Annotated in this window: 39 protein-coding genes and 1 pseudogene (1 of these 40 running past the window's edge); 5 read left to right on the top strand and 35 right to left on the bottom strand. The window is 33.5% G+C overall.

Annotation, left to right across the window (positions count from 1 at the left end):
* Nucleotides 1-866 carry the 5' portion of an acyltransferase family protein gene (locus ATO12_RS18190; protein ID WP_034244672.1) on the bottom strand. 169 nt of this gene lie to the left of the window's left edge, so 866 of the gene's 1035 nt are visible here — the first part of the coding sequence; it begins with the start codon at nucleotides 864-866; its stop codon lies off the left edge, out of view.
* An 80-nt stretch (nucleotides 867-946) separates the two neighbouring features.
* Here ATO12_RS18190 and ATO12_RS18185 point away from each other — a divergent pair, with 80 nt between their 5' ends.
* Nucleotides 947-1699 carry a methyltransferase domain-containing protein gene (locus ATO12_RS18185; protein ID WP_034244670.1) on the top strand — a complete coding sequence of 251 codons (753 nt, stop codon included), beginning with the start codon at nucleotides 947-949 and terminating at the stop codon, nucleotides 1697-1699.
* Between the two features lie 12 nt (nucleotides 1700-1711).
* On the opposite strand, the gene ATO12_RS18180 is transcribed toward ATO12_RS18185, so the two are convergent.
* The 26 genes from ATO12_RS18180 to ATO12_RS18055 all read right to left on the bottom strand — a co-directional run bounded on the left by ATO12_RS18180 (nucleotide 1712) and on the right by ATO12_RS18055 (nucleotide 28417).
* Nucleotides 1712-3085, bottom strand: coding sequence for a hypothetical protein (locus tag ATO12_RS18180; RefSeq protein ID WP_034244668.1), 1374 nt, complete (start codon nucleotides 3083-3085; stop codon nucleotides 1712-1714).
* Nucleotides 3086-3098: 13 nt separating this feature from the next.
* A complete protein-coding gene (locus tag ATO12_RS18175; RefSeq protein ID WP_051575934.1) occupies nucleotides 3099-4406 on the bottom strand; it encodes a lipopolysaccharide biosynthesis protein in 1308 nt (435 codons plus the stop codon).
* Nucleotides 4399-5637 (bottom strand): O-antigen ligase family protein, encoded by a 1239-nt coding sequence (locus tag ATO12_RS18170; protein WP_034244665.1) that lies wholly within the window; start codon nucleotides 5635-5637, stop codon nucleotides 4399-4401. The genes ATO12_RS18175 and ATO12_RS18170 overlap by 8 nt, the downstream gene beginning before the upstream one ends.
* Before the next feature lie 3 nt (nucleotides 5638-5640).
* Entirely contained in the window at nucleotides 5641-6180 is a 540-nt protein-coding gene (locus ATO12_RS18165; protein ID WP_034244664.1) for a GNAT family N-acetyltransferase, read from the bottom strand.
* Nucleotides 6177-7241: an N-acetylneuraminate synthase family protein gene (locus ATO12_RS18160; protein ID WP_034244663.1), complete on the bottom strand. Its 1065-nt coding sequence runs from the start codon at nucleotides 7239-7241 to the stop codon at nucleotides 6177-6179. Before ATO12_RS18160 ends, ATO12_RS18165 begins: the two co-directional genes overlap by 4 nt.
* Nucleotides 7234-8118 (bottom strand): SDR family oxidoreductase, encoded by an 885-nt coding sequence (locus ATO12_RS18155; RefSeq protein ID WP_034244662.1) that lies wholly within the window; start codon nucleotides 8116-8118, stop codon nucleotides 7234-7236. Before ATO12_RS18155 ends, ATO12_RS18160 begins: the two co-directional genes overlap by 8 nt.
* Nucleotides 8119-8126: 8 nt before the next feature.
* Complete coding sequence (locus ATO12_RS18150) at nucleotides 8127-9305, bottom strand: DegT/DnrJ/EryC1/StrS family aminotransferase (RefSeq protein WP_034244660.1); 1179 nt, start codon at nucleotides 9303-9305, stop codon at nucleotides 8127-8129.
* 9 nt (nucleotides 9306-9314) lie between these two features.
* On the bottom strand, nucleotides 9315-10046 hold the full coding sequence (locus tag ATO12_RS18145; protein ID WP_034244658.1) for a cytidylyltransferase domain-containing protein: 732 nt from the start codon (nucleotides 10044-10046) through the stop codon (nucleotides 9315-9317).
* A 2-nt stretch (nucleotides 10047-10048) separates the two neighbouring features.
* Nucleotides 10049-10927, bottom strand: a complete 879-nt coding sequence (locus ATO12_RS18140; RefSeq protein WP_034244655.1) for an aldo/keto reductase — start codon at nucleotides 10925-10927, stop codon at nucleotides 10049-10051.
* A gap of 3 nt (nucleotides 10928-10930) precedes the next feature.
* Entirely contained in the window at nucleotides 10931-11944 is a 1014-nt protein-coding gene (pseB, locus tag ATO12_RS18135) for a UDP-N-acetylglucosamine 4,6-dehydratase (inverting) (RefSeq protein WP_034244653.1), read from the bottom strand.
* Between the two features lie 83 nt (nucleotides 11945-12027).
* The gene (locus ATO12_RS18130; protein WP_034244651.1) at nucleotides 12028-12963 is read right to left on the bottom strand and encodes a Gfo/Idh/MocA family protein; all 936 of its coding nucleotides are present in this window, start codon (nucleotides 12961-12963) and stop codon (nucleotides 12028-12030) included.
* Nucleotides 12960-14054 (bottom strand): DegT/DnrJ/EryC1/StrS family aminotransferase, encoded by a 1095-nt coding sequence (locus ATO12_RS18125; RefSeq protein WP_034244644.1) that lies wholly within the window; start codon nucleotides 14052-14054, stop codon nucleotides 12960-12962. The genes ATO12_RS18130 and ATO12_RS18125 overlap by 4 nt, the downstream gene beginning before the upstream one ends.
* A gap of 5 nt (nucleotides 14055-14059) precedes the next feature.
* Nucleotides 14060-14647 carry an acyltransferase gene (locus ATO12_RS18120; protein WP_034244642.1) on the bottom strand — a complete coding sequence of 196 codons (588 nt, stop codon included), beginning with the start codon at nucleotides 14645-14647 and terminating at the stop codon, nucleotides 14060-14062.
* A 3-nt stretch (nucleotides 14648-14650) separates the two neighbouring features.
* Entirely contained in the window at nucleotides 14651-15070 is a 420-nt protein-coding gene (locus ATO12_RS18115; protein WP_034244641.1) for a UDP binding domain-containing protein, read from the bottom strand.
* Entirely contained in the window at nucleotides 15067-16284 is a 1218-nt protein-coding gene (wecC, locus tag ATO12_RS18110; protein WP_034244639.1) for a UDP-N-acetyl-D-mannosamine dehydrogenase, read from the bottom strand. Before wecC ends, ATO12_RS18115 begins: the two co-directional genes overlap by 4 nt.
* On the bottom strand, nucleotides 16277-17410 hold the full coding sequence (gene wecB / locus ATO12_RS18105; RefSeq protein WP_034245191.1) for a non-hydrolyzing UDP-N-acetylglucosamine 2-epimerase: 1134 nt from the start codon (nucleotides 17408-17410) through the stop codon (nucleotides 16277-16279). Before wecB ends, wecC begins: the two co-directional genes overlap by 8 nt.
* Nucleotides 17407-18279 carry a dTDP-4-dehydrorhamnose reductase gene (gene rfbD / locus ATO12_RS18100; protein WP_034244636.1) on the bottom strand — a complete coding sequence of 291 codons (873 nt, stop codon included), beginning with the start codon at nucleotides 18277-18279 and terminating at the stop codon, nucleotides 17407-17409. The genes wecB and rfbD overlap by 4 nt, the downstream gene beginning before the upstream one ends.
* Before the next feature lie 17 nt (nucleotides 18280-18296).
* Nucleotides 18297-19337 (bottom strand): hypothetical protein, encoded by a 1041-nt coding sequence (locus ATO12_RS18095; RefSeq protein ID WP_034244633.1) that lies wholly within the window; start codon nucleotides 19335-19337, stop codon nucleotides 18297-18299.
* 355 nt (nucleotides 19338-19692) lie between these two features.
* Nucleotides 19693-20238 (bottom strand): dTDP-4-dehydrorhamnose 3,5-epimerase, encoded by a 546-nt coding sequence (gene rfbC, locus ATO12_RS18090; RefSeq protein WP_034244631.1) that lies wholly within the window; start codon nucleotides 20236-20238, stop codon nucleotides 19693-19695.
* A 1-nt stretch (nucleotide 20239) separates the two neighbouring features.
* On the bottom strand, nucleotides 20240-21097 hold the full coding sequence (rfbA, locus tag ATO12_RS18085) for a glucose-1-phosphate thymidylyltransferase RfbA (RefSeq protein ID WP_034244629.1): 858 nt from the start codon (nucleotides 21095-21097) through the stop codon (nucleotides 20240-20242).
* Between the two features lie 109 nt (nucleotides 21098-21206).
* Entirely contained in the window at nucleotides 21207-22220 is a 1014-nt protein-coding gene (rfbB, locus tag ATO12_RS18080; RefSeq protein ID WP_034244627.1) for a dTDP-glucose 4,6-dehydratase, read from the bottom strand.
* A 6-nt stretch (nucleotides 22221-22226) separates the two neighbouring features.
* Nucleotides 22227-23195: a type I phosphomannose isomerase catalytic subunit gene (locus tag ATO12_RS18075; protein ID WP_034245188.1), complete on the bottom strand. Its 969-nt coding sequence runs from the start codon at nucleotides 23193-23195 to the stop codon at nucleotides 22227-22229.
* Between the two features lie 89 nt (nucleotides 23196-23284).
* Nucleotides 23285-24283, bottom strand: coding sequence for a hypothetical protein (locus ATO12_RS18070; protein WP_034244625.1), 999 nt, complete (start codon nucleotides 24281-24283; stop codon nucleotides 23285-23287).
* 5 nt (nucleotides 24284-24288) lie between these two features.
* On the bottom strand, nucleotides 24289-25983 hold the full coding sequence (locus ATO12_RS18065) for a DUF6909 family protein (RefSeq protein ID WP_034244623.1): 1695 nt from the start codon (nucleotides 25981-25983) through the stop codon (nucleotides 24289-24291).
* 55 nt (nucleotides 25984-26038) lie between these two features.
* Complete coding sequence (locus ATO12_RS18060; protein ID WP_034244620.1) at nucleotides 26039-27538, bottom strand: GH3 auxin-responsive promoter family protein; 1500 nt, start codon at nucleotides 27536-27538, stop codon at nucleotides 26039-26041.
* Nucleotides 27539-27544: 6 nt separating this feature from the next.
* Nucleotides 27545-28417: a M23 family metallopeptidase gene (locus ATO12_RS18055; RefSeq protein ID WP_034244618.1), complete on the bottom strand. Its 873-nt coding sequence runs from the start codon at nucleotides 28415-28417 to the stop codon at nucleotides 27545-27547.
* A 365-nt stretch (nucleotides 28418-28782) separates the two neighbouring features.
* On the opposite strand from ATO12_RS18055, the gene ATO12_RS18050 reads away from it, so the two are divergent.
* The gene (locus ATO12_RS18050) at nucleotides 28783-28971 is read left to right on the top strand and encodes a Sec-independent protein translocase subunit TatA/TatB (protein WP_034244616.1); all 189 of its coding nucleotides are present in this window, start codon (nucleotides 28783-28785) and stop codon (nucleotides 28969-28971) included.
* A gap of 85 nt (nucleotides 28972-29056) precedes the next feature.
* Here the strand turns inward: ATO12_RS18050 and ATO12_RS18045 are convergent, their stop codons facing one another.
* From ATO12_RS18045 to ATO12_RS18025, 5 genes are all read right to left on the bottom strand, one after another.
* Nucleotides 29057-31513, bottom strand: coding sequence for a glycoside hydrolase family 9 protein (locus tag ATO12_RS18045; protein ID WP_034244613.1), 2457 nt, complete (start codon nucleotides 31511-31513; stop codon nucleotides 29057-29059).
* 330 nt (nucleotides 31514-31843) lie between these two features.
* On the bottom strand, nucleotides 31844-33970 hold the full coding sequence (locus ATO12_RS18040) for a Tex family protein (RefSeq protein ID WP_034244611.1): 2127 nt from the start codon (nucleotides 33968-33970) through the stop codon (nucleotides 31844-31846).
* A gap of 177 nt (nucleotides 33971-34147) precedes the next feature.
* Complete coding sequence (locus ATO12_RS18035) at nucleotides 34148-35146, bottom strand: DUF4837 family protein (RefSeq protein ID WP_034244609.1); 999 nt, start codon at nucleotides 35144-35146, stop codon at nucleotides 34148-34150.
* A 20-nt stretch (nucleotides 35147-35166) separates the two neighbouring features.
* Complete coding sequence (locus ATO12_RS18030; RefSeq protein WP_034244608.1) at nucleotides 35167-36795, bottom strand: LysM peptidoglycan-binding domain-containing protein; 1629 nt, start codon at nucleotides 36793-36795, stop codon at nucleotides 35167-35169.
* Nucleotides 36796-37003: 208 nt separating this feature from the next.
* Nucleotides 37004-38194 (bottom strand): phosphoglycerate kinase, encoded by a 1191-nt coding sequence (locus tag ATO12_RS18025; RefSeq protein WP_034245186.1) that lies wholly within the window; start codon nucleotides 38192-38194, stop codon nucleotides 37004-37006.
* Nucleotides 38195-38534: 340 nt separating this feature from the next.
* Between ATO12_RS18025 and ATO12_RS26155 the strand changes: the two genes are divergently transcribed.
* From ATO12_RS26155 to ATO12_RS18015, 3 genes are all read left to right on the top strand, one after another.
* The gene (locus ATO12_RS26155; protein WP_160112065.1) at nucleotides 38535-38711 is read left to right on the top strand and encodes a hypothetical protein; all 177 of its coding nucleotides are present in this window, start codon (nucleotides 38535-38537) and stop codon (nucleotides 38709-38711) included.
* Nucleotides 38712-38945: 234 nt separating this feature from the next.
* Nucleotides 38946-40100, top strand: a complete 1155-nt coding sequence (locus ATO12_RS18020) for a DNA polymerase III subunit (RefSeq protein ID WP_034244604.1) — start codon at nucleotides 38946-38948, stop codon at nucleotides 40098-40100.
* A 103-nt stretch (nucleotides 40101-40203) separates the two neighbouring features.
* A complete protein-coding gene (locus ATO12_RS18015; RefSeq protein ID WP_051575933.1) occupies nucleotides 40204-40602 on the top strand; it encodes a hypothetical protein in 399 nt (132 codons plus the stop codon).
* Between the two features lie 148 nt (nucleotides 40603-40750).
* On the opposite strand, the gene ATO12_RS18010 is transcribed toward ATO12_RS18015, so the two are convergent.
* From ATO12_RS18010 to ATO12_RS26395, 3 genes and pseudogenes are all read right to left on the bottom strand, one after another.
* On the bottom strand, nucleotides 40751-41707 hold the full coding sequence (locus tag ATO12_RS18010; protein WP_034244602.1) for a PorP/SprF family type IX secretion system membrane protein: 957 nt from the start codon (nucleotides 41705-41707) through the stop codon (nucleotides 40751-40753).
* A 93-nt stretch (nucleotides 41708-41800) separates the two neighbouring features.
* Entirely contained in the window at nucleotides 41801-56470 is a 14670-nt protein-coding gene (locus ATO12_RS18005) for a T9SS type B sorting domain-containing protein (protein WP_165583406.1), read from the bottom strand.
* Nucleotides 56471-56518: 48 nt separating this feature from the next.
* A pseudogene (locus ATO12_RS26395) lies at nucleotides 56519-57671 on the bottom strand (hypothetical protein); the annotation flags it as partial.

Raw genomic sequence — 57671 nt, 5'->3', positions numbered from 1 at the left:
TAAATGATAGGATGTAACAAATATATAGAATAAGAAATATGTCCTAATTTACCCAAAATCAAATCTATCTTTCTTGCAATTTGAAGGCGCATTATTAAAAAAGCGGCTACTATAATGAAAGAACATCCAGATAAAAACAATCTATTCCAATTAGTAACGATATTGATTTGATCTCCAGATAAAGGATAAAATAATAATAGAGTAATAGCTATTACTAATAGAACAATAGCCAATTTATTATTTTTCTCATTATTACCTATTAATTTTGCTAGATAGATGCCTCCTACAAATAAAAATAATTGATTAAAAGGGTTAATATATGTTTTCCATTGATTACCAAGGGTATCATTGCTATTCAATTGAAAGAAAGCAAAATAAATAGCTAATACTAAGGAAACTATAAAAAAAAACTCAACTGCACGTTTGTATTTACTAGAAAATAGAACTATTACAGGGAAAAAACTATAAAAAACTAATTCATTACCTATTGACCATGCTCCAGTAGAGATGTACTGATCTGGAGCAATAAAACCAAATACTCCAGTAATATTTAATATCATTTTCTGAAGAGAATAGTCATTTTCTAGAAGAAAAACTTCTAAAAACACACACAGCCACAGTAATGGATAAATACGAAAGAATCTTTTGATAAAAAAAGATATTAATGTATTAATCATTAATTTTTTTTTGTAAACTACAAATAAAGTAAGCCCACTCAACACATAGAATATTGATACTCCATATATTCCCATAATACCTAATATACTACTACTATCATAGGCTCCGAACGACCATGAAAAATAATGATAAATCATAATTACTACTGCCATCAATCCTCTTAAGTAATCCAATTCTTCTATTCTCATACAGATTTATTATTTTTAGTTTCCAAAAATACTTATATTTAGTTTCAAAATTTAATTGATTTCTCTTAAAAAAAAATGTTTTGGAACAAAGACTTGATGAATGGGTAAAAAATTATAATGATGATTATTTTAATAGACAATTTGAAAACCCTTATCGTTCAACAATAAAATTTTGTGATTGGTTAGAATCACTAGGACTATTTAAAAACGTATCTGAAGCTAAATTCTTAGATATGTGCACAGGAAAAGGCTCTAATGTTTATTATATGTATAAACGATTTCCTAAGTGTAAATTTCTTGGGCTAGATATTAATGATAATTTCATTAAAGAAGGAATGGATTTCTTGGCTCATAAAAATATTAAAAGCTGTAAACTTGAATATGGAGATTTATATAATCTTGATATCAAAAAACACGTTAACCAATTTAAAGGTATTTTAAGTTACCAAACCCTTTCTTGGCTTCCAGAATACGAAACAGCAGTTAATGAAATGATAAAATTAAATCCAAAGTGGATAGCTGTATCATCACTTTTTTATGATGGTTTAGTTGATTGTAAAATCGAAATAAAGGAGTATAATAATAGTATGGATAAAACCAGCTCAAATAATAGTTTTTATAATGTATATTCTATACCAAGGATAAAAAACTTTTTTGCTGAAAGAGGATATACTTTATTCAAATACTGTCCGTTTGAAATAGACATTGATTTACCCAAACCCAAACATTCTCATATGCAAACCTATACTAAAAAACTTGAAGACAATAGCAGAATACAAATATCTGGTCCTTTATTAATGAATTGGTATTTTATTTATGCATCTAAGGAATAATTAACTTATTTTTTATTTATATAAAAATTTTAATGCGGAATCAAGATTTTTAGAATAGTTTGCTTTATAATTAATTGAATTTGAATCAATAATTTTTTGTTTTTCAGGTTTTACAAAATTCTGTACAAACTTGATATATTCATTAACAGATTTTGCAAATTTTGTTGTTTTTGGATTATTCAATAATTCACCATAATAACTACTTGTATTACCATCTTCATCAATTAAAATATTTGGAACTCCTAAGCTTAATGCTTCAAGACTACAAGTAGAAATAGAACATGAATGATAATAACAATGCCTCACTGTTTCTTGAAAAGAAAGCTCTTTTTCTACATATATGTTTTCAAGATTTATAGTATCTAATAGTACTTCAAATGCTTTATATTCTCTTGGAACAATAATAAATATAACATCTGGTAGTTTAGTCGCAGCTTTACTGATAAAAATTAAAATATCTTGTTGTGTAACATGGTCGGTAGGAATACAAATAGATTTATTATATGGTTTTATTAATTTAAGTATTCTACTGTGTTTATCTTTTTTGACAATATATTCAAGATAGAAATTACCTATTGGGATAATATTTTTTTGATCAACGTAATTACCACTTTGAAGGCAGTTTTTATCGTGATCCCCAAATACAAATAAATAATCAGGACAAAAATCAGAATTTAGTTTTTTAACAGGGTGATAATAAGGGTGTACTTTACCAATTACTCCGTGCTGAAATTCTACAACTTTTATTCCTAATTTTTTTGCTGCATAAGTCATAGGATAATACCCGTAATCGGTAATAAATATGCATTTTGGTTTATACATTTTAAAAAATATTTTGAGAACAAATACTTTTGCCTGAAACTCAAAGAATTTTATTTTTAAGTTTGTAGTAATTTCTTCATCACTACTTAGTTTTTCTAGTACATCATATCCTTCAAACTTCCTTCTTATTCTCTTTGTAAAAACACTAACTATACCTATCAAAAAAAGAATAAGATTCCAGGAGCATACTTGCTTATTACCATATTTTTTTTTGTTCAGGTGATTTGAACAATTCTCTATATATAGTACCTTTTTATACCCCAAATTCGTTATGGTTTTTTCTAAAAGCTTATCAATCGTTTTCCCTTCAATTTCTTTTCTTTCAAGCTCATTTGAAAAGGCAATATATTCTACTTTTTTAAACCAATTAGGAAAACCAAAAAAAGCAGATTTAAGCTTAGATAAAACACTTATAGGTTTTGTTAGGATTCCTTTATTTTCTCCATATAAAATTTCATTTAAAATTACCGCACGAAATAGAGGCCAATAGTTAACATCTTTATATTTCAGTTTATCAATGCTATATTTTGCTTCAATATTTCTAATTTTTTCAAAGGGTGTCATAATTAGATTGTGATTAAAATCTTATTTTTTTAAGAATTATTTTAAATGGAGCTAACCATGGCATAGGATAAATTCGATTACTAACAATCCAAACCAAAACAAAGGAAATTATGTATCCAATTGCTGTTGCATATGAAGCTGCTATTGAGCCTAACCTTGGAATTAGTATCCAACTTAATAGAAAATGAATAATTGCTACAAAAAAAGTAATTAGAGATAGATAATAGGTTTTCTTTTTATAATAAATATAATTGACTACACCATAATAAAACCCATCTGCTAAAAAGCCCATCATAATCCAAAACACATATTTATTAGCATCTTGATAATCATCTGATATGAAAACTCTCATAATTACTGGAGTGAGGAAATAAATTAAAAAAGTAAGTATAGTAAGTATCAAAAAATATAGATAGGTGTATTTTACTAAAATTTTATTATTATCAGGGTTTTTTTCGTTTAGTTTTTTGTACAAAAATGGAACAAATGCTCGATTAAATGAACTTGCTATTAACCCAATGACCATGGCAAATTGATAACTTATACTATATATACCATTTTCACTTACACTTACAAAATTGTTAATTAACACTTTATCTAAACCTGTATTAACCCATCCTGCTAAACCGTGTGGTATTAACGGGACACAAAAACGTAATGAAAGCATAACTGATTTAATATTAAAACTTGGGGTAAGATGACGGTTTTTTATCAGAATAAATATGCTTAAAATTCCAAAAATACAAGCCGCAATTGCAATCCCATAAATACGCCCTGACTCACCCATACTTAACATTATTATTAATACCAATGAGACTCCATAATTAATTAATGAATATCCTATTTGATAAAGACCAAAATATGCGGGAAGTTCTTTAAGCTGCCATATTGTTAAGTTCATTTGAGTAACAAACTGGAAAAAAGCAATCATTAACGCAAATAGAATCCACTCATAATCAATTTTAACAATATCTTCTAGCAAATCAGAGAAAAGAATTGATAGTATAGATAAAATTACAAAAATCAAAAAACTTATAGTAAGAGAATTAAAGATGTCTTTAGATAATTCAAACTTACTTTTTTTAAAAAAATTGACAGAAATATACCCTTGTTGTTCTATTCCTACAAGCAACATAAACACTGAAACCAAAACCATAAAAGTAGAAAGAATACCATACTGTTCTGGACTAAGATAATCTGTAAGTATAGGCAATAATAAAAAAGGGATAAGACTATTAATCAATCCTGCTAAAGTATATATTAAAGACCCTTTTACAACAGGGTTTTTAAGCTTGTTACGTAGTTCTTTGAGGTTACTCACTTTTTCTAATAAAATTCAACGCCAATAAAGAATTATAAAAGCCATAAAACAATACGCCTTTATGAATACTAAAGATGTTTTCTGCAATGGCCATAACACTAACGAGTATTAAAAAAGCTAAATAAAGACCATTTTCTGGAGAAATTTGCTTGCTAAAAAAGGGATAAAAAAAGCATAGCAGCATAATAACTAAACCTAGAATCCCCACTTTTAAAAGAGCTGCTAAGTATTCACTGTGACTATTCATATTTCTTACCAATATCCAAGCATATTGTTTCTCTTTATAGCATTCTCTAAGCTTTTCTCTAGAATCCCCAGTTCCATAACCAAAAATCGAATTTGTTCCTGAAAGTACATCTAAAGCGCAATCCCATATTTGTAATCTAAATGAAACAGCCCATGAATTTTGATCATTTGCATCAACTGATTTCCCGTTTTTCAGTGCTTTTAACGGAGCATCGATTAGTCTTTCTTTAAGACTATCGGTCTGACTAATTACCACGATAGATGTAACAAAAGCTGCTATCAGAAACCCTAAAAATATCATAATCCAACGTTTTTTTTTAATTACTACAACAGCATAAACTAAACAGCTAATAAATAATCCAAGAATAGCGCTTTTTGAACTTAAAGCAATAGTAAAGACTACCAAATATGTGAGAATTATAATATTAAAGATAATGATGCTTTTTTGTAATCTGGAAAATATTAAGTTATTAATAATTATAAGGATTGAGAAAACGACAAAAATTGATAAATATGATGGATGGTATTTACTAAGGTTTGAATGGGTGAAAGAACTTATTGAAAGCTCATCTACTTTTAATAATACCGAGCTTATAAGATATAAAGTATATAAGATAACACCGGTCAGAAAACTCTTTAATATTATAGAAACAAGTTCTTTATCAACCGCTTTTCCTGTAAGAATAAGTAACGGAAATACTAAAATAGGTAGTTTTACCTCTAATTGACGAAATCCTACAGACATATCTGTACTGTGGATTAGTCCAACTACATAAATAAAATATAATGAAATAAAAATTATTACATACTTATTTGCTATATTATGTTTAAAATTCTCTTTCCAATTTCCAGTAATAATATGTAATAATAACAACACTATTATTATGTTGCTATTAAGAGGTGAATTTCCTAAAGGCATTACAAAACCTAATGCACAAAGAAGAAATCTATAAATTTTATTAAGCTGTTCCTTTCTTTTAGGCATGTTTTACTTAATTAGATAATCTTCTTTCAATAGAGATATTATTAATGAATCCCAATATTTTCCGCCTTCAAAACAGTTCTGTCGTAATAAACCATCTTTTTTGAAATTGATTTTTTTTGTAAAAAACTCTATTTTTTGGAAATCAAATTCATATAATTCCATCCATATCTTATTTAGATTCAAATTATTAAACCCATAATCAATTAATAGTTTAGCTCCTTCTTCTGCATATCCGTTATCTCCAATATACATTTCTTCTTCACCTATATAAAAAGAAAAGTCTGTTGCTCTATTGACCCAATTTGTATATAATAAACCTGCTGCACCAATAGGTTTATTATCTGAAATCCTAACAATAGTAAACATAAAGTTTATATGCTTTGTGTTTTGTAGACTCTCAAACCATTTTTCTTGATCTGCTAAGGATAATTCTCGTACTTCTCTAAAGTTTCTTCTAAACGAAGGAAGATTCCGCCAATCTCTTAAATATATCAAATCTTCTTTTTCAACCGCTCTTAGACCAACTATTTTACCTTTTATCATGATAATATTTCTTTTGTTAAGTGCTCTCCTGCTTCAATTGTTTCAATAAGTATTCGTCCTATTACCAAATCTTCTTCATAAGGATGAAAACCACCATCTGATATTGGCCTCAAAGACATTAGATCTTCTTTTGTTATTCTGTGGCCTTTTAGTAATGTTTTATTAACCCTTATACATCTTCTTTGCACAATCTGCGATTGTACTTCGTTTGGTTCAATTCGTTTAACACCATCACCTAAAGCAGATAACAATTCGTATGATCTATCTACCATATTTCTCCAGCTAACAGGGTTCATAGCAAAAGCGTGATCTGGCCCTATTTGATTGTTATCATCTGTAAAATGTTTTTCTATTACTCTTGCTCCAAGAGTAATAGCTCCGAGAGTAGTAGCATGCCCTGAAGTATGATCTGATAATCCGAGAATTACATTTGGATAGTTTTTTTTAAATTGTTGCAGTACATTTAAATTACAATATTTAAAATTTTCAGGTGATCCAGTATAATTTGTATTACACTGCATCAAAACTAAATCATTGGTTTTAGCAAGAGCCATATCCATAACTCTTTTAACATCATCTGATGTTGAAGCACCTGTTGCGATTATAACTGGCTTATTTTTATCGAGAATATATTCTATTATTTCCAACCATGAGATATCCCCTGATCCTATTTTATATAAATCAACAAATGGATCCACTAAATCTACAGACTCAAAATCATAAGGGCTTGTGAAATAATCAATTCCTATTTTATCACATTCTGCTTTTAGTATAGGGGTCCAATCTTTTGAAATGCTCGCATCTTGATATATTTCAAAAACAGATTTTTTCCATTTTGATTGATGTGAAAGCTTACCTTTCATATTATCAAACCCTGTCTTACTAACTATTTTATTTGCCTGAAAATTTTGAAATTTAGCGGCATCAGCTCCTGCATCTTTAGCTAAATGAATTAATTCAATTGCCTTTTCTAAAGAACCATTATGATTTGCTCCTATATCAGCAATGAAATAAAGAGATGTATCATCTATGACTTTATTTCCTAGTTTAATTTTATTCATTATAATTTTCTTTTATTGATTTTATCGTATCAGCTAAATCTGGTAACTTTCTACTATATTTTTCTCTATAATGCTTAGTTTCCATTGTCTGATCCGTACATCTTTTCGCTCTATCGCTAAAGTTTAAAATACTACTTTTATTAACAACACTATCGTCAATATTTAGTTCTTTTAATAGTGCTATACCAAAATCATATTTAGTACAACTATTAGTACTTCCTATATGAAGTATCTCAGAATTAACTTGATTATTAGAAATTAGAAAGTTTATTTCATTAGTTAAATCCCAAATGGAAATTGGAGTAAACAGAACATCTTCAAATAAACCTATTTGTTCTTTTTTTAAAGAAGAATTAATAATCCATTCAACAAATCCTTGCTTATCAGAATTAAGATTTAGTCCAACGATAGTGGTTCTAATTATAGTAAATTCTCTATCAGAATTTTTAAGGAAAAACTCCCCTAATTCTTTAGACTTACCATATACATTCTCTGGATTAGCACAATCTTTTTCATTAGCCATGCTTAGGGTAGAAGGAAAAACTGCATCAGTGGATATATATATAATCTTTACATTATCACTTGTCTTATCCAAAAATTTTTTCATTGAAACACCATTAACATCGAATGCTAAACTTGGATTTTGGTTACAAAAATTTCCATTTGTTAAAGCTCCACTATGAATAATAATATCGGGATTGGCCCAATCTATTAGGCTTTCATACGATGGACTGGATAAATCGAATTTCATATAACGCTCAGGCTCTTCCTTAAAAGATGTATTTCCTGTCGCAAAAACATCATAATATTTGCTTAGTTCGTGTACTAAAGTAGCACCAAGCATTCCTGAAGCACCCGTAATAAGAATTCTTTTCATTGATTGATTTATCTTTTAAATTCAGCTAAGGTTTTTTTCAAAATTGCAGCTTGTTCTTTAGCTTCATCCAAATCCCAATAATTAGTTTTTAATTGAATCATTCTTTTCTGAAGAAATTCTGCATTTGGGCAAAGTCCTTCTTCGTATTTCTGTGTAATTCCTTCTTGATTTTGTATTACATCTTTAAATAAAGGTTCTTCATATGTTAATTTCCATGCAGCATAATATCCATCTCCGCCATTTTTTTGAAACAAATCTCTAAATTCATACCAAGATGTTTGCGGTGTATCTGTATTTAATATCATGCTGTAAGCCCAGTATGAGTTTATACAGTACTTTGGGGTATGTTGTTTTGTAACCAATGTACTTCCCTCTATTGCTTCATCAAAAAGTTTTGCAACTTCTAATCTTTGGTTAACCAGTTCTTTAATTCTTTCAAGTTGACCAAGTATAACTGCGGATTGTACTTCTGACATTCGATAATTAAACCCTACAGCAACATGCCTATTATAATTTGGATCTTGAATATCATTTCTTGTGATTTTACCTTGTTTAGCACTAACACCCGCATATCCTAAAGAGGTAAACCTTCGAGCTTTATTTGCATATTCTTCATTATTAGTTGTTAGCATCCCTCCTTCTCCACAACTAATGTGCTTACTAGCCTGAAAACTATAACTAGAAAAATCTCCAAATGTGCCAACAAGTTTGTTTTTATAATATCCTAAAAAACACTCAGCATTATCTTCTATCAAAAATAGGTTGTGTTCTTTACAAATTTGCAATATTTCATCGTATTCTGGAGAAAGACCGTAAAGAGCTACCGTAATAATTGCTTTTGTTTTATCTGTTATCTTTTCTCTAATTGATTTTGGATCTATATTAAAAGTTTCTTTATCTACATCTGCAAAAACTGGTGTTGATCCATTTTGTAATACACATAGAGAAGTGCTTGACATTGTTAAAGGAGGAACAATCACTTCATCTCCTTTATTTACTCCAAGTGCATGAAGAGCTGTATGCATTGTTGCAGTTCCGTTCACATGACTTATACAAAAATCATGTTTGAAAATTTCAGCGAATTTAGACTCCATCTTATTAGTATAAATGCTATTTTTTGATGTTGCAAATTCATTATCCAACGCATCTAAAACATATTTTTTTTCTAAATCTGTTATTCTTTTCATATTTTCTATTTATCTATATAAATCACTTTTTTTTACATCTTTATTGATTTCCAATAACGTTGAATCTGTATCTAATAAATCATAAATATCTTCTGAAAGAAACAGTTCTCCCTCTTTATATAATCTATTATATACTTCGCTTACAAAGATATAATCATCCTTTGTATCTATTGTCCATCTATAGGATGATAAATTTTTAAGATTTCTAATATTAAAAATCTTAAACTTGTCAGGATTTTTATGTATATATTGTGTTACATGTTCACGTTCAAAGTCTGATTCTGTATTTGTATACGAGTTTTCCAATGCAGCTCTGGTTAATACCTCAACATCCAAGCCTTCTGGAAAAGATACAGGGTTGTTATTGCATACAAAGTCATACTTCTCATCAATAAGCTTTTCAATGGCCTTATCTAATATTCTATAGTCTTTAAAAGGGTCATCCGAAGTTATTCTGGCAATAATATCGACATCAAAATGTCTTGCTGCCAAACAATACCTTTCCAAAACATTATCTTCTGAGCCCCTAAAAACACTTACTCCATTTTTATTAGCCCATTTTTCAATACTATCATCATTTTTTGCAATTGTAGTAGCAATAATAATATCATTTAAATATTTAGAATATCTTAATCTATCTATAACATGAGTAATTAGTGGTTTTCCCGCTAAACTCTTAAATATTTTGTTTGGTAATCTCGTAGACCCTGTTCTAGCCTGAATGATTGCTACAATTTTCATTTTTACCAATTTGACGGATTCAACAACTTTTCTTCATTTATCTGAATAGCATCTATGGTATCAAAAACCTTACTCGAAATGGTTTTAGAGACTGAATGTAGATTAGATTTTAATTGTTCTAAATTATCTACACCAATTAATACTTGGTCTATATATTTTTTTGATAATGGATAGTTTAATGCCAATTGTTCCATTTTAAATCCTTTTTCCTTACATACGTTTTGAATGAAATGAAGTGATTCACGTATGGAGTCAAATTTTGATGGTAAGCTATCAAGAGTTTTAAAAAATAATCCTTGTAAAAAGGCTGATCTAGTATGAATTTCTATTCCTTTTTCATGAATACGCTTTAATACTTTTTCCCTTTGAAATGCATTATCAAATAAATTAAAGGGGACTTGAACTAATTGTATAAAATCAAAATCAAGTAGCGTTTCTAATTGTTCATTAGTATATACAGAAACTCCTATTTTTTTTACTAAACCTGTCATTAGTAGCTTTTTTATTTGAATTTCATTCTTGCCTACGTATTCAATAAAATCATGAAAATCATGAAAAAAATATCCTCTAAGTGAATTTATATCTAATACTTTTAAATGGTCCTCAACACGTTTTAGAATATTTTTATCTAACCCTATTATATCTTTTTTATACTTACTAATGATTTCAAATCGGTTTTGATTATTTTTATGATAATCAGCAATAACTTCATGAGCATTTCCATAGGCTTCAGCTGTGTCTAATGTATTTATATTATTTTCAAATGCATAATTTAAAATTTCATAAACCCTTTCTTTACTTGGCTTACCAATCTTATTATTAATTCCGTATTCCAAGCCAAATTGAACAGTTCCTAAAATTAATTTTTGTGTTGATTCCAAAACTTAAACTTTAAAATTAGGATCAACATGTTCCTTAATTAACTGTCTTAGTGTTTCTACAGTTTCCCATTCAGTATTCTCCCCTGAACTATAGCTAAATCCTGATGATACATGTTTAGCATTAAAAGTATCTATAAAATCATTTAAATTCCAATTTGGTGTTGCAGGTAGTATTGTATAATATTTTCCTAAATCATAAGTATAAATACTATCCGAAGGAGTAATCATTTCTTCATGAATCTTTTCTCCCGGTCGAACACCTACTACTGGTTTTTTGCATTCAGGCCCAATTGCTTCGGCAACATCCATTATCTTATATGAAGGAATTTTAGGCACAAACAATTCACCTCCCCATGCATTTTTTAAAGCATGCATTACCATGTCTACCCCACCCTGAAGTGAAATATTAAACCGTGTCATATCCTTAGAAGTAATAGGTAAGATTCCTTCTTTCTTTTTATTAATAAAAAATGGAATAACAGAACCATTAGATCCCATAACGTTACCATATCTAACTACAGAAAATCGAATAGGATTATGACCCTTAATATTATTAGCAGCAATAAAAAGTTTATCTGAAGTAAGCTTGGTCGCTCCATAAAGGTTAATAGGCGCACATGCTTTATCTGTTGATAAAGCTACAACTCTTTCTACATTTGTTGACAAACAGGCGTCAACTACATTTTGAGCACCACCTATATTAGTTTTTATGCATTCTTCTGGATTGTATTCTGCCAAATGTACATGTTTCATTGCTGCAGCATGAATTACATAATCAACTCCTTTGAATGCTCTTATAAGTCTTTCTTTATCTCTAACATCTCCAATAAAAAACCTAATCTGTGGGTATTCATTCATTGGATATTCCTGAGCCATTTGAAATTGTTTCTGCTCATCTCTTGACAAAATAATCAATCTTCTAATTTCAGAATGATTAGATAGAATATGATTTGTTAATGCTTTTCCAAGAGATCCCGTACCTCCTGTTATCAAAAGTGATTTTCCAGTAAAATCCATTATTATATCTTATTTTATTAAAGGTACTATCTTTATTTATAACCCCAAAGAACTATTTGTAAATGACCTTCTGATTTATTAAATTATAAAAAAGGATGATATTCACCCTTTACTCCTATTGGCTCCGTATTTCTTATATTATGAACAATTTCTATTGCTGTTCTAGCTGCACCCAAACCATATCCTTTTCCATCTAAAATATCTTGGTATACCATTGTATGCAGATCAGTAAAGCCTCCACTAAACTCTAATTCTTCTCCATCTATTGTTATCGATCTAAAAGTAGTTTGCTTTTTTTCTTTTACCTCTTTTGGTAGGTATTTTGCATTAATGGATAAAAACCAACGAACTCTTGCATTTTCAAATTCTAGATATCCTGCTGCTCTGTCTTCTTCATGAATATGAACTACATTTTCTTGAATATCTCCAAAAATCCAAGACAGCATATCATAAAAATGAACTCCTATATTTGTAGCAATTCCTCCGGATTTACTTTTATCTCCTTTCCAAGAAGTATGATACCAATTGCCTCTAGAAGTTAAATAAGTTAGATCTACCTCAAATTTGGTGTCTTTTTTAGCATTTTTTACCTTTTCTTTTAAAGCTATTATTGATGGGTGCACCCTAAGTTGGAGAATATTATAAATTCTTCTACCTGTTTTCTCTTCAACCTTTTGAAGCTTATCAATATTCCATGGATTCAAAACCAGTGGTTTTTCACATATTGCATCAGCTCCACTGCGTAATGCAAATCTTATATGCGCATCGTGTAAGTAATTAGGAGAACATATACTCACATAATCCAAAAATAAATTTTGTTCATATTTAAGTTTCTCAATATGCCTATCAAATCTTTCAAACTCGACAAAAAAGTCAGCAGTAGGAAAGTGAGAATCTATAATACCAACACTATCATTTTTATCGTAAGCTGCCAATAATACATTATTAGTATCCTTAATTGCTTTCATATGTCTTGGAGCAATATAACCTGCTGCTCCAATTAGTGCAAAGTTCTTCATAGTAGTTCTTTCAATTCTTTTGTTATGTATTGTATTTCTATATCTGTTAGATAAGGATTCATAGGTAAACTCATAATTTCTTTAGATACATTTTCTGAAACTGGAAAATCCCCCTCTTTATACCCTAAATATTCGAAGCATTCTTGTAAGTGAAGTGGTTTAGGATAATGTACAGCTGTAGGTATTCCTTTTTTCTTCATGGTAGTTTGAATATCTTTTCGATTTTTCACACGAATGGAATATTGAGCCCATACTGAGATGTTATTTTCTTTTATAAACGGAATAGTAGTATCATTGCCAAGGTGCTCATTATATTTTTTTGCAACACTCTGTCTTCTAATAATATCTTTCTCGTAATGTTTTAGTTTTTCTATTAAGATTGCTGCTTGTAATGTATCTAACCGTCCACCAATACCAATATATTTATGAATGTATCGCTCTGTTTGACCATGCACTCGTATACTCTTTATTTTATCTGACAACTCTGCATTGTTTGTGAAAAGAGCTCCTCCATCACCAAAACACCCTAATGGTTTTGCTGGAAAAAAAGAAGTACAACCTATTGTAGAAAGATTACAGCTTTTTTTGCCTTTATAAGTAGCTCCAAAACTCTGTGCTGCATCTTCAATAACTGCTAAGTCATACTTAATAGCTAACGTATTAATTTCATCCATATCGGCTATTTGTCCATAGAGTGAAACAGGCATTATCGCCTTAGTTTTTGATGTTATTTTTTCTTCTATAAGATTGACATCTATGTTATACGTGGCTTCATCGATATCAACAAATACCGGAATGGCTCCTAAAAAAGCAATGGTTTCTGCAGTAGCAATAAATGTAAAAGGAGTTGTGATAATTTCATCTCCCGGCTTAATATCCAATGCCATCATAGCTAGTATAAGTGCGTCTGTTCCTGATGCACATGTAATCGCATGCTTAGAACCTGTATATTGTTGTAATTGCTTTTCTAATTCTCGCACCTCTTCTCCCATTATAAATCTAGAGGAAGAAACCACATTACGCATAGCCTCATCAATAGCTTTTCTATGCTCTAGATAGGCTTTTGTTAAATTAGCAAAATCTATTTTCATTTTAATTATCTAATTCTTTCTACAATATCTCCCTTAGGGTTTAATTTATATTCTTGATTACTTTCTGGGCAAACTGCTTCATTGTTGTCATCAAAAATTAATCGATGCCCGTATTCACTAACCCAACCAATTTGTCTTGCAGGATTACCAACAATTAATGCATAAGGTTTGATTGATTTTGTAACCACTGCACCTGCACCTATCAATGCATATTCACCAATATCATTCCCACAAATAATTGTTGCATTAGCTCCTATTGATGCTCCTTTTTTTACATTTGTTATTGCATATTTTCCTCTTCGGTTAACTGCACTTCTAGGATTGATAACATTGGTAAACACCATTGACGGCCCCAAGAAAACATCATCCTCACATACTACTCCTGTATATATAGAAACATTATTTTGTACTTTTACATTGCTTCCAAGCTTAACTTCTGGAGATACAACCACATTTTGACCAATATTACAAGCTTCGCCAATATCGCAATTAGACATTATATGAGAAAAGTGCCATATTTTTGTGTCTCTTCCGATGATACAATTATCATCAATTACTGCTGTCTCATGAGCATAGTACTTTTTTTTACTCATATCTTAAAGTCTATCTGTTATTAATTCTTTTGGGAAAAAACTTTTTACATCGTAAATCATAACACTGGTGTTGCTTAACTCATTGATATTTAATCTCTTGAGCTCATCATGCCCTACAGTTAAAATAATAGTATCGTATTTTCTTTTTGGTTCATTAATCAAGTCAACGTTATATTCTTTTTTAACTTCTTTATGATCGGCATGTGGGTCATAAATCTCAACTTCAACCCCAAACTCTTTAAGTTCATTAATTACATCAATTACTTTAGAGTTTCTTATATCGGGGCAGTTTTCTTTAGAAGAATTAATGTCATAACCTATAACATTAAAATTATGTTTGCCAAATTCAACTGCAAGAGGCAGACCGACATAGCCTAACCCTATTATAGCAATTTCATTTTCTATTAATTTATTCTCTATCATCTATTCGTAATTCCACAAAAATCCAATACAACCTTGTCTTCTGATATTTCTAGTTTCTTAAATTCTTTATGAGCAACCAAAAATACAATAATATCTCCTTTTTCTGCTGCGTCTTTATAATCGGTAAGCTTAAATACCGTATGAGTTTCTATATTAGGCTCAACAATGTAATACTCTTCATTGTTAGCATTCTGTAATACTTTTTGTGCTATATACTTTGCGGGAGATTCTCTTAAATCATCTATATTGGGTTTAAAAGCAAGTCCCATTAGTGCTATGCTTGGTTTTCTTCCGTGCTTCAGTTCGAACTCAAGTTTTGCATTTTTTACTTTCTCTGCACACCAGAATGATTTATAATTATTTATTTCACGTGCTTTACCAATGATTTGTGACTCCATAGGGTAATCTGCAACAATAAAATACGGATCTACAGCTATACAATGGCCACCAACCCCACATCCAGGTTGTAATATATTTACTCTAGGATGTTTATTTGCCAAATTAATAAGCTCCCAGACATTAATATCTGCTTTATCACAAATAAGAGATAATTCATTTGCGAACGCAATTTGTACATCTCTGGAAGAGTTTTCAACTAACTTACACATCTCAGCCGTTCTGGCATTCGTTTTATGTAAATCTCCTTTAATATACTTTTTATAAAAATCTAAAGCTTTATTGGTAGATTTCTCATCAATACCTCCAATAACTCTATCATTATGAACCAATTCATACATAACATTACCAGGTAAAACTCTCTCTGGACAATACGCAATATTTAATTTTCCTTCTAGCTCTGGTCGTTCTGTATAAATTAAATGCATCATTTTTTCTGTCGTTCCTATTGGAGATGTAGATTCAATAATATATAGATCATCTTCTTTTAGTAAAGGTATTATACCTCTAGTTGCAGATTCTACAAAAGAAATGTCTGGTTCATTTTTACCCTTAAAAGGAGTAGGAACGACAATAAGATACGCATCTGCTTCAACAGGAGTTATTGAGGCTTTTAAGTATCCTTCTTTTACAGCATTTGCAACTGCTTCATCAAGTTCTGGTTCAACAATATGAATTTTACCTGCATTAATTATATCTACAACTTTTGGATTAATATCTACTCCATGAACATGTACTTTATGATCTGCTATTAAGGCAGCCGTTGGGAGTCCAATATATCCTAAACCGATCATTACTACGCTAGGTTTATTATCCATTATAATTTTTTGAAATATATTCTACAATTCGTTTACAAGCCTTTCCATCACCATAAGGATTATGTAGCTCACTCATATTTTCATACGAACTTTTATCTTCTAAAAGTCTCTTTGTTTCTGATATTATTCTATTTTTATCTGTACCCACTAAAATCACCGTTCCTGCTTCAACGGCTTCTGGTCTTTCGGTAGTATCTCTCATCACTAAAACTGGTTTTCCTAAACTTGGAGCTTCCTCTTGTACTCCTCCACTATCAGTTATGATTAAATAGGATTGACTCATTAGCCAGACAAATGCAGGATAAGAAAGAGGTGATATTAATTTAATATTATCAACTTTATCTAAAAGTTCATATACCGGTTTCTGAACATTTGGATTTAAATGTACTGGGTAAATAATTTGTGTGTCTGAATTATCAGTTGCTATTTTTTTTAAAGCTTCACAAATATTAATAAATCCTTGTCCATGATTCTCTCTTCTATGCCCTGTAACAAGTATCAATTTTTTATCTGCCAGAACAATTTTTTTTAATTCTTCTATTTCTTTATCCTTAAACTGATCAGTGTTAACTTTTTCAACACTAAACTGTAGAGCATCAATAACAGTGTTTCCTGTAATTATTATAGAATTAGAATCTTTATTCTCATTAATTAAATTCTGTCTAGAAGTCTCGGTTGGAGAAAAATGAACATCAGAAATTATTCCGGTTACACTTCTATTCATTTCTTCGGGAAATGGAGATTTCATGTTAAATGTTCTTAAGCCCGCCTCAACGTGACAAACTTTAGCTCCAGAATAAAAAGCAGCTATACTAGATGCCATTGTAGTTGTAGTATCCCCATGAACATATACATAATCAGGTTTAAACTCTTCAAAAATTGGCTTTAGACCCACAATAATATCTGCAGTAAGTGTATACAAATTTTGATTGGGTTTCATTAAATTGAGATCATAATTAGGTGTAATTTCGAAAAATGATAGTACTTGATCCAACATTTCTCGATGTTGAGCTGTAATACAAATTCTTGTCTCAAAAATATCTGAATGTTTTTGAAATTCTTTAACTAAAGGTGCCATTTTAATAGCTTCTGGTCTTGTTCCAAAAACAATTAGGTTTTTTTTCATTGAATAATTGAATGTAAATTTTTTAATGAATTTTTCCAATTCAAAATTTTGAAATGAAAAGAATCAATACATTTTTCTTTACTTAAAACACTATACTTAGGTCTTTGTGCAAAAGTAGGGTAATTATCGGTTTTTTTAAGCATTATATAGTCAAGTTTATCTGAAACTCTTAATATTTCATTAGCAAAATCATACCAAGTGGCTTTACCAAGATTACTAAAATGATAAATACCATACTTTCGATAGTTAATTACTATCATATCTAATATAAATTTTGCTAAGTCATTAGCATTTGTAGGGGTGCCTGTTTCTGAGGTTACAATAGTTAGTTCTTGTTCTGTTTTAGATTTTTTCATAATAGTTTTAAAAAAATTATGTCCAAATTCAGAATACAACCATGATGTTCTAATGATAAAATATTTCTCCAGAATTTCCTTAATATATTGCTCTCCGGCTAATTTTGATTTTCCATATTCATTAATGGGATTTGGGTCATCTTCTTCGACATAAGGAGTTTTTTTAGTCCCATCAAAAACATAATCGGTAGATATATGTATAAGTGTGATATTATACTCTTTACAGACTTGTGCCAAATTTAGTACTCCGGTTGCATTAACCAAAAACGCTTTTTCTGGTTCTTTTTCTGCTTGTTCTACGTTGGTATATGCAGCGCAATTCACTACAAAATTGAATGACTTATTCTTAAAAAAATGTTGTACCTCTTCATTTTTTGTGATATCTAAGATTTCAGAACTGGCAAAATGCAATTGTAATCCAGGATAGTTTTTCTTTATTTTTTCTATACATTGTCCTAATTGACCACTTGATCCTGTAATCAAAATATTGTTTTTCTTCGATTGTTTTTCCATCTATTATCTTACCAAATTCATGTATTTAATTTGTCATATTTCATTAAATAGGTATTTAATGAAATAAGAATTAGGATCAAAAATAAGATAGTAACAAATACTATGGGTACCAATACGATTTTTTTATTCATAAAATCATTTACCAAAGCTCCTTTGTTAGGGAATTCTGAAATAATATTAATGGTATTCTTCGTATTTGCTTTTTCATTGTTTAATTCAATTTTTTCGTCTTTTAGTTTCCCTGCCTGATTTAGTAATTCGATCTCTGATACCTGATCCGATTGATTTTCTGCCAAGTTAATATTAGTAATCCCGTCAGGTTTTTGAGCTTCCATGATTTTTATCTTCTTATAAAATGCTTGCAAATCATTAATTTCTTCCTGTTGAATGTCTATAACCGAGTCTTTAAGGGCAATATTACGATCGTTAATTTCTTTCTGAAGTCTAAAGTACTCATTATTCTCTATTGATGTTACAATTGCTTTTTGGCATCGTTTTGCTATTTCTGGAGAGGTTGCTTCTATTTGTATTCTATGAAACTTTGCGTTGATATCATTAAAATTCTTTAAATAATATTCATAATCCACTTGCTTTTGAGAGATAGAATCAAGTCCACTAATGAATTCACTAAACTGTTTTATTCGTTGTGTTTCATCAGAAAATGATTCTATTGTAACTTTTTTAATATATGATGCTTCGTTTTCACTAACTTGTAAAGCCTCGGATAAAGCTTTACTCTCTTGATGCTCTGCTAATTGATTATAAAATTCAATATTGTTATATAGTTGTTGAACACTATTAAAGTTAGGTTCTATAATCATAGAAGATTTATATACCGGTAATGACTTATAATCTAAGTATCCTCCTATTATGGCTCCTATAAATGTCACAGTTACAAATTTTAAAAAGTGAGCCCTTATGAACTTAAGAAAAAGAATAAAAAGATGAAAAAGGTTTTTAAAAATCCCATCAATAAACTTAATACATCTATTAAGAGCATTACCAATCAATCTAAATAACTCTCCCAAGTCAATTTCTTCTGAAGTGTTTTCTTTCATCGTCGTAGGTTAATTTGTTTTAAGGAGCAATCATGCCCAAAAAATTGATAAATTTTAAATAAAACTAAACAACATAATATCGCAGATTCAAAACCTGGAGACATGTATAAAAAGTCTCTTATCTATTAGAATCAATGAAATATTATTATTTTGACGATAGGGTAGGAAAAACGTCAATTATAAAGCACTAGCATTGTGCTTTCCCAAAAAAATCCAGGTTTTTCTTTTAAAATTTTAAAAGAAATTCAGGGCAAAGTAATAAAAAAAACTAAACAAAAATGAGCGTTAACATTTTTTTTAACATCAAGTATTTACTTTAAAAAAACAAGTTTGTTTTTTTATGATTTTTGAGGTATTATAATTTTAAGTCTTTTACAAAAGCTAAATCTTTGTCCTTTTCTGACAATTGAATTTCAGAAGCGTCTAATTTCCAATCAATTGCAAGATCGGGATCATTATATATGATTCCTGATTCTGAAGATTTATGATAATAGTTATCACATTTATAACTAAAAATTGCACTTTCACTCAATGTAATAAACCCATGTGCAAAGCCTCTGGGAACAAATAGCTGAAAATTATTATGATCATTTAACACAATAGAAAAGTGTTCTTTATATGTTTTAGAATTAGGCCTTAGGTCAACAACTACATCTAATACCTCTCCTTTAACTACCCTAACCAATTTTGCCTGCATATAGTCGCCTGTTTGAAAATGCAATCCTCTAACTACTCCTCTCTTAGAAACAGATTGGTTATCCTGTATAAAATCGACCTTTAACCCAGTAATTTCTTCGAATACCTTTTGGTTAAAACTTTCAAAAAAAGAGCCTCTTTTATCATCAAACACTCTAGGTTTAAGGATAAAACATCCGTCAATAAACGTAGATTGAATTTCCATCTTAATCTAGTTGTAATAAATATTTACCATATCCGCTTTTCAATAATGGTTTTGCCAATTCCTGAAGCTGATCTTTATCGATAAAACCTTTTTTATACGCTATTTCTTCTATAGCTCCAATTTTAAGCCCTTGTCGTTCTTCTATAACCTGAACAAATTGACTTGCTTGCATGAGAGAGTTAAACGTTCCTGTATCTAACCAGGCCGTACCTTTATCAAGTATGCTTACTTTTAATTTTCCTTGTTTCAGATATACATTATTTACATCAGTAATTTCTAATTCTCCTCGAGCACTTGGTTTAATAGCTTTAGCAATTTCTACTACTTTATTATCGTAAAAATAAATTCCGGGGACAGCATAATTTGATTTTGGTTGTTTTGGTTTTTCTTCAATCGAAGTAACTTTTCCATTTTTATCAAAATCAACAACTCCATATCGTTCTGGATCTTGAACATGATACGCATATATAATGCCACCATCGGGATCATTATTGTTTTCTAACAGTTTTTCTAATCCGGATCCATAAAAAATGTTATCTCCCAGTATTAAGGCAACTTTATCATCGCCAATAAATTTTTCGCCAATAATAAAAGCTTCTGCTAATCCGTTTGGTTGATCCTGAACAGCATACTCAAACCTACAACCATAAGTTTTGCCATCACCTAATAGTTTTTCGAATAATGGCAAATCTTGAGGAGTAGATATGATTAAAATCTCTCTAATCCCTGCAGAAATTAATGTAGAAAGAGGATAATATATCATTGGTTTGTCATAAACTGGCATTAATTGTTTACTAATCGCCCGTGTAAGTGGATGTAAACGTGTTCCTGATCCCCCTGCTAATATTATTCCTTTCATCTCTTTTTCTCTGATGTCGGATGTTTGAAGTCCGAGGTTTTATCAATTACAAAATTATTTCAAAAACATTTAAAACATATCTAGTCTATACTGAAAATTATAAACGTTCTTAGTTTTTATACTTCTTTAAGTACCAATCTATCGTTTTTTTGATTCCTGTTTCAAAATTTTCTTCTGCACTCCACCCTAATTCATTTTCAATTTTAGAAGCGTCAATAGCATATCTAAAATCATGACCAGGTCTGTCGGTAACATATGTGATAAGATCTTTATATGATTTAGAAGTACTTCTTGGAATTATAGTATCCAAAATTTCACAAATAGTCCTGGCAATATATATGTTTTCTCTTTCATTTTTTCCTCCAATATTATATGTCTCTCCAATTTTTCCAGTACGTAATACTAAATCTATTCCTTTACAATGATCCAGAACATATAACCAATCTCTTATATTTTTGCCATCACCATAAATAGGTATATTTTCTTCATTAATAGCTTTTCTAATAATCGTTGGGATTAGTTTTTCGTTATGCTGTCTAGGACCATAATTATTTGAGCAGTTTGTTGTTACCACTGGTAAGCCATAGGTATGAAAATAACTACGAACTAACATATCAGAAGATGCTTTTGAGGCACTATACGGGCTATTAGGTGCATAAGGTGTTTCCTCTGTAAAAAGGCCTGTCTTTCCTAATGTGCCGTAGACCTCATCTGTAGAAACATGTAAAAATCGAGCGTGTTCAAATTCTAGCTTTGGTTGATTTGGAGCTTTCATCCATGTTTGGTATGCAGCTTGTAGCAAATTAAAAGTTCCAACAATATTGGTTTCAATAAAAGCTTTTGGGCCTTCAATAGAGTTATCGACATGAGATTCTGCAGCAAAATGAACTACGGTATCAATATTATGTTCTACAAAAACTTTTTCAACCACACTCCAATCACAAATATCTCCTTTTATAAAAGTATAGTTTGTGTTATTTTGGACTTCAACATTAGCAAGATCAGCGGCATAGGTTAATGCATCAAGATTGATAATTTTTGAGTCATTATTCTTTGAAATAAGATTCACAAAATTCGACCCTATAAATCCTGCACCTCCTGTTATTAATATGTTTCCCTTCATAATATATTAGATATAAACTTCTAATAATTTCATTCCTTGAGTATTACTTTTAATTTGTAAGTTTTCAATTTTGGCCGGAATCAATATGGTTTCACCAAATGAGATACTTGTAGAATTATTATCAGTTCTTATTTCACCATTTCCTTCAACACACATCAAGATTTTAAACGAATCTAGGTGTTTGTAATCTCTTTTTAAATCATGATCAATTTCAAGTGTATTTGTTGTGAAATATGTGCCAGAAATAAGATTATTAATTTTGTTTTTATCCTTTTCGTATTCTAATTTAAAAGATCTGTCTCCTTTAAAATCTAAAGCATCTAATGCAAGGTCTGTATGCAATTCTCTCTCATTTCCATTACTGTCTTTTCTATCCCAATCGTATACTCTATACGTAATATCTGACGTTTGTTGAATTTCAGCAATCAATGATCCTTTTCCAATGGCGTGTATTCTTCCTGCTTTAATAAAATAACTATCTCCTTTTGAAATGTCTTCAAAATTTAGCAATTCTGTAATTTTCCTCTCTTTCAGGAACGTTTCATATTCATCTTTCGTGGTATCTTTATTAAAACCAACAATTAATTTAGCGTCAGCATCAGCTTGAACAACATACCACATTTCAGTTTTTCCAAAAGAATTATGTCGTTTTTTTGCTAATTCATCATTAGGGTGTAACTGAACAGATAAGTCATCTTTGGCATCGATATATTTAATTAACAAAGGAAACTGATCTCCAAATTGCTGATATACCTTATTACCTAACAAATCTTCTTTATATTCTTTAATTAGATGGTCTAGTTTTTCTCCTTCTAACTTTCCGTTAGATACTACCGAAATATCATCACCCACCGTAGATATTTCCCAACTTTCACCAGTATTCTCATCTATTATAGGTTTATTGAGAATAGTTTTTAATTTATTTCCTCCCCATATTTTTTCTTTTAGAATTGGTCGAAATTTTAATGGATACAGCATAATTATTGCTTTTTATTAGTTCTTTCATAGATTTTGACAAAGTATACTGCCTAAATGAACAAGTATTAAATTGTAAAAACCTATTATTATTCGTCTTTAACAAATTCTTTTATCTCTCTATTCAAATATCTGAGAAAATAGAATAAAGAAAACAGTCCTATAAGAAGTAGTGGGATTAGTATCATCATACGGTTTAGTAATTTCTTACGTTTTGATATAACATCTCCATAGTCGACAAAAGAAAAGATTTCTTTATCAAGAATCAAAGCACGTTCCTGGTCATTAATTAACTCTATTAAAAGTTCTTTTTTTTGTAATAGAGAAGCTATAGAAACCATAGGCAATTCTGATCCTGAGGAAATAATAATGGCTTCGTTTTCTGCCTTTAATGGTGCTTTTTCCAAATTACTTAAATACGCATCAATAAATTGTAATGATTTCTTATTTCTTTCTATATCTATTTTTTTTTGTTTTAGCGTAAGATTTGATATTTTCTGATAATATTTATTTGATTTAATATACCCTAAAATAGACGAAATCATTTTACTATTATACTCACTTGCTTTATTGAAATTAATAGTAAGTTTATGATGTTTATAAAAATCTCTAAACCCTTCTTCTTCTAATTTACCTTCTTCATATGCTGTCATTATGTCTTTAAAGAACTCTCTATTTTTATATCGCTCTTGTAAATTATCTAAAACATCTGTGCCTTTTATTACAGGTTCAATAGAAATTTTTTTTATGTTTTTAGCATGATCCAGGCTAATTCCTAGGTTCTTAAGAAAATTATCATCTTGAAAATTATTTTCCAGCTCTTCTATAAAATCATAAATATACTTTGCACTATTATATTTCGGTTCGATTATAATTTCTTGCACATACTTATCTTTTGTATCTTGATTTTGATCAATAAAATATCCGGTTACTCCACCTACAACAAATAAAATAAAAAATAAAATCCATTTCTTTTTATAGAATACAATTACAGATATAATCGATCTTAAAAAGCTTTTAAAAGTCTTCTTAATCATACCAAAGATCTGCATTAAATCTATTTCGTCATTGTAATTTTCATTACTCATAATTATTATCTTTCTTTAAATATTTGTTCAATTATTTTTTCGGTTATTAGGTATGTTGGTTTTACTCCTGTAGTTCCTAATCCTCCAGAAGCTAATGTACTTCCTGTTTCTAAGGGGTTATCTGAGGCATAATAAGCGTATCGTACTTTTACTTTTGGACTGATACTACCTCTAAGTTTTGAGGCTGATTGTATCGCTTTTTGATAATGTGCTCCTTCCATTTCTAATCCAATTACATTCCAGGTAGAATCATGAAAAAATTTCAGGATATCTCTATTTTGCAAAGACGTTCCGAGAACTGTAATCATTGCGCCATCATAGATATCAATGCCATGTCCTTCTAATTCTTTCTTTTTTAATTGATTTTTAAATGGATAATTATCTGCAGTCCCTTCAAAAACATGAGCAGATGGTATCATTATATCTCCTTTTCCTCCTTCAAGAATACCTGCTTTACCCATAATAGATATAGATTTAACATCTATATGTGTTTTGTTGCCTTGAGAAGTGATATATGGTTTTAATAGTTCATCCATCGTTTCATATGCCTGCTCACCAAACGCATAATCCATAACAATGATTACCGGCTTTTCTTTATCTTCGATATCGGTAATCAGATCTTTATATCCCCCATCGGCATATCGAGCAGTATCAAATATTTGAACATTAATATTTGCACCACTATGATCTTCTATATAAGTCATTCCTTTTTGCAAGGCTAACTTTCGTACTTTTGCTCTTAATTTATCATTTTTATTATCGCTTAATGATTCATAAACATCAAAAGTGCTTTTGTCCTTTAGTTCAGTTTTTAATGCTATCGGGGCGTATAATGCATTCATTACACTATGCATATTAGCACTAATGATGTGAATTGGGCGATCAAGTAAATTTAGTTCTTCTAGTTTATTTTTAATTGTATTTGCCCAAATCTCTCCATGAATATGATGGCCCAGCCTTTCTCTTAATACCGGGCTAAAGGTTACAATTCTCTTTTCATCTTCAATTGATTCTTCTATCGCCAGCTTACCCAACCAATAAATAATATCTAAGAACCGCTCTTTATTTTCTGGGCACGAAAAACTACCATATACAGAAGAAACTTCTTCAAAGGTTCTTCCTAAAATATTAGCTGTATGGGTCAAAGCGACTTCTCTTTCGGCTTTGGTTAAATCTTTTTTAGATGTTACGGCTTTTTCTAATTTTTGCCAATCTCTTGTAACGTTTCCTTGCTCATTAATCACCACTCGATTCATGATCTTATGTGATTCTATAAATAAAAAGGTAAGGTGTGTAAGAATATCGTATATTTCTGATCGCCCTCTGGTAATCTCGATATTCATTTGCTCCTCATCTATACGATAGCAGTTCCTGCGTCTTTTTGGGGGTACTATAGCTTTAAAGTGAGAGTTTTTATATCCTTCGTCACTTGTTAAGTTAATATATCTGCATTCTTCAATACCAAATGGCAAACGATCAATAACATAGAGCAACCCGTTAAGTTCTACTTTTTCTTCTGCAACAGAGCCATAAATCTCTGGGCGAAGTATTAACAATGCCTCTCTAAGGGTATCTCCAGAAACTCCCATGGGTTTATAAAAACCTCTATTAAATAGATGGCGCATAGTTATGTACATGCGTTCAATTGCGCTAGAACTTTCCTGAGCCCTCGTTCTTCCTTGTAATATAAGATTTGCCATAAATTTTTCCTAGCAAATATAAGTATACTAACTGAACATTAAAATTCAATTAGGACTATTTGTCTATTATAGTTGTGAGTACATCTACTATATTTCTATCATTAGAAAGTCTTGGAAGTTTATTTTGCCCTCCTAGTTTACCAACAGATTTCATATAATCTTTAAATCCATCTTTAGGAACAGGAGTTATTTTTAATGTTCTCAATACTTTTCCTTCGATCAAATCATTATAATATGAATTCTGTTTTCGCAACGAATTCTCAATTTCCAAAGCTAATTTTTCGGTATCTTCTGGGGTTTCTAAAAATTCTATAAACCATTCGTGATATGGCAATTCGTCTTGATCTGGATTAACTTGTGGTGCCACAGTAAAATCGTTAATCATTATCCCGGTAGCTTCTATACCATCTTTAATGGCTTGATCAACTTCTTTACCAATCACATGTTCTCCGAATGCCGAAATAAAATGTTTTATTCTACCAGAAACGATTACTCTGTAAGGTGATGTGTTTGTAAACAGTACTGTATCTCCAATATTATATGCCCATAACCCAGCATTAGTAGAAACGAGCATTACATAATTTACTCCTATTTCGACCTCACCAATAGTTAATCTTTTTGGGTTTTCTTCAAAAAATTCATCTGCTTTTACAAACTCATAAAACATCCCAGAATCCAGTTGCAACAACATTCCTTTTTCATTCTGACTATCCTGAAATGCAAAAAATCCTTCTGAAGCCGGATACAATTCGATACCTGCTACTTTTCTGCCAATTAATTTCTCAAATGTAGCTTTATAGGGCTCAAAATTTACACCACCATATATAAATAGCTCGAAGCCTTTAAAAAGTTCTCCTATAGTTTTGTTTGTCTTTTGTTGTAATTTTTCAAAATACATTTGTACCCACGGCGGAATACCACTTATTACGGTCATATTCTGATGTGCTGTCTCTTCAACAATAGCATCAACTTTTTGTTCCCAATCTTCAATACAATTAGTCTCCCAGCTTGGCATTCTGTTTTTTTGAAGATATTTAGGTACGTAATGCGCCACTATTCCCGAAAGTCTTCCTAATAATATCCCGTTCTTTTCACTCATCTCTGGGCTTCCCTGAAGAAATATCATTTTACCATCTACAAAATTTGCTTTTTTGGTTTCTTCAATATAGCATAAAATTGCGTTACGAGCAGCTCTAATATGAGTGGGCATAGAATCTTTGGTAAGAGGAATATATTTTGCTCCACTCGTAGTTCCTGATGTTTTAGCAAAATATAATGGTTTTCCTGGCCAAAGTACATCATTCTCACCAGCCACAACACGATCTACATATGATTTTAATTCTTCATAATCTCGTATGGGGACATTTTGAGTAAAATCTGAATATGTTTTTATATTCTGAAAATTATGATCTTTACCAAAGGATGTGTTTTTTGCTTTTTCTATAAGGTCTGCAAAAACTTGTTCCTGGGTTTTTATTGGGTTAGATGCCCATTTATTAATTTTTTTGCGAATTCGCTTAGCAAATACTTTAGCTCCTAATGTTTTTAAGGACATAGATAATTATTGTTCAAAATCAATAAAGTTAGAAGGATCTGTTGGGTATCCATCTCGCCATAATTCAAAATGTAAATGAGGTCCTGTAGATAACTCTCCCGTCGAACCTGCTGTTGCAATTACTTCTCCGGCCTTAACCTGCTCTCCTTGTTGCTTGGTTAGAGAAGCGTTATGTTTATATACTGTAAGTAAGTTATTACTATGCTTAAGTATAATTACATGACCAGTTTCTGCGGTCCATTCAGAAAAAATTACAGTTCCGGAAGATGCGGCTTTTACCGGAGTATCTTTAGGAACAGCTACATCTATACCATAATGTTTTTCATTTATGTTATAGGTAGAAGTGATATTACCTTTTACCGGAGGAAATAATGAAAAATCAGAGCTTGACTTTTCGCTTTCGAATAAGCTATATTTATCTTCTTTAGATACTTCTTCACGAAGTTTTATATCCTGTTCTGAAGGCTTAAGGTCTACTTCTTCTGGATTTAGCTTTTGGGATTGTATTGCAGAATCAATATCAAACTCTACAGTTTTTACATCTCCTGTAAGTACTTTTCTAATCGATTTATAATATTCCTGATTTATATTAATTACCGACTCCAAAGAATCTGTAGTAGCCACCAATCGGTTAGCTCTCAAATTAAGAGAGGTAGATGAATATCCCGGGATATACTCTCTAAGCGGAGTAAATGCTATTAAAAAAGTGGTTCCTGCTACCAAAACAATTGAGGTAATAGTAACCATTACAAAAACATTAAGCCTGTTTAATTTAAATGATATTCGTTCCTCAAAAGTATCCTCATTAAGGATAACCAGGCGATACTTATTAAGTAGCTTCTTGGTAATTTTTTTTTGTTCTTTGTTCTTTTTTGCCATAGATTACATCTTCAATAAAGAATGTTATCAAATCGGTATCATTAATCGCAAATATACATAATGAACTCATCTTGGGTTTATCTTTTACCTGCGAAATTTACATTTTACCTTCTAATTTTGTTTTTTTATTAAATTACTACATTATTATTTTACTCAAAAACGCTTTTCTTACAAAAAGTTAATCTTGCGAGATGTAAATATGCTGTCAGAGATAAATTCAACTTACTTTATACTAAAACACAACGGTTTTGATATCTAAATCGTCTATTGATTTTGATAAAATTGATATAAAAATCCGTTTTTTAACAGCTAAAAACATATATTTAATCATTTCTTGCTAACTTTGTAATCTAATAGTTAAGATCATGATATTATCTAGTATATTTTTAGGAATGATTGGCCCGTGGCAAATTGCTCTAATCGTAGTAATTGTGTTGCTTTTATTTGGTGGAAAGAAAATCCCTGAGTTAATGAGAGGCCTTGGTAGTGGTATAAAAGAATTTAAAGATGCCTCAAAAGAAGAAGAAGATCCTAAAATTGATGAGAAAAAATAATTTTTGTATTCAAATACATAAAAAACCCAACTTTATAAGAGTTGGGTTTTTTTATTTTTATTTTTTTGAATATACTATCTAGTTATTATTGAACAATAAATTTTTTAACGAGAGTTTCTCCTTTTTTAGATACCGTCAAAAAATACACCCCTTCTGCAAACGAGTGCCTAATAAGATGTTCATTTTGATTCATCATTTCACGATAAATTCTTTTACCAATCATATCTATTATCTCTACTCTGGTTCCTTCTAATTCAGAATAGCTAATATTTATGATATTCTCTGAAGGGTTAGGATAAACAATAAGTTCGTTGTAGGGTTCATTAAAATCATCTACTTGATCTACTTCGTCTACTACTACAGTTTCATCGCTGGAAGCGTCATAGAGAATACCAAACATACATACATTCCAAACCATTGTTTCCCAAGTAGTAAATTCGTTTCCGTTAATAAGAGACCATCCGTCACTCCATCTTCTTAACCCGGGTAAGTCATCCCAAACTGGATAAAGTTTGTCTGTAATAACTCTTTGATATGGTTGCCCGCTTCTGCCCTCGGTACTACCATAGATAACTATACCAGGAACATTTCCGATAATCGATTGTGTACCTCCTCCTGGTAATTCACCGTATTTGGTATAGTAGCTATCGAGGTGTGCCGGACTTATGGGTTGTTTATCCCCCAATCCTGTTACATAACTATGCCCTTGCGGGTTAAGTCCTAAGGAATAATTGGCATAATTGCTTATCTGGTTATAATAATGTTGTTTATCTTCTTCTGAAGTGCTTAATCGCATCATATAACCAAGATCTTCTGTATATCTACCTTGTGCAGTAGAAGCTCCCCATCCATTATATTTTGTAACACCTTGCGCATATGGAAAATCATTTTCATTCCAACCCATATATCCTCCGGTATCAGCCTGAAATTTGAGTGCATTTAACAACCCTTCGTTGATAGTGGGATCTGTATAAATATCACTTACAAGCAAATAACTAATAAACTGAGAAGATTTAATTGTTGCAGACATATTACCTCCTAAGTACTGATCGGGCCATGTCCCTCCGTTAATGATAGTGTTTAATACTTCATCTCTAAATAGTGTATGATACCTATTCTGTGCATCCTCTGTATCATTACCTATAGCAGTAACCAGATACATTTGTAACGCAGCATACAGCATAGCTCCACGATGTGTTCCGGGAACATAATTTTTATCAATGTAAGACCATGCTTGTTCGGCCTTTTCCAACAAATCTGAAGCTCTGTCAGAATCATAAGGTTCGATAATTCTCGAAGCTTGTGCAAACATTCCGGCTGCTTCAAGAGTTGTTTTAATTCCAACTTCAAAAGTACCATATTGGCGATTATCTTCATAATCTGCCCTATGTGCTCCATATGTTGGATGCGCCATTGTTTCTGTTCCTTGCATTACTCCTCCAAAATCATCTGGGTTATCCCAGTTATCCTGATTTAATTGTAAATTTTCCCAAATTAAAACGCCCCATAAAGCTTCATCAAGAAAATCAGGAATTCCATTTCCCGATTCTGGAATATTATATTGCCTATCAATAAAATTTTGAGGAAACGCTTCAAAAGTTGAGAGCATTGTTATGGGAATAACGGTATGATAAGGCCGTCTGTCAAAATCTCCTGCATCATGATATCCACCTATAACAGTATGCATTTCGGTATTGGCAGGCACATCAATAAAACCTAACGCAGACCATGTATTCATGGTAAAAGCACTTTCTTCATGGCATATTTCTCTTTCATATTCTGTATATGGCCTTTTGAGTTCGATACCACAACGTTGATGAAACATCCCCCGGGCATGAACCTCGGCTATTTTACGCAAATAATCATTCCCAACACCAAAGGAGTAGGATCTGCCAATACCATTTACAACAATATGGTATGGTCCTCCTGCCGGAACATTGGATAGGTCTATCCTGTATACGTGTTCGCCAGAAGTTGCCAGTCCTATATCGGTATCATCTCCCCAATAGATCAGCTTTCCAGAAGTAATCACAGTATTACTATCATTAACTACTTGATAGTCTGGTATCACATCAAACATTGTGGAGCCAAGACTACCTCCATAATAGCCAAAGTTGGCATAATTTCCTGTTGCGTTTTCGCTATATCCTTCTTGATTTACTTTTATTGATTCACAAAACACTTCGGTATCAGAAAAAGCTAATGATATAGTACCATAAGGGCTTACTATAGTATAGTTGGTATTATTTACTAAGTTGTGATTTAATTCGAGATATATATTATGTCGTACAACAATCTCATAATATCCCACCGTCCAATCATACTTTTTTTCGTCATAAACACTAGAACCTCTTCCTATAGAAGCAGGTATGGTACCATTTATGGTCCAACCAGAGGTAGAGGGAATTACATCCTGATTTTCTACACTCATTTCTAGAACAACTACAATAACATTTGAGCTAGCCGTATGCACATCGACGATAGATTGTGCCGAAACAATTTTAAAAACAAATATTAAACTTAAATACAAGTATTTTTTCATAATTACTTACCAAAATTCCCCGAGTTTCTTAAAGCTTTAAAAACTAGAGTATTGCTTTCTTTAAGTAGCTATAGTGCTAGAAAAGTTATAGTTCTTAAATCATTAGGAATAAAACAGGTGTTTTTTATTGATTCTTTTGTCTTAAATATTTAGACATTCTTAAAAATCAAACATATGCATATCAAAAAGTAATTATGACATAGAATTGGTAGTTATACAATTTCAGCTAATGAATGTATCTTTTCGATTCATAAATCGACAAATTAACATCTCTGTCAATTTGCGTTTAGTATAAAATAAGAAATTACAATATTTTTTGGGCTGTATATTTTAGTCAATAAGAGAAAGCTGAATTCTTTTTCTGTTTATATCAACATCAATTACCGTTACGATCAAGTGTTGATGTAATTGTACTACAGCATTTACATCACTGATATATTCGTTTGCTAATTTTGAGATATGAATTAATCCACTTTCTTTAATCCCTATATCGACAAAACATCCAAAATTTGTAATATTATTTACAATTCCTGGTAATTTCATTCCTGTTTTTATGTCTTCTATGGTTTTTACATTAGGATCAAACTCAAAGACAGTTACTTTTTTTCTTGGGTCTACACCTGGCTTTTCTAATTCTCTAACAATATCGGTTAATGTAGGAAGTCCTACCTCATCGGTAATATAATTTTGTAGTTTGATTTTTGTAATGGCCTCTCTATTTCCTATTAATTCATTTATAGGAACTCCAGCATCTTTTGCCATTTTCGAAACTAATTTATAACGCTCTGGGTGTACTGCAGAATTATCAAGTGGATTTTTAGGACTGGTAATTCGTAAAAAAGCTGCTGCTTGTTCATAAGCTTTTCCTCCTAATCTCGGTACTTTTTTAAGTTCTTCACGTGATTGTATAGCTCCATTTTCTGATCGATACGCTACAATATTCTCTGCAAGTTTTTCACCTATACCCGAAACATAACTTAATAGCGGAACGCTAGCGGTATTTACATTAATCCCCACACCATTTACACAACTCATTACTACCGTATCCAATTCATTTTTGAGCTTGGTTTGATCTACATCATGTTGATACTGCCCCACTCCTATAGCTTTTGGATCAATTTTTACTAATTCTGCCAAAGGATCGGCTAATCGTCTTCCGATTGATACCGCCCCACGTACAGTTACATCATAAGTTGGAAACTCTGCTCTTGCAATTTTGGACGCCGAGTATACTGAAGCCCCGCTTTCATTTACCATAAACACCTGAACTGGTTTATCAAATGGTATTTTTTTAATAAAAGCCTCTGTTTCTCGAGCAGCGGTACCGTTTCCTATTGCAATAGCTTCAATCTTATATGCATTTGTAAGAGATCGTATTTTTTTAATGGCATCTGTAGTTTCCCGCTGTGGAGGATGAGGATAAATATTCTCGTTATGCAATAAATCACCCTGGTTGTCCAGGCACACCACTTTACATCCTGATTTAAAACCTGGATCCAAAGCCAGGATTCTCTTTTGCCCTAGTGGCGAAGCTAATAGTAATTGTTTTAAGTTTTGTGCAAAAACTTTTATAGCACTATCATCTGCTTTTTCTTTAAATTGATTGAGTATTTCTGTAGAGATTGCTGGCGTTAATAATCGTTTATAAGCATCAGAACCAGCCAAAAACATATGATCTGTACAGGCTTCAACATTTGTTTTGATCATGACATCATCTATGATATCTAATGCATCATCTTCTGGTACTGTAATTTTTACTCTTACTATTTTTTCATTTTCGGCTCTTAAAATTGCCAGTAGTCGATGCGATGGACATTTATGAAGTGGCTCTTCCCAATCAAAATATTGTAAGTATTTCTGAGCAGCTACATCATCCTTTTTTGTTTTAATTATGGTAGAGGCTATAGTAGCTTTGCGTTGATATAATCTTCGTAATCTATTTCTTATTTTTTCATCTTCATTAATCCATTCTGCTATAATATCTCTTGCTCCTTGTAATGCCAGCTCTTCGCTAGTAACAGTATCGTTTAGGTATTGCGAGGCAACAAAAAGAATTTCTTCCTCTTTTTGCTGTAAAATGATCTTTGCCAAAGGTTCTAATCCTAGTTCTTTGGCAACAGAAGCTCTGGTTTTTCTTTTTTTCTTGTATGGCAAATACAAATCCTCTACCTGTGTAAGTGTATCGGCAGCCAGAATTTTTCTCTCTAATTCTGGTGTTAAAGCTCCTTGTTCTTTGATTGTGACTAATACACTTTCTTTTCTTTTTTCTAAAGCTTCAAAAGCTGTTTTATGTTTTACGATCTCACCAATAGCTACCTCATCAAGATCTCCTGTCATCTCTTTACGATATCTAGAGATGAAGGGAATCGTAGCCCCATCATCTAGTAAGGAGATAGTTTTAGCAATTTGTTTTTCTGAAACAGGAATCTGCTTCGCTATAAAGGAAACGATACTCATAAAATCAAGTTTTTGGAATCGCTAAATATAATACCAAAAATGAAAGATTATTTTATACCAAGGAGAAAGTTTTCTACAATTTCTGAAGAAAATTAATTTTAGTGTACATATCTCTATTTGATAGCTATATATCTAAGTATCGAAGCAATATTTTTTTAAGAAAATCAGAAAATTGTGTTATTTGTCAAACGTTATCGATTTTATAATAGCTTCGAGTTCAAACATATTATCTCTTTTACTAACCGAAGGAGCAAACACAAAGCCTTCTAGTACCATTAGTCTATTATTCGCAATGTCTTCTATAGCATAATTAACAAATGGACCCGCCATAAAACGATCTTTGATCTCCCAGGTTCCTTTGGTCTCGAATGTAAATCTATTATCTAATTCAATTTCATAAAGATAAGGTGCATATGCCTCTTCTGTAATAAAATGACCAACCTCTGGGGTAGGAATTTTTACAGTTCCTATAGAGTCTCTCATTTTTATGATACTAGAAACTGTATTAGAATCTTTGGTTACCGTTCCTAATGGTAATTCATAGATCATAAGATTCATACTACCATGTTTAATGTTTTTACGTATCCAAAAAAACTTGTCTTCTTCAATAGCAATACGATATGCCGAAGGAATATTTAAAGTGATTCCTAATTTTTCTTGTAGCTGCGGAATCCTCTCTAACGATTTTTTAATAATAGCTTGTTTCTCTTTGGTTTCTAAAGATTTATATTTTGAAACGATCATTTCATGTTTCTCTCGAATCAAAGAAGTAATGTCATCATCTGTAGCTCCAGAAATTACAGCACCGATTTGAGGATTAGAAAACTTATTTTTTAATAATCCATATTTATTTTCTGCCCCATCTTCTTTTTTGATCCACAAAAAAATACGACTCTGTTTCGTAAGGCCGGTAAAGGCTTCCATTGGTATTTGTCGCAATGTAAATAATGGTTCTTCTTGAGGTAGACCTGGTACTTCGGCTCCAAAGTATTTTCTTATAGTGTCACCAACATTACTGTTCCATAGCTCATTATCTACAACTACAGAAAGGTGATTTATTCTTCCATTAGAGTGTGCCATAGATTCCTGACTCTTCTGGGCTTTTTCTTTTTTAACCTCTTCTGTACAACTAAAAATACAAAGCAGGCAAATAATTGCGAGGGATAATTTTCTCATAAGATAGAAATAGTTAGCGGTTATGATTTTGAAAGTTTCAGTGTCATACCTGGTTTTATACCACTACCACTAATATCGTTCCAATTTTTAAGATTTTCGACAGATATTCCTTTAAATTTTTGTGAAATACTCCATAAAGTGTCTCCTGTCTTAACAGTATATACCTCTGAGCTATTGGCAGCAACCTTAGTTAACGCTTTTTTTGTTGTAGTTTTTTTGGGTTTACTTACTACTGGTCTACGAGGATAAATGGTAAGACGCTGACCAATTCTAAGATTATTACTTCGTAAACCATTCCATTTTTTGATCTGACTTACTCTAACGCCATAGCGTCTTGCAATTTTTCCTAAATAGTCACCGCTACGTACTCGATATCGAATTCGATCATTTGCCTCGAAGTATTTAGGTAATGGTTTTTCGCGCTTATCAAATTCTGCCTTTGCCAATGTATAGATTTGATTTTCATTAGCAACAAAAGGACCTATCTTATCTAGTGGTAACCGCAATACATAATCTTCGTCTTTGATATACGGAATGATATCTAATTTATAAGAAGGGTTTAGAAATTGCAATTCTTCAATATCAATATTCATATATTCTGAAACCTGATCTAATGTAATCATTTGTTTCACTCGTATAGTATCGGTTTCAAAATATGCAAACTCGGGTTTTCTGGGTTTAAAACCATGTTTGTCTGCATACTCAAAAATATACATTGTTGCCAAAAAAGCAGGCAAGTATCCAGCAGTTTCTCTAGGAAGGTTATGTCTGATATTCCAATAGTTTGTATATCCTCCACTACGGCGAATAGCCTTGGTTACATTACCGGGGCCCGAATTATATGAAGCCAAAGCAAGATCCCAATCTCCAAACACTTTATACAAATTAGAAAGATATTTGCAAGCAGCTTTGGTAGACATTATCGGATCCATACGCTCATCTACGTATGAGCTTACTTCTAAACCAAACATTTTACCCGTACCAAACATAAATTGCCACAATCCTGTAGCTCCAACTCTGGATTTTGCTCTAGGTTTTAAAGCAGACTCTACAATAGCAAGGTATTTTATTTCTAAAGGAATGTTCTGGTTGTCTAGTTCCTGTTCAAAAAGAGGAAAATAAAACTCGCTTAGCGCCATTAGGCGCTCTAAATGTTTGTGTCTATTTTTTAAATACCTTTTGATCACACTCTCTAATGAAGGGTTATACTCTACATTAAAAGGTGTACGTGCATTAAGCTCTGCTAATCTTGCTTTTAACGTATCGGTAGGAAGATCAACATATTCTACTGGTTCATATTTCAGTTCGGTAACTGATTTGTATATGGTATCAAAAAGATTAGAGTTATATAATTCTTGTTTCCAGATAGAATCTAACTGTGACATCCTGGGATGGTCACTTGCTACATAAATCACACTATCTTTTACACTTGTCGATGTTATCGTTGTCGTCTGTAGTTCTCCCGTTGTTTTGATGACCTGAGTTGTATCTACAACCCGAACTGTATCTTGTTTTAAATCCTGAGTTTTATTAAGTACAATCTCCTTGGTATTTTTCGAGGTTGATTGTTTCTCTGATGATGTTTCTTGTCCCATTAACGAAACCGAAACTAATAGAAAAGAAAGAAATAATGTGCAATAGTTATTCATCTTACAAATGCATTTGCTTTTAGTTCAACGGAAAATTGGGGCTATTTGCATTGTTTTTAACATGTTATCAACAATACAGCAGCGAAAATCGCACTTTTTTTTCTAAACTGCAAAAAATCAAAGCGTTAAAAACATTAAAAAAACGGTTAAAACGACCATTTTTTCATAATTTTTATAAAAATTAAGTGTTTTCCTACAAAATTACATGCTATTCATTTTCTATTGCAGCTATTCCTGGCAGTGTTTTACCTTCTAGGCTTTCTAGCATAGCTCCTCCTCCTGTAGAAACATAACTTACTTTAGTGCCAAAACCAAATTGTTTTACTGCTGCTACAGAATCTCCTCCTCCTACAAGAGAAAATGCTCCGTTTGCTGTAGCTTCTGCTATAGAGTGTCCTAATGTTATTGTTCCTTTAGCAAAATTTTCCATCTCAAAAACACCTAGTGGCCCATTCCATAATATGGTTTTCGATTTCAAAATTACGTCATGAAAATTTTTCATTGTTTCGGGCCCTACATCAAGTCCTTGCCAACCATCAGGAATTGTATTAACAGCAACAACCTTAGTGCTTGCATTATTATCAAACGCATCTGCTCCCAATACATCGACAGGAAGGTGAACTTCTACTCCTTTTTCTTTAGCTTTTCTTAAAATCTCTAATGCCAACTCTTGTTTATCATCTTCACAAATAGAATCCCCTATTTGACCTCCCAGAGCTTTAATAAAAGTATAGGTCATTCCTCCTCCAATAATCAAGTGATCTATTTTATCCAGGATATTCTCGATTATTGTAATTTTTGAAGATACTTTTGATCCTCCCAAAACGGCAGTAACAGGTTTCTCTCCACTTCTTAATACTTTATCGATACTTTCTATTTCTTTTGCTAATAAGCTACCAAAACATTTTTGCTCAGGAAAAAATTGTGCCACAATAGTAGTAGAAGCATGCGCTCTGTGTGCGGTACCAAATGCATCATTTACATAGATATCTCCCAGTTTTGACAATTGTTCTGCAAAAACAGCATCTCCGCTTGTTTCGTTAGGGTGAAATCTCAAATTTTCTAATAATAAAACTTCACCAGAGTTTAATGCTGACACAGCATCTTCTGCCTCCTGACCAACACAGTTAGCTACATATTTTACTTGCACTCCAAGAATATCTGCAACTTTATCTACGATATGTCTTAATGAAAACTCATCCTGAACACCTTTTGGTCTACCCAAATGAGACATCAAGATTGCACTTCCTCCGTCTTCCAAAACCTTAATTATCGTAGGTTTTGCAGCTTGAATTCTAGTGTCATCTGTTACTTCAAAATTTTCATTTAAAGGAACATTAAAATCTACTCGAATTAATGCTTTTTTATTTTCAAAATTAAAATCGTCAATTGTCTTCATGATACTGAATTGGTTTTTCGCAAACGAAAATAATTCTATTTCATTAAAAACATCAAAATCTGATAGAAAAATTACCTGAAACCCAAGGTAATTTTTCACTTTTATCAAATTTTTATAAAAACCCTTTTTTCAATAAAAGAATCATAGTTAAATAATCGTATTACTATCAAACCAAAAAAGTTTTGATTTTGAAGTTTATTTTAAAATTGGGTGCTGTATTCTATTTTCATACTTATTCATTTAGACACCCAATTTGTATTGGTAAAATATCCAAATAAGATTTCATGTTAAAAATTATTTCTATATTGTATTTACAAAAACACTAAACAACTATCTAATTATGAGTAATTTATCTGCACACACACCAAAAAAAATTACAGTAATCATAAGCATTGTACTTGTTCTTTTAGGTCTTCTAGGCTCACATATTCACCCTGTTCTGGCAGCAAATAGCAATTGGCTTGTGCTTGCAGGATATGTACTTCTGCTACTGGGAGTTTATTTAAAAGGGTTATGATTTTCTGTGAAAATCAACACTAATCTAAATTGTATTTGGCTCTGCTTATTTTATACAACGTATTTTCTAATAAGATATAATAACTAATACTCGTTATAAGTACACATACTGAAGCTAAATAAATACTATATCTTTATAATTACTGTATTGGTAATTTAAAGGGGTGCTCGATTTTTATCAGGTTTTATATCTTATAGATCTGCTTTCTTTTTTAGGTATCCCTTATATTTGCCCATGCTTTTCTCAGAAATATTAGGTTTAAAACATATAAAAAGTTATTTGACCACCAGTGCTGATCGCAAAAGAATACCTCATGCGCAGCTTTTTGTGGGTCCTAATGGTAGTGGGACTTTACCTATGGCCATTGCTTATGCGCAATATGTTTTGTGCCAAAATCAAAATGGAGAAAACACAAATGGTCTTGAGTCATGTAATGTAAAATTTGATCACCTTGCGCACCCTGATTTGCATTTTGTCTATCCTGTTGCTGTAAACGATAAGGTGAAAAAACATCCCACATCGGATCAATTTGCAGAAGAGTGGAGACATTTTGTAAATGAAAATCCATATGGAAGTATTTTTGATTGGTATCTTTCTCTTGGCATCGAAAAAAAACAGGGGCAAATTGGAGTAGATGAAGCTCTTGAAATCGTTAAAAAGCTTTCGCTAAAAAGCTATGAAGGTGGGTATAAAATAATGTTGATCTGGATGGCAGATAAAATGAATATTGCTGCTTCTAATAAGCTTCTTAAATTAATTGAAGAACCTCCTGAGAAAACTATATTTATACTTATTACAGAAGATGAAGAGCAGCTTATACAAACCATTAGATCCAGATGCCAGGTATTACATTTTCCTCCTTTGGGAGAACAGGTAATAAAAGAAGCGCTTCAGAAAAAAGAGAATATTTCTGATAGTGATGCTTTAAAAATAGCACATCAGGCTAATGGTGATTATAGTAAAGCTTTACACCTGCTGCACCATGATGGTGGTGATGATCAATTTGAAGATTGGTTTATACAATGGGTACGTACAGCATTTAAAGCCAAAGGGAATAAGTCTGCTGTAAATGATTTAATCACCTGGAGTGAATCTATTGCTGGGACAGGAAGAGAAACGCAAAAAAAGTTTTTGAAATATTGCCTGGATTTTTTTAGACAAGCAATGTTACTTAATTATGGTGCAGAAGATTTGGTCTTCCTAGAACCAAATACTAATGGTTTTAAATTAAAAAACTTTGCTCCTTTTGTTCACGGTGCTAATATTATGGATATCTGTAACGAACTTCAGGATGCAGCTTATCATATAGAACGAAATGGTAATGCGAAAATAATCCTTACCGATCTATCTATAAAACTTACTCGATTATTACATAAAAAAAGTTCCTAATGTTTAGTTTGCTGCCTATTAATACGTAAGGATAGTAAATTAAAAATCAACATTTTTTAGTCTAAAATCTTATTCTATATTTGATACTCTAAACTAATCTCACATGGATAATTTTATAAACAATATTGTTTCAATAACCATCTTACTATTTCTTCTTATTACTTTTTTGCAATCAGGAATCGATAAAATAATCGATTGGAAAGGAAATCTTGGTTGGCTAAAAGAACATTTTGCTGCTACTTTTATGGGGAATATGGTTCCTCTTCTTTTAACAATTGTTTTAATTATAGAAATGATTACGGCTGTGTGCTGCGTTATTGGTATCTATTATCTTATTGCAGATGATAGTACATGCTATGCTGTTTTGGCGATGTTTTTAGCGTGTATAACGCTTTTAATGTTGCTTTTTGGACAAAGAATAGCAAAAGATTATCAAGGGGCCTTAACGATCACCTGTTACTTTGTAGTGGCTATCTTTGGGTTATATGTGGTTTCTTTATAAGGCATTTTATAATACTAAAGCACATCACATTAGTTTAGATAGAAATGACACTATCTAATAATATTATAAGGTTTTAGAAGTAAATAATTAGGCAAAAAAAATCCTGCTTTGAATAAAGCAGGATTTTAGAATTTCTTTTAAAATCTTATTAATAAGTACATCCACATTTACTTTGTCTACAACCAAAATCAAATCCTAGCGTGATCATATGTGATCCTGCCGCTGTGGTCGGTTGTAAAACTTCATTTACGTTAATCTGATACCCATATGCAACATAAAAATTAGCTTTTTTGATCCCCAACATAGGAGATACAGAAAGTGGTTTGAAATCCTGATCAACCAAAGATCGAAGACTAACCCCTATCCAATAATAATCTTCGCGATGCATTTTACGAACCTTTAGGTTAAGATCTGCTGTAGAACGACCATCTCCCGCAAAGTTTTGATACAGCATAGAAGGCTCTACCTCGATATCACTAAATCTATGGTAGAATGTGTATCCGGTATATACATAATAGTTCTGTATCTGTGACGGTTCGGTTGGATTAAAATCATCAATCTCTTTCTGTAATAAATTTACAGCATTGGCGCTCAAAAAGAATCGACCAATACGATATAACAATCCAATATCAAAATTAGAATCATTTACACTTATATCTGCTAATCCAGGATTTAATGGGTTATCAGGGTCTCCATTATTAAACCTTGAAGTGTCAATACCAAATTGGGTAAACTTATAGCTAATCCCAAATGATAAGTATTGATTATTATATTCACTTAGTGTTAAATGGTGTGCAAAAGATAACTGAATCCCTTTTTGAGTGGTAAATCCATTCTGATCATTAAACAGAATTGCACCTACACCCGAACGGTCAGATATTCTACCATCTATTGATAAGGATTGTGTACCCGGAGAATCCTCTATACTCACCCATTGCTCAAAACCCGAAGCTCTGATCTGCCAACAATCTCCAATACCCGCATAGGCCGAGGATATTAAATATGGGTTATCTGCAATATATTGGTTTTGTACAGGAGCAAAAAACTCCTGAGCAAAAGTACAATAACTTGCAAATAGGCTAAATATGATAATATACTTCTTCATCTAATATTAAAAATTACAGATCATTAACTTTTCTCTTTCTATACCATCTGGCTTTTTACCATATAGTCTTATAACTTACTAAGGCTCTATATATTATCTATATAATGTAAAGTGGCCGGTAAATTCTCTATTGTCTACATCATTCAGAATTATAGAATACCAATAATCTCCCGATGGAAGTTGTTTTCCTTGATATAGACCATCCCATCCTTGTTGATCTCCTTTAAATTCTGCTAACATTCTTCCGTATCGATCAAAGACGATTACTTCCATGTTCTCAAAGAAGAAAGGATCATCTACATTAGGAGTAATCTGTCTAGGATACCAGAAACGATCTTCTGCTGTACTATTAGGACTATCCGGTGTAAAGTAATTCGGGATACGAATATTTATATATGTCAGATTCTGAACCGTAAGTACCTCACAACCATCTGCATCAACAACACGCAATACATAATCTGCAGTTTGTCGTATCACAAAAATATCTCCATCTAATTCTGTATAGTCTGAAGGCTCTAATTGATCCAATGTCATTCCTTCTTCTAACATCGTAAATGAGAATGCATAGAACGGAGTATTTTCAAATGGTCTTCCTCCTGATGCTATGATTCGATATTCATTAGGATCTTGCGGGTTATTTGTCATTTGAGCAACTGGTATTGCCAATGGAGTATACTCAAGAATCTCAATAGTATCTACTGTTCGTGTACATCCCTGGTATTCCATAATACCTTCATACTCTCCTGGAGTAACCTCAAAATTACCTGTCAAATTCGAATTGTTAGGAGGATTTGGTGTTCCGTTTATACCATTTAAAGTATAAATAATACCTAGTCCTTGTGACTCTTCAACAATATCAAAACTTACAAAGTATTGCTCCTCACTGGTCATCACAGGATTCATAGGATCACTATAGTCAAATACAGGACATACTAATTCTGGTACGAGTTCACCAGCAAGGTTAACACCTGGTTCAATATCAATATTAAAGGCTCCCTGACAGTTTGCATTGTTTTGAGAATCTCTAATAAATACTGTAGTTGTACCTCCTGGTAGATTATCTATAAACAAATTCGCAGGATCGGTAACCGGTTGATAAGTTACCCCATCGATACTCCAGAAATAACTAGGATCTGCTGGATTTGCTGGTGGTAATCCTCCTGTAATAGACAAGGTAGCTGTACCATTCATATCTCCCGCACAATCCTCTGGAGTTGTAGCATTTACAGTAGCCAAAATTGGTGCTGGTTCTATAATTATGATATTTGTTTCTTCTACCGGACAACCTTTACCATCTTCTACTTCTACTCGATAGGTATCAGCTGGTAAATCTATAAACGTATGTTCTCCTGATGCCCCATCGATATCATCTTCTAAGAAAACGAATACTGCATTACCTGCACTATCATATAGCGAATAGAAATATGGATTAGTTCCTCCTCTAGGGCCTGATGGAGGTGGAACTCTATTAATTTCTACATGAATACTACCATCGGTCTCTCCATTACAAGAAATTGGAGTAGCAGAAACGGTTATATCAAGTTCTAATGGTTGATCAATATTAAAAGGTGTTACACTATCTACACAATCTCCACTAGTTACCGTATACGTATAACTTCCCGCTCGTAAATCTCCAAAGAAACTAGTAGTTTGAGTATCTGTTGCTAAAGGGCCAGGTAATGTTACAGAGTTTCCTAAGTAATCTGTACCAGTTACTCTATAGCCATAATTACCTAATCCTCCTGTAACACTTGCGTCAATAGAACCTGTTGGCTCACCAAAACAAACAATAGATGTGTTACTTAAGTCCAGCGTTGTCGATAATGGAACAGGGTCACGTACTGGTATCGTATTAGACGCCGGAGAAACACATCCATTTATATCTCTAACATAGAAATTATAATCTCCTGCCGGTAAATTAAATGTATGCGTTGTAGGTGTCGTATTACCAGCAACAAAGGTAGTACCATCACTACTAAACTCGTATCCACCAGGAGTTCCTCCTCCCGCAGTAACTGTTATCGGGTTAGGACTAGGCGTAAGACAACTTATTGGTCCCTGAGCTACATCTATCGTCACAGCTGGTGGAGCATTAATAATTACAGGATCTTGAGCAATTTCACACGCTAAGTTATCGGTAACCGTAACAATATAGTTACCTGGTTTAAGATCATTCCATACATAACGATCTGTAGTACTTGCAATCGCTCCAGATTGTGAACCATCAGGGAATGTTAACATAAAGAGATATGTTCCTGGTCCCTGGCCATCTGTAGCAATAGCAGTAATTGTACCATCCTCACTATCAGAACAATCTAATAGAATTGGTGCAATTGCAGTTAACCCTAAAGCTGTCGGTGGTTGGATATTAATAGTATCTGTTACCTCACAACCTCTAGCATCTCTTACTCTTACTACATAATCTATTCCTGCTGGTGCTGCACCACCATCTAATTGATAGCCTCCAAATCTAGGATCACTACCAAATGGTACTAAAGGTGCTCCTACTGTATCTTCTAATTGGTATTGTAACGCTCCGGTACCTCCACCGGCAACTGCCTCTATTGTGGCATCACCACCTGGATTACAGGTTTCATCTTGTATTTGATTTATAGAAAGGTTAATAACTGGTGGCTGAGTAATGGCAATTGTATTTGTAGGAGTACTACAGAATGGTGTTGCTGTAGCAGTTACTACTACTTGAATATTACCTGCTTCTAATCCAGCTATTGTATGTGTTCCGGTAGCAGTATTTCCTACTCCAGGTGTAACTGTACCTGTAGTCGTATTCGTTGCATTATAGCTATATGCTCCTGTATATCCTGTTACCGTTAATACAACAGAACCATCTGCTGGAACAGTATTGAAACATGTAATATCATTACCTAAAGCAATTGTTGCTTCAATAGTATCGTATACAGGTACGTCATATTGTGGCGTAAGGATAGAACATCCTGTACCAATATCAAAAATTTCAAAAATATAGCTACCTGGTGTTGGTAATCCCGGAAGGGTAAATGTAGTACTGGTAGTAGTAGCTCCTCCCGAACCAACATTATTATCTGGTGGGATAACTCCTGTGGTTTCTACAAAATTAAATGGACCTACACCTCCTGTTATAGTAACTGTAACATCCTGCGTATTCGTATTACAGTCAATCGCAGGTCCAGCATTTACGGTTGGATTACTCATTACCGGGAATGCAGGCTGTATTACATCAAAATTAGCAACAGCACAGTTATTGTTATCAACAACCGAGATCGTATATGTTCCAGCAACTGGTGCTGTAATTCCATATTGAACTCCATTAGCAGGATTACCATCAGAATCTACCACATCTGTTTCTGATCCTGAAGACGAAGGTCCTGTGTAAGACACATCATAAGGAGCTGTTCCTCCTATAATCGTAACTATAATAATAGGAGATACAGGATCATTTGTCGCATTACAAGTATAAGATCCAGGAAGTCCACTTGCATCAAGAATTGCCGTTGGTCCCCCTACTACTACCTGAATTGCTGGTGTATTAGAACATCCTTTATCAGAAGTAACAACAATATCATAAGTTCCTGCTGGTAAGTTCTCAAATAATGGATTTGGTTGAGGTCCTCTTACTACTGGTCCTGCCACAATTTCATATTGATATGACGGATTATCATCTGCCGTTGGATCTAAACTCACTAAAATAGTACCATCAGTTCCATTAAAACAAGAAACCGGTGTAGACGTTCCTGAAGGAATTGGATCTAAGAATGTAGGTACAGTAATATTAAAAGTTGCTGGACAACCGCCAGGGGCTGGTAGAGCTGGTCCTATTGCGCTATCGTTAACTTCTACTCGATAATCTCCCGGGAAAATACCATCTGTCCCTGGAGTAGTGCTACTAAAAGTAATTTGATCTGCTCCTGGTCCCGCGGTTTGTGTTACACCAGGTATAGTTGTGCCTGTCCCAGCATCAACTAAATCGAAGGTAAAGTTACCCGGATTTGCCGTAATATCAGAACCGCCACTAACTGTAGCCACTATTGTAGCATCATTATCTCTACAGGTTGGCTCTGTTAATGTTGCTGTTACCAACAATTCTGGATAAACTGTTATGTCTTGTGAAGCTGATGGACAGCCATTTTCATCATATACAAATACTCTATATGTACCTGGAGCGGTAACCGTAAATTCATGCGTATTATTGTTTACGCTTCCTGGTACCTGTGGACCAACAGTAGCGACAGGGGTAACCATATTTAATTGGTATGTTAAATTTCCTGTTCCTGGTGCGGGTACATTACTCGTTGCAGTAACCGTAAATGTATAATTATTATCAAAATTACATGCATCATCTACAAACAATGGTATAGGGTTTAATGTAGGAGGTGCAGTAACCGCTGGTATAGCTATTTGTGTTGGTACTATACAACCATTAGCATCTCGTACATAAATCACCCAATCTAAACTTATTGTCGGGTCTAAACTAAAAGTATCTGTTAGTGCAAATACTCCAGGAGTTGCTGGTGGTGGACCAGGAACTAATGTTCCTGCTTCAGCCGCAAAGTTATATGGTCCAACTCCTCCTCCAGCTTCCATTGTAACCACTGATAAAGGATTGTTACAATCAGGGGTTGATCTACTTAAAGGATTTAGTGTTAATGGTGCTGGAGCCGAAATTGTAACAATGTTTGAGGTATCATTACATGAAAGTGGCGCCGCTGTAGCTGTTACAACCACAGATATATCTCCTGCTTCCAAATTAGAAATTGTAATTGGGTTTAGCACCGTTGTATCTCCTGTACCATTAGTACTGGTACCTGTAGTGGCATTTGTAACCGTAAAGTCATACGTTCCTGTGTATCCTGTAACAGTTAAAGTAACTTCTCCAGCTGTTAAATCATTTACACACGTTATATTCGTTAAAGGTGCTATAGTAGCCTCAATCGTATCATATTCTGGTACATTAAACGAAGGTGTTTGAATCGTACATCCCGTAGCAGTATCAGTAATTTCGAACACATAGTTACCCACTCCTGGTAAATTAAACGACGCAATAGTTTGAACTCCTGGTGGTGGATCAACATTACCTATTCCGGCAGCAACTGTTACAGGACCTACTGCTCCACTAGTTTCTACAAAATCAAATGGTCCTGTTCCTCCGGTTATAGAAACTGTTACCGGTTGAACATTAGTAGCACAATCTATAGGTGTTCCTGCAGTTACCGTAGGATCGGTCATCACTGGTAATGGAGCAATCGGTACTGGAGGTAGTACAAGTGAACAATTATTCGTATCAAAAACAGTGATGTTATATACGCCATCTACAGGTGCAGCAATAAGCAATGCAGTTGCAGGTGGTGCCGGTATTGGTGTTGGTACTGGTATTCTTGTTCGTACTACTCCATCTGGTTGTGTAACCGTTACAAAGTAATCTGGTCCTGTTCCTGTAGTAGCATCAATAGTAATCGCTATAGTTCCTGCACTTACTGTATTGCCTGCACCACACGTTAATGGATCCTGGGCAGTACCCGTTGCAGTAATTACACTTGGGTTGTCTATGGTATAGTCTCTATCAGCTGTACACAACACAGATAATGCTCCATTGGCTTCTGTAGCAGTTACTCTTACCGTATAAGTGCCCGCACCAAGTCCTGTAAATTGTGGACTTGCTTGTGGTGCAACTACAATAGGTGCAATAATTTCATATTGGTATGTAGCGGTAAGATCTTCTGTTGCCGGATCAAGTACTGCATTAACAACACCATCTGTATCTCCGTTACACGTTACACTTGTATTAGGTTGTGCTAATAATACAGGTAATGTAGGTTCTTCTATACTCACCGGTGCCGTAAACGAACAGAAAGCAGGCCCAGTTCCTCGACCATCATCTGTTATCTCAACAATATAACTACCAGGGGCAACATTTAAAAATATACCATTTGCGACTCCTGATACATTTCCGGTAGGAGTACCACCAGAATCTTGTAATACATATGTTGCTGTTCCCTGTATCGTTCCAGAAGTTGTTGTTGTGGTAATTGTTCCTGTTGGATTCGTACAATCAGGTGCTACTGTAAACGCAGCACTAATCTGTAATGGTCCATACACATCAACAGGAGTAGTTACCGTACAACCTGTCTCATCGGTAACGCCAATAGTATAGGTTCCTGGTGTCGAAACTGTAAATTCATGATTATTGTTATTAATACTTCCAACAACCGCAGTACCACCATCTAGCTGATACGTTAATGTTCCTAACCCACCACCTTCAATACGTATCACGTTACTATTGTCATAAGCACAATCATCTATAAAGTTAGCTGAAACTATTGTAGGAAGTGGATTCGCTACTGTTGTAACGGTAACAGGGCCAAAAGTACATCCATTATCATCTATAACAAATATATGTTGCACCTCTGTATCATTATTACCCAAATCAATTACATTACTAGTCAATGGAAAATCTGCTAACAATGTTGGTGTAGTAACCGGAGCTCCAAAACCATCATCGGCTATTAATGCATATCGATATCCATCTGCAGTTGGAGGAATTGCAAATAGCGTACCTCCATCGGTATCCATAATAACCTGTGCATTAGTACCACAACCATTGGCCGGAGTTTGATTTGTCGCTACTGACGTTAATGGATCTGGCATATCAATAGTAAAATCATGTCTTGCCGGACACATTGTACCGTCTACTTCTCTTACAGTAACATAGAATTGACCTGGTGGTAAACCAGTAATTGAAACAGAAGTATCTGCTCCTGTTAGTCCAGCATTTGATCCTGTATAGGCAGCACCAAGAGATACATTAGTAAATGCATTAAATACTTCCCAGGATATTTCTGTAACTGAAGCATCGTAACCTGATACATCAAAGTTTAATGTTCCATCATCTGGTGAAGGGTTACATGATACATCAGTAACTACATCATTTATTATATTTGGCGAAGATGGTGGAGCAACAGGAGGAACTATCTCCTGATATAAACAGTTTGTTGCATTATCTCTTACTTCTAAGATATAGGTCCTGTTGAAATCTAAAACATCAAAAGCACCTGCATTTGCACCACCATAACGGTGTATTCTAATTGGTGTAGTAGCATCTACTACAGTTGCATTTAAAGGATCATCATTTAAAGGTTGGAAAACACCATTTGGTCCAGTTTCACCAACAATACGTATATCAAATCCAGGTGGAGGGTTTGACCCATCAATACCTGATCCTCCTTGTACGTCTATATCAAAAATTACACCACCCGGACAAGTTGCAGAAATTGTAATATTCTGAACCAAATCGTTTGGTGGAGAAAAGATATCAAATGGTCCAAAAGGAGCATTATCTGTACATCCATTCGCATCGGTTACAAAAATGAAGTATTGACCAAAGTCTAAGCCTTCAAATCTCACAGTAGTTCCTGTGGTCACAGGGTTTGGAGTTGTAGCAGCAGTAGTAGCAGGAACTAATGGTCGTACCGCAAAATTCGCTGCAGTAACCAAGGTATAGGTATAATTTGCTGTACCACCTGCTATTTCAAAATCAATAGCTCCTAGATCTGTTATTATAGGAGAACCTCCACAAGTAACAGGTGTCTCTACTCTGTTTACCTCAGTAATTAGCGCTGGTTGATTTACATCTACACTTCCAGGGTATAGACATCCTCTACTACTTCTAACTGTATAATTATAAGTACTTGTATTTGTTGTTGGATCAGCATCTCCAGCATCCCCAGCTAAATTAGGAAATGAAATTTGAGTACCTGTGATTGTCACAAATCCTGCTCCATTAAAGTCTATTTCATATGGTGTTTCTGTACCTGTAACAGTAATTACGACAGTTCCTGTATCTCCAGCACAAGCAAGGTCTACATCTGGGTCCGCAATTGTTGGTGCAACCGGATCTGTAACCGTAAATGGGTTTGTCGTAAAAGTACAACCTCTAGCATCAGTAACTCTAAACGTATAGTCTCCTGCTCCAGAAGTAGCTGTATAATTTGCAAACGGTGCTGTAGCAGCTGTTAAATGATTTGTAAAAGGACCTGCGTTAAATGAAACATCAATCGTATAAGGAGTATATCCAGGGTTTGATGCCGGTATAGCAAATGAGAATGAAGCGTTTACGGGATTACCTAGTGCATCACAAGTAATATCTGCAACCTGGGTAACTACCAATTCTACTGCTGGTTCAATAGTTTGCGTTGGCAATACTACAGGACAACCATTACTATCTGTAATTGTTATCACATAATCTCCTGGTAAAGTTAATGCCGGAGTTGTTGTGAACGTAGTTAATGCACCAACATTGGTATCTGGTATTACTACCACACCACTTCTAGTTACATTATATGTATAATCTGGGGTACCAGAATCAGTACCATCAATATCGATAGTAAAACTTACTGTTCCATCATCCAAACAGAAGTCAGAACCTGTGTTAACACTTGCATCTAATTGTGGTAATTGGTTGATATCAAATGTTTGTGGTGGAGATGTACACCCTGCACCATCAGTAACAATAATTTCATATCCCGTTGCATTAGGTACATTATTGTAAGGCTGATTAACAGGACGGCTCGCACCTAATGGTGTTCCGCCTGAATCGTTTAATACGTATGTATATCCTGCCCCACTACCTCCTGAAACAGCACTAATAGTAACTGTATTAGTATCGGCAGCACAATCCTGAACAACAGGATCTATTGTAAATGTAATAGGATCTGGTTGGGTAATCGTCACCGTAGTTGTAGCCTGGCAATTTGGTGGAGAACCTCCTGCCAGATTAGAATCTGTTACAGTAATAGTATATACTCCAGCCTCTAAAGAACCAACATTTACTGGGGTAACTCCCACTCCTGCTCCTCCTGGAACCGCAATCGGACCTGTAATAGTATATGTAAAATTAGCACTATTACCAACCGTAAATGAAAGCGCTCCATCACTACCCCCAATACAGGTTGTAGGACTGGTTTCTACCGCATTGGTAATCTGTATTTCAGGAACTAGTTCCTGTCTATAATTTTCACTATAAGAACATTGATTATCTCCTCTTGTCGCAGTAAACGTATATGTTACAGCTCTGTTTAATACAAATACCCCAGTTGTAGCATTACCAGATACTGGCGCAGGAACAACACTATATGTATATGTTGGTCCTACAGGAGCCGCAGTTGCTGTTACCTCAATAGTCTGGGCAGAACAATCTGAATCTCCTGTTACAAAAGTAATATCATCAACTTCTAAACGTGGGTCTATTGTAATTGGGAAAGACTCAACACAATCATCTGTAGCTTGATTTCTAATATATAAAGTATACGTTCCATCTGTAGCAAAATCAATCTCAAAAGGAATGGCTGTAACTGCGGTAAATGGACCTGCAGCATTTAGACTCCATTCATAAGTGCCCGAACCACCTGCAATACCCGTTACCTGGGCCTGAGCACCAGGGGTAGCGGTACAGCTTAACAATCTGAAATCATCATCTATCGTAGCAGAAATTGCTGCCGGAGGAGTTAATGATATCGGACCTAACGGCAATTCACAATTAAATCGATCACGTATTATAACATTATGAGGTACTGTAGGATCAACTCCATTAAATGTATGAGATACATTACTTGTTGGACCGAATGTTATAGCTCCATCCAAAATATAAGTAAACGGACCTTCTCCAGCAGTAGCATTAACTGTTATTTCTCCATTATCTGCCGGACAGGCAGGATCTGTTCCTACAAGGTTTCCTGCTAATGCTTCATATGCGTTAACAGTTATAGTATTTGATAATGCTGTACAGCCTAATCCATCTTCAACTTCTATCTGATAAGTTCCTGGTGTAGTAATTCCTGTTACAGGATTAGCTATTCCTGATTGAGGAGCTGGTCCTACCAAATTAAATGTATACGTTCCATCTCCTCCTGTAGCAGTATATGATATGCTAGCACCAGAATTACAGTCTACATCTTTGTCTAAATTAGCCGTAATTGTTAATTCTGGGTTTATAGTAAAGTTTTCTGTATTAGAAGTACAAGTACTTCCTGTATTAGTGACTGTTACTGTATGTGCTCCTGGGGTAAGATTAGGAATCTCAAAAGTATTCGCCGGAGCAGGACCCGGTAAAAAGACCACAGCAACCGGAGCACCACCATCTAAACTATAGGTAAATGGACCGACAGGTGCTGGAACTCCTAAAGTAATAGTAATTCTTTGTGTAGCTTGATTGGTTGTATCATAACAAACATCTCCTCCTGTAGCCAAAGCAATACTAGGAGCAACTGTAACTGGTACAACTACCTGTTGGTTAATCTCACAAGCCGTTGCAGGGTCACTTCCATCACGTACAAAAACAGTATAAGTACCGTCTGCTAAAGGACCAAATACATTACTTGATTGATACGGTGTAATTATTGCAACACCCGCTGCATCTCGTAATTGATATTCGTAACCTCCTCGTCCTCCTGTAACATTTACAGTAATAAAACCTGTTGGATTACCACAATCAGCTGCATCTATACCAAAAGGATCAAAACTAAGTGGGTCTGTTGGTTCTGTAATATCTACCGTAGTAGTTGTAGAACAATTTACAGATGGTGCAGAAAGGCTTGTATCTGTAACCGTAATCGTATAGGTACCTGCAGATAATGAACCAATTGTTACCGGAGTTACTCCTGCTCCTGCTCCTGCCGGAACAGCCGTAGGACCAGTAACCGTATACGTATATGCAGCACTATTACCAACGGTAAAAGATAATATACCGTCACTGCCTCCTACACAATTTACAGGTTTATCCTGCGAAGCACTTGTAATTTGTATTTCAGGAACTGTAGTTCCTGTAAAACTTTCTGTGTTTACACATTGAGTATCACTTCTTCTGGCCGTAACTGTATATAGTACTCCATTAGTAAACGTATATGCTATAGTAGTACTAAAAGCTGTTGTACCTGTGGCACCAGTTCCTGTAGCAGGATCCGGTGTAATACTATATTCATAAAATGCAGGAGCCGTTAGTGCTGGCAAAGCAGAAACTACAACATCTACAGTTTGATTAGAACAATCCTGATCTCCAGGCGTAATGGTTACACTATCAACCTCTAATCTTGGATCTATAGTAATTGGGAAAGGTGTTAAACAATCATCGGTAGCCTGATTTCTAATATATAATGTATAAGAACCATCAGTAGCAAAATCAATCTCAAAAGGTATTGCTCCTACTGCTGTGAAAGGACCTGCTGGGTTTAAACTCCATTCATATGTTCCTGAACCTCCGTTTATAGCAGTTACCTGGGCTTGAGCCCCTGGAGTTGCCGTACAACTCAACAACCTGAAATCATCATTTATCGTAGCTGTAATACTAGCTGGTGTTGTAAAGGTAACATTTGGAGTAACTGTAAAATCACAACCAAATCCATCTTGTACTGTAACTGTATGCGATACCGATGGATCTACATTATTAAAAGTTTCTGTAGTATTAACAGTAGGCCCGATTGTTACCTCTGAAGCTGTTCCTTGATTAAGAATGTATGTAAAAGGTCCTGTTGCTCCTGCACCAATAGTAACCTGGATAGATCCACTATCCGCATTACAAGCAGGATTAATAGCCGTAGCAGTTGCTGTAATTGCCGTATAAGGGCTTACATCGACACTACCAGCCGCTATAGTACAACTATTATCCAGATCATTAACAAATACCGGATAATTACCCGCAGTAGTTGCTCTAAATTGATAAGTTGTTCCTGTTATCGGTGCTAAGACAGTACCCAAGAAATCTGCCTGGTTATTAAAAGCAAAATTACCCGAACCTCCTGTTACTGTAACTTCATAAATTGCAATAAATTGATCAGGATCATAGTCAGGAAGACTAATATCCGGTTGATAATTTGGATTACAATGTAAATCTTCAACAAGTCTTATCGTAGCCGAAAATGCTGCAGGATCGTTTATAGTTACTGTAAAAGGTTCTGAACAACTACCATCAGCAGATAATACCTGCACATTATAAGTATCGGGGTTAAGCCCCGTAAATGTATGATTAGGAACCGTGGTAGGTCCTTCTGTATCATTAAAAGCTGTTGTAGTACTATTAATGATATAGGTATAATTAATTTGAGAATCTGTTACAGATATTTGAATCTGTCCTTGATCGCCCGGACATGTAGGTGAGGTTGGAGTAACTGTCTCTGTAGCGTCTAATTCGTCTAAAAATACAGTTTCCTGAAAAACACACGCTGTAGGTAAACCTCCTACCTGACGAACATTAACAGTATATGTTCCTACTTCTGTTAATCCTGTAAATTCTGCAGAAGCCTGATATCCAATTACTGTATTCGTTATTGGTGTAATTAATTGGTATTCGTATTGAAGAGAAGAATTCTGAACCCGTATTGTTCCTGGCGTACCACAAATAATTTGTCGTACAACTGTAAGATCAGGATCAAAATTATTCTGGAATACATTAAAGTAAAAAGGTATAGTACAATTACTATCAAAAGTAGCATTCACTCTATATTCTCCCGCTTGTGAAATTGTAAAACTATTAATGTCTGTACTTAAGGTTACCCAATCTCCATCGCATCCTGCATCTGTAGTAGGGCAATTAGGATCTCTTGGTACTGCGGGACAAGCTGCAGGATCTAATCGCTGCCACTCAACTGTAGTTCCAACAGGAAAACCTAAGGTATTTCCTGGCCCTGATGGAAGTGGAATAGTTAAAGTAGTACCTGCACCACATAAAAAGATCTCTGGTAACGGGTCTCCTGTAATCGGACACGTACGAACATTACCATTAACATTAGGGTTCGATGCTAAATTATTTGCTATAGTTTCTAAAGGGTTTGTAACCGTATTAAAAGCATCAACATTAAAAGTTTGTTGCGCATCCTGGCAACCAGGGGCACCTGTTTCGGTTACAATATAGGTTCCTGCGGTTGTAACTACTAAATCTCTATTAGTACCAATAACAACTCCAGGGCTACTTGCATTTACCCACTCATAAGAAGAAAAACCTGCACCTGCTGTAAGCGTTAGAGATCCTGTACATATAAAAGCTGGTTGAGCAGTAGTAAAACAAATACCATCATTAATCAAAACATTCGATGTTCCTATAATATCACGTTTACAAACATCTTGTTCTAAAATACTTTCTTCACCATCTTTGAGGATGCCAGAATCAACTCCGGTATAAGTAGATATAGCAACATTAGTAATTTGATTAGAACACGCATCTCGTAAATCGGCACAGGTGGCTACCACACTTACTCCAAAACGAACAGTATGTTCCCCTCCATTACGAACGACCAACGCATCGTCTATAGTAATATCAATCTGTCGATTTGTACCATTGGGAGTAGCAACTATACCTGGGCTGGTTGTTATACTGCCCAGTGTAAAATCTACATTATCAGGAAGTACATCCCTAATACTTGCTGTAGTGATATTTTCATTACCCTGATTCTCTATAGTGAGTTCATAAAACAACTGATCTGCAAAATTTACAGGATCACCTGTAATATCAACACCGTTCACATCTAGTACTCGCTTCTTTACCGTAAGTTCGGGTTCAATAACTTCTATTTGAAACGAACTAAAAAATACACTATAGGCATCATTCGTAGAAGTTGTATAAAATGTTGTTGAAGCTGTATTGCCAGGAGGAGTATTGGGAATAACAGTATTATTTGGGTTCGGAATATTAAAAATATCAGCATCAAACCCTAAAGTATTACGTGAATGTGGTTCTCTAATAGGTGGATCACCAGGGATAGGTACTGCAGCAGCATTTCCATAACTCCCATCTACCGATATCGAACTATCAAAAAAGTTGTTATTAGGGTTAGCAGGGGTAGTGAAGATGTTTTGTCTTACACCATCAGGCCTTTCGATCTGAAATATATCACCAGTAAATGGTCTATCTCCTTCCAGTGCCGCAACCGAATATCGTGCACGTACTGGTAGTGGTGCAGGCAGCGTTTGGAAACCTGTATATGTAAAGTTTTTTAAACATCCCGGATCAGCAGGATTACAAGGCTGATTATTTAAAAATCCACTTCGTGTACTTATAAACTTTGCAGATAAACTTGGATCTTCATACACTACAACTAATACCCACCCACTTGATATACCGTTAACTATACCAAAACCAGAAAAACCAGTAGATGCTCTCATATCTGCAATAGTGTATGTACCACTTGGATCTGCAATCCCTTGTAAAAGAGTTGTTACATCTGCATAACATACATATTGAATATCTGTTTCTGCCGTATTACCAGCAACCGTTGGGTATCCATTATAAATCACCTGTGTTTGTGCCGGTGTAATTGTGGTATACGCTGCTTGGCTCTGATGCTTAATTTTAATAGTCCTAAAATCCGGTCGAGTATCAGGGACAGGTAAATTATCGTATATTACATCTCCAAAGGCATCTGTATCAAAATAAGAAGCTGCCCAATATAATCCTGCATATGCAATTCGTTCACAATCAAAAGAGCCATTTAATTGCAAATCTGCAGAACTCGAACTAAATGTGCTTGGATCACCATCAATATCAATATAGCCAAAAAATTTCCGGTTATTAGAAGCGTTTCCATTATAACTATCATTAGGAGTAAAACCGCTTTGATTTAACCCAGTAATTGCATTTCCGATAATTTTAAGTTCACCGTTAATTCTTAACGTACTGTTAGGTACCTCTTGAAAAGGTACTGGTACAGGGGTAACCTGAGCAGATAGTTGTATGCCTATCATTAAAAAAACCAAAACGATAGCAGATTTCAGTCTAAGTTTCATAAGCCGTGGGGTGTTTGGGTATTTAGTCATCATAATCTCTTTCTTACATTATTGAATTTTCAATATATAAAGATCTCCATCATACGAGTTGTTTACGTTAGAGAATAAGCTTTGTTTAGCTTCTTCAAGATTGTCATGTCTCTTTAAGTATACGTATATATAGTTGTCTTTTGGGTTCCTGAAATATTGAGGCTCTAATCCTTGAGCTCTTAGCTTCGCCATTCCTCTTTCAAAGTAATTTTCTCTTTTGAAAATATTCGTAATCAGATAATATCCATTTTCAATATTATGTCCTCCGATATACGATAAACTCTCTGTTAATACTGTATCATCCTTAACCGTATCCTTGATAAGTCGAGTTTCTTGTAATAGCTTTTTATAGGATTCTACTCTACTCTTGGCAATGTGTAATATCCACATATCACCAAAATATCTATTATCAATATTATTTAAATACTTTTCTGTCGCCTCGTCCTTGTTTGTATAACTTTCTATAGCTACATACTGGAATTGATTTTCTGGATTAAGTATTATTTTAGAGTTATCAAATCCTAAATCTTTTAATGTACCCGAGAATTTATCAGCATATGTTCCTCCTTTAAACACATTACCAATTAAGTAATATCCTTCTGGGTATCCTGGTATAAATTTGGTTGCAATTTGAGCCTCAGGTCTTGTTGTTTCTGCAAATTTTACAAATCTATTTCTAGCTGTCAATCTTTTAGAACTAGCAGGGTCAGATTCTTTTTTAGCCTCATCTGCATCATCATTCATGCTAACAAGTGATTCTAAAAGCTTGCTAAATTCACGTTTATCTACATTTAAGCTGGTAGTTAATAATGAATCTCGACGAGCAAATATCTTACTTGTGATTCGACTACTATTATCTAGTTCTTTCTTAATCTCATCTAATCCTTCTTCATTTGCAGTTGCTGCTGCTTTTGCTGCTTCATCTGCCAATCTCTTCTCCTCGGCTAAACGAGCTGCTTCTGCTGCTGCTTCATCTGCCAATCTCTTCTCTTCAGCTAAACGAGCTGCTTCTGCCGCTGCTTCATCTGCTAATCTCTTCTCTTCAGCTAAACGGGCTGCTTCTGCCGCTGCTTCATCTGCCAATCTCTTCTCCTCGGCTAAACGAGCTGCTTCTGCTGCTGCTTCATCTGCCAATCTCTTCTCCTCCGCTAAACGAGCTGCTTCTGCTGCT

The sequence above is a fragment of the Aquimarina atlantica genome (genome assembly GCF_000626715.1).
In the GTDB taxonomy this organism is placed as follows: Bacteria; Bacteroidota; Bacteroidia; order Flavobacteriales; family Flavobacteriaceae; genus Aquimarina; species Aquimarina atlantica.
This window is presented reverse-complemented; position numbering and strand designations above follow the sequence as displayed.

Bases quoted from the DNA above. Each gene is read 5' to 3' on its own strand.
- ATO12_RS18180 (WP_034244668.1), bottom strand. From the start codon at position 3,085: ATGACACCCTTTGAAAAAATTAGAAATATTGAAGCAAAATATAGCATT.
- ATO12_RS18170 (WP_034244665.1), bottom strand. From the start codon at position 5,637: ATGCCTAAAAGAAAGGAACAGCTTAATAAAATTTATAGATTTCTTCTT.
- ATO12_RS18165 (WP_034244664.1), bottom strand. From the start codon at position 6,180: ATGATAAAAGGTAAAATAGTTGGTCTAAGAGCGGTTGAAAAAGAAGAT.
- ATO12_RS18160 (WP_034244663.1), bottom strand. From the start codon at position 7,241: ATGAATAAAATTAAACTAGGAAATAAAGTCATAGATGATACATCTCTT.
- ATO12_RS18155 (WP_034244662.1), bottom strand. From the start codon at position 8,118: ATGAAAAGAATTCTTATTACGGGTGCTTCAGGAATGCTTGGTGCTACT.
- ATO12_RS18150 (WP_034244660.1), bottom strand. From the start codon at position 9,305: ATGAAAAGAATAACAGATTTAGAAAAAAAATATGTTTTAGATGCGTTG.
- ATO12_RS18145 (WP_034244658.1), bottom strand. From the start codon at position 10,046: ATGAAAATTGTAGCAATCATTCAGGCTAGAACAGGGTCTACGAGATTA.
- pseB (WP_034244653.1), bottom strand. From the start codon at position 11,944: ATGGATTTTACTGGAAAATCACTTTTGATAACAGGAGGTACGGGATCT.
- ATO12_RS18130 (WP_034244651.1), bottom strand. From the start codon at position 12,963: ATGAAGAACTTTGCACTAATTGGAGCAGCAGGTTATATTGCTCCAAGA.
- ATO12_RS18125 (WP_034244644.1), bottom strand. From the start codon at position 14,054: ATGAAAATAGATTTTGCTAATTTAACAAAAGCCTATCTAGAGCATAGA.
- ATO12_RS18120 (WP_034244642.1), bottom strand. From the start codon at position 14,647: ATGAGTAAAAAAAAGTACTATGCTCATGAGACAGCAGTAATTGATGAT.
- ATO12_RS18115 (WP_034244641.1), bottom strand. From the start codon at position 15,070: ATGATAGAGAATAAATTAATAGAAAATGAAATTGCTATAATAGGGTTA.
- wecC (WP_034244639.1), bottom strand. From the start codon at position 16,284: ATGGATAATAAACCTAGCGTAGTAATGATCGGTTTAGGATATATTGGA.
- wecB (WP_034245191.1), bottom strand. From the start codon at position 17,410: ATGAAAAAAAACCTAATTGTTTTTGGAACAAGACCAGAAGCTATTAAA.
- rfbD (WP_034244636.1), bottom strand. From the start codon at position 18,279: ATGGAAAAACAATCGAAGAAAAACAATATTTTGATTACAGGATCAAGT.
- ATO12_RS18095 (WP_034244633.1), bottom strand. From the start codon at position 19,337: ATGAAAGAAAACACTTCAGAAGAAATTGACTTGGGAGAGTTATTTAGA.
- rfbC (WP_034244631.1), bottom strand. From the start codon at position 20,238: ATGGAAATTCAATCTACGTTTATTGACGGATGTTTTATCCTTAAACCT.
- rfbA (WP_034244629.1), bottom strand. From the start codon at position 21,097: ATGAAAGGAATAATATTAGCAGGGGGATCAGGAACACGTTTACATCCA.
- rfbB (WP_034244627.1), bottom strand. From the start codon at position 22,220: ATGAAGGGAAACATATTAATAACAGGAGGTGCAGGATTTATAGGGTCG.
- ATO12_RS18070 (WP_034244625.1), bottom strand. From the start codon at position 24,283: ATGAGTAATGAAAATTACAATGACGAAATAGATTTAATGCAGATCTTT.
- ATO12_RS18065 (WP_034244623.1), bottom strand. From the start codon at position 25,983: ATGGCAAATCTTATATTACAAGGAAGAACGAGGGCTCAGGAAAGTTCT.
- ATO12_RS18060 (WP_034244620.1), bottom strand. From the start codon at position 27,538: ATGTCCTTAAAAACATTAGGAGCTAAAGTATTTGCTAAGCGAATTCGC.
- ATO12_RS18055 (WP_034244618.1), bottom strand. From the start codon at position 28,417: ATGGCAAAAAAGAACAAAGAACAAAAAAAAATTACCAAGAAGCTACTT.
- ATO12_RS18050 (WP_034244616.1), top strand. From the start codon at position 28,783: ATGATATTATCTAGTATATTTTTAGGAATGATTGGCCCGTGGCAAATT.
- ATO12_RS18045 (WP_034244613.1), bottom strand. From the start codon at position 31,513: ATGAAAAAATACTTGTATTTAAGTTTAATATTTGTTTTTAAAATTGTT.
- ATO12_RS18040 (WP_034244611.1), bottom strand. From the start codon at position 33,970: ATGAGTATCGTTTCCTTTATAGCGAAGCAGATTCCTGTTTCAGAAAAA.
- ATO12_RS18035 (WP_034244609.1), bottom strand. From the start codon at position 35,146: ATGAGAAAATTATCCCTCGCAATTATTTGCCTGCTTTGTATTTTTAGT.
- ATO12_RS18030 (WP_034244608.1), bottom strand. From the start codon at position 36,795: ATGAATAACTATTGCACATTATTTCTTTCTTTTCTATTAGTTTCGGTT.
- ATO12_RS18025 (WP_034245186.1), bottom strand. From the start codon at position 38,194: ATGAAGACAATTGACGATTTTAATTTTGAAAATAAAAAAGCATTAATT.
- ATO12_RS26155 (WP_160112065.1), top strand. From the start codon at position 38,535: ATGAGTAATTTATCTGCACACACACCAAAAAAAATTACAGTAATCATA.
- ATO12_RS18020 (WP_034244604.1), top strand. From the start codon at position 38,946: ATGCTTTTCTCAGAAATATTAGGTTTAAAACATATAAAAAGTTATTTG.
- ATO12_RS18015 (WP_051575933.1), top strand. From the start codon at position 40,204: ATGGATAATTTTATAAACAATATTGTTTCAATAACCATCTTACTATTT.
- ATO12_RS18010 (WP_034244602.1), bottom strand. From the start codon at position 41,707: ATGAAGAAGTATATTATCATATTTAGCCTATTTGCAAGTTATTGTACT.
- ATO12_RS18005 (WP_165583406.1), bottom strand. From the start codon at position 56,470: ATGAAACTTAGACTGAAATCTGCTATCGTTTTGGTTTTTTTAATGATA.